The sequence below is a fragment of the Stutzerimonas stutzeri genome (assembly GCF_051028275.1).
In the GTDB taxonomy this organism is placed as follows: domain Bacteria; phylum Pseudomonadota; class Gammaproteobacteria; order Pseudomonadales; family Pseudomonadaceae; genus Stutzerimonas; species Stutzerimonas stutzeri_AS.
Genome location: NZ_CP069269.1, coordinates 2,314,308 through 2,371,350, shown reverse-complemented (window position 1 = coordinate 2,371,350; position 57,043 = coordinate 2,314,308). Strand labels below are relative to the sequence as shown.

At 57.8% G+C, this 57,043-nt stretch carries 51 protein-coding genes (2 of these 51 only partly in view); 23 read left to right on the top strand and 28 right to left on the bottom strand.

From position 1 onward, the window contains the following. Positions 1-712 carry the start of an extracellular solute-binding protein gene (locus JQR87_RS10840; protein ID WP_407297749.1) on the bottom strand. The gene continues 1,118 nt to the left of window position 1, outside the view, so only the first 712 of its 1,830 coding nucleotides appear in the window; its start codon is at positions 710-712; its stop codon lies beyond the left edge, outside the window. Between the two features lie 141 nt (positions 713-853). On the opposite strand from JQR87_RS10840, the gene JQR87_RS10835 reads away from it, so the two are divergent. Beyond that, positions 854-2,296, top strand: coding sequence for an HDOD domain-containing protein (locus tag JQR87_RS10835; RefSeq protein WP_407297293.1), 1,443 nt, complete (start codon positions 854-856; stop codon positions 2,294-2,296). Between the two features lie 14 nt (positions 2,297-2,310). On the opposite strand, the gene JQR87_RS10830 is transcribed toward JQR87_RS10835, so the two are convergent. Both JQR87_RS10830 and gloB read right to left on the bottom strand, forming a co-directional pair. Continuing rightward, positions 2,311-3,861, bottom strand: coding sequence for a LysM peptidoglycan-binding domain-containing protein (locus JQR87_RS10830; protein ID WP_407297295.1), 1,551 nt, complete (start codon positions 3,859-3,861; stop codon positions 2,311-2,313). A gap of 100 nt (positions 3,862-3,961) precedes the next feature. Next, positions 3,962-4,741, bottom strand: a complete 780-nt coding sequence (gloB, locus tag JQR87_RS10825; protein WP_407297297.1) for a hydroxyacylglutathione hydrolase — start codon at positions 4,739-4,741, stop codon at positions 3,962-3,964. Positions 4,742-4,853: 112 nt separating this feature from the next. Between gloB and JQR87_RS10820 the strand changes: the two genes are divergently transcribed. The 7 genes from JQR87_RS10820 (at position 4,854) to nudC (ending at position 12,778) form a co-directional block, all read left to right on the top strand. Then, entirely contained in the window at positions 4,854-5,609 is a 756-nt protein-coding gene (locus JQR87_RS10820; RefSeq protein WP_407297299.1) for a class I SAM-dependent methyltransferase, read from the top strand. A gap of 17 nt (positions 5,610-5,626) precedes the next feature. Then, on the top strand, positions 5,627-6,079 hold the full coding sequence (gene rnhA, locus JQR87_RS10815; RefSeq protein WP_407297301.1) for a ribonuclease HI: 453 nt from the start codon (positions 5,627-5,629) through the stop codon (positions 6,077-6,079). Between the two features lie 11 nt (positions 6,080-6,090). Beyond that, positions 6,091-6,852, top strand: coding sequence for a DNA polymerase III subunit epsilon (gene dnaQ, locus JQR87_RS10810; protein WP_407297751.1), 762 nt, complete (start codon positions 6,091-6,093; stop codon positions 6,850-6,852). A gap of 112 nt (positions 6,853-6,964) precedes the next feature. After that, on the top strand, positions 6,965-9,217 hold the full coding sequence (locus JQR87_RS10805; protein WP_407297303.1) for an Orn/Lys/Arg decarboxylase N-terminal domain-containing protein: 2,253 nt from the start codon (positions 6,965-6,967) through the stop codon (positions 9,215-9,217). Between the two features lie 195 nt (positions 9,218-9,412). Next, positions 9,413-10,225, top strand: a complete 813-nt coding sequence (locus tag JQR87_RS10800; RefSeq protein ID WP_407297304.1) for a crotonase/enoyl-CoA hydratase family protein — start codon at positions 9,413-9,415, stop codon at positions 10,223-10,225. Positions 10,226-10,262: 37 nt separating this feature from the next. Continuing rightward, positions 10,263-11,945 carry a ferrous iron transporter B gene (locus JQR87_RS10795; RefSeq protein WP_407297306.1) on the top strand — a complete coding sequence of 561 codons (1,683 nt, stop codon included), beginning with the start codon at positions 10,263-10,265 and terminating at the stop codon, positions 11,943-11,945. Continuing rightward, positions 11,945-12,778: an NAD(+) diphosphatase gene (gene nudC / locus JQR87_RS10790; protein WP_407297307.1), complete on the top strand. Its 834-nt coding sequence runs from the start codon at positions 11,945-11,947 to the stop codon at positions 12,776-12,778. The genes JQR87_RS10795 and nudC overlap by 1 nt, the downstream gene beginning before the upstream one ends. Here nudC and JQR87_RS10785 read toward each other — a convergent pair. Further along, entirely contained in the window at positions 12,746-13,528 is a 783-nt protein-coding gene (locus JQR87_RS10785; RefSeq protein WP_407297309.1) for a TSUP family transporter, read from the bottom strand. The genes nudC and JQR87_RS10785 overlap by 33 nt on opposite strands. A gap of 212 nt (positions 13,529-13,740) precedes the next feature. Between JQR87_RS10785 and JQR87_RS10780 the strand changes: the two genes are divergently transcribed. After that, on the top strand, positions 13,741-14,388 hold the full coding sequence (locus JQR87_RS10780) for a hypothetical protein (RefSeq protein ID WP_407297312.1): 648 nt from the start codon (positions 13,741-13,743) through the stop codon (positions 14,386-14,388). A gap of 61 nt (positions 14,389-14,449) precedes the next feature. Here the strand turns inward: JQR87_RS10780 and JQR87_RS10775 are convergent, their stop codons facing one another. From JQR87_RS10775 to JQR87_RS10760, 4 genes are all read right to left on the bottom strand, one after another. Beyond that, entirely contained in the window at positions 14,450-15,217 is a 768-nt protein-coding gene (locus JQR87_RS10775; protein ID WP_407297314.1) for an SDR family oxidoreductase, read from the bottom strand. Between the two features lie 27 nt (positions 15,218-15,244). Beyond that, entirely contained in the window at positions 15,245-16,312 is a 1,068-nt protein-coding gene (locus JQR87_RS10770; RefSeq protein WP_407297316.1) for a phosphotransferase family protein, read from the bottom strand. Positions 16,313-16,541: 229 nt separating this feature from the next. Continuing rightward, positions 16,542-16,856 (bottom strand): SCP2 sterol-binding domain-containing protein, encoded by a 315-nt coding sequence (locus JQR87_RS10765; RefSeq protein WP_407297317.1) that lies wholly within the window; start codon positions 16,854-16,856, stop codon positions 16,542-16,544. A gap of 63 nt (positions 16,857-16,919) precedes the next feature. Beyond that, positions 16,920-17,624, bottom strand: coding sequence for a histidine phosphatase family protein (locus tag JQR87_RS10760; RefSeq protein WP_407297753.1), 705 nt, complete (start codon positions 17,622-17,624; stop codon positions 16,920-16,922). 170 nt (positions 17,625-17,794) lie between these two features. Here JQR87_RS10760 and sohB point away from each other — a divergent pair, with 170 nt between their 5' ends. Together sohB and JQR87_RS10750 are read left to right on the top strand one after the other, a co-directional pair. Next, a complete protein-coding gene (sohB, locus tag JQR87_RS10755) occupies positions 17,795-18,820 on the top strand; it encodes a protease SohB (RefSeq protein ID WP_407297319.1) in 1,026 nt (341 codons plus the stop codon). A gap of 11 nt (positions 18,821-18,831) precedes the next feature. Further along, a complete protein-coding gene (locus JQR87_RS10750) occupies positions 18,832-19,827 on the top strand; it encodes a YhdH/YhfP family quinone oxidoreductase (RefSeq protein ID WP_407297321.1) in 996 nt (331 codons plus the stop codon). Between the two features lie 252 nt (positions 19,828-20,079). Here the strand turns inward: JQR87_RS10750 and JQR87_RS10745 are convergent, their stop codons facing one another. The 7 genes from JQR87_RS10745 to JQR87_RS10715 form a co-directional block, all read right to left on the bottom strand. Continuing rightward, positions 20,080-20,580: a DUF934 domain-containing protein gene (locus tag JQR87_RS10745; RefSeq protein ID WP_407297323.1), complete on the bottom strand. Its 501-nt coding sequence runs from the start codon at positions 20,578-20,580 to the stop codon at positions 20,080-20,082. Further along, on the bottom strand, positions 20,564-22,222 hold the full coding sequence (locus JQR87_RS10740; protein WP_407297325.1) for a nitrite/sulfite reductase: 1,659 nt from the start codon (positions 22,220-22,222) through the stop codon (positions 20,564-20,566). Before JQR87_RS10740 ends, JQR87_RS10745 begins: the two co-directional genes overlap by 17 nt. Positions 22,223-22,584: 362 nt before the next feature. Continuing rightward, the gene (locus JQR87_RS10735; RefSeq protein WP_407297327.1) at positions 22,585-22,803 is read right to left on the bottom strand and encodes a DUF2970 domain-containing protein; all 219 of its coding nucleotides are present in this window, start codon (positions 22,801-22,803) and stop codon (positions 22,585-22,587) included. 192 nt (positions 22,804-22,995) lie between these two features. After that, positions 22,996-23,439, bottom strand: a complete 444-nt coding sequence (locus JQR87_RS10730) for a 3-phosphoshikimate 1-carboxyvinyltransferase (RefSeq protein WP_407297329.1) — start codon at positions 23,437-23,439, stop codon at positions 22,996-22,998. Positions 23,440-23,509: 70 nt separating this feature from the next. After that, complete coding sequence (locus tag JQR87_RS10725) at positions 23,510-24,829, bottom strand: leucine-rich repeat-containing protein kinase family protein (RefSeq protein ID WP_407297331.1); 1,320 nt, start codon at positions 24,827-24,829, stop codon at positions 23,510-23,512. 96 nt (positions 24,830-24,925) lie between these two features. After that, entirely contained in the window at positions 24,926-25,972 is a 1,047-nt protein-coding gene (locus JQR87_RS10720) for an RNA methyltransferase (protein ID WP_407297332.1), read from the bottom strand. An 88-nt stretch (positions 25,973-26,060) separates the two neighbouring features. Next, positions 26,061-27,209 (bottom strand): MFS transporter, encoded by a 1,149-nt coding sequence (locus JQR87_RS10715; RefSeq protein ID WP_407297334.1) that lies wholly within the window; start codon positions 27,207-27,209, stop codon positions 26,061-26,063. A gap of 231 nt (positions 27,210-27,440) precedes the next feature. On the opposite strand from JQR87_RS10715, the gene JQR87_RS10710 reads away from it, so the two are divergent. The 3 genes from JQR87_RS10710 to JQR87_RS10700 all read left to right on the top strand — a co-directional run bounded on the left by JQR87_RS10710 (position 27,441) and on the right by JQR87_RS10700 (position 29,307). Beyond that, positions 27,441-27,743 (top strand): DUF1883 domain-containing protein, encoded by a 303-nt coding sequence (locus JQR87_RS10710; protein ID WP_407297336.1) that lies wholly within the window; start codon positions 27,441-27,443, stop codon positions 27,741-27,743. Between the two features lie 141 nt (positions 27,744-27,884). Next, the gene (locus tag JQR87_RS10705) at positions 27,885-28,400 is read left to right on the top strand and encodes a MarR family winged helix-turn-helix transcriptional regulator (RefSeq protein ID WP_407297338.1); all 516 of its coding nucleotides are present in this window, start codon (positions 27,885-27,887) and stop codon (positions 28,398-28,400) included. Then, positions 28,393-29,307 (top strand): DMT family transporter, encoded by a 915-nt coding sequence (locus JQR87_RS10700; RefSeq protein ID WP_407297340.1) that lies wholly within the window; start codon positions 28,393-28,395, stop codon positions 29,305-29,307. The genes JQR87_RS10705 and JQR87_RS10700 overlap by 8 nt, the downstream gene beginning before the upstream one ends. 75 nt (positions 29,308-29,382) lie before the next feature. Here JQR87_RS10700 and JQR87_RS10695 read toward each other — a convergent pair whose 3' ends face one another. Next, complete coding sequence (locus JQR87_RS10695) at positions 29,383-29,715, bottom strand: DUF5629 family protein (RefSeq protein ID WP_407297342.1); 333 nt, start codon at positions 29,713-29,715, stop codon at positions 29,383-29,385. 73 nt (positions 29,716-29,788) lie between these two features. Continuing rightward, positions 29,789-33,481: a methionine synthase gene (metH, locus tag JQR87_RS10690; protein WP_407297344.1), complete on the bottom strand. Its 3,693-nt coding sequence runs from the start codon at positions 33,479-33,481 to the stop codon at positions 29,789-29,791. Between the two features lie 291 nt (positions 33,482-33,772). Here metH and nfuA point away from each other — a divergent pair, with 291 nt between their 5' ends. From nfuA to JQR87_RS10675, 3 genes are all read left to right on the top strand, one after another. Further along, positions 33,773-34,357 carry a Fe-S biogenesis protein NfuA gene (gene nfuA / locus JQR87_RS10685; protein WP_407297346.1) on the top strand — a complete coding sequence of 195 codons (585 nt, stop codon included), beginning with the start codon at positions 33,773-33,775 and terminating at the stop codon, positions 34,355-34,357. A gap of 139 nt (positions 34,358-34,496) precedes the next feature. Further along, positions 34,497-35,480, top strand: a complete 984-nt coding sequence (locus tag JQR87_RS10680) for a response regulator (RefSeq protein WP_407297348.1) — start codon at positions 34,497-34,499, stop codon at positions 35,478-35,480. Positions 35,481-35,482: 2 nt separating this feature from the next. Further along, on the top strand, positions 35,483-36,436 hold the full coding sequence (locus JQR87_RS10675; RefSeq protein WP_407297350.1) for a sensor domain-containing diguanylate cyclase: 954 nt from the start codon (positions 35,483-35,485) through the stop codon (positions 36,434-36,436). Here JQR87_RS10675 and JQR87_RS10670 read toward each other — a convergent pair. From JQR87_RS10670 to JQR87_RS10650, 5 genes are all read right to left on the bottom strand, one after another. Further along, entirely contained in the window at positions 36,433-37,548 is a 1,116-nt protein-coding gene (locus JQR87_RS10670) for a DNA topoisomerase IB (protein WP_407297352.1), read from the bottom strand. The genes JQR87_RS10675 and JQR87_RS10670 overlap by 4 nt on opposite strands. Positions 37,549-37,663: 115 nt before the next feature. After that, positions 37,664-37,828 (bottom strand): hypothetical protein, encoded by a 165-nt coding sequence (locus JQR87_RS10665; protein WP_407297354.1) that lies wholly within the window; start codon positions 37,826-37,828, stop codon positions 37,664-37,666. 198 nt (positions 37,829-38,026) lie between these two features. Next, the gene (locus tag JQR87_RS10660) at positions 38,027-38,308 is read right to left on the bottom strand and encodes a hypothetical protein (RefSeq protein WP_407297356.1); all 282 of its coding nucleotides are present in this window, start codon (positions 38,306-38,308) and stop codon (positions 38,027-38,029) included. Between the two features lie 138 nt (positions 38,309-38,446). After that, a complete protein-coding gene (locus tag JQR87_RS10655; protein WP_407297358.1) occupies positions 38,447-38,716 on the bottom strand; it encodes a hypothetical protein in 270 nt (89 codons plus the stop codon). A gap of 370 nt (positions 38,717-39,086) precedes the next feature. Further along, the gene (locus tag JQR87_RS10650; RefSeq protein WP_407297360.1) at positions 39,087-40,721 is read right to left on the bottom strand and encodes a methyl-accepting chemotaxis protein; all 1,635 of its coding nucleotides are present in this window, start codon (positions 40,719-40,721) and stop codon (positions 39,087-39,089) included. 272 nt (positions 40,722-40,993) lie between these two features. On the opposite strand from JQR87_RS10650, the gene JQR87_RS10645 reads away from it, so the two are divergent. Further along, entirely contained in the window at positions 40,994-41,824 is an 831-nt protein-coding gene (locus JQR87_RS10645) for an undecaprenyl-diphosphate phosphatase (protein ID WP_407297362.1), read from the top strand. Between the two features lie 228 nt (positions 41,825-42,052). On the opposite strand, the gene JQR87_RS10640 is transcribed toward JQR87_RS10645, so the two are convergent. Both JQR87_RS10640 and acnB read right to left on the bottom strand, forming a co-directional pair. Then, entirely contained in the window at positions 42,053-43,639 is a 1,587-nt protein-coding gene (locus JQR87_RS10640) for an ABC-F family ATPase (RefSeq protein WP_407297364.1), read from the bottom strand. Between the two features lie 309 nt (positions 43,640-43,948). Next, entirely contained in the window at positions 43,949-46,558 is a 2,610-nt protein-coding gene (gene acnB, locus JQR87_RS10635) for a bifunctional aconitate hydratase 2/2-methylisocitrate dehydratase (RefSeq protein ID WP_407297366.1), read from the bottom strand. 401 nt (positions 46,559-46,959) lie between these two features. Here acnB and JQR87_RS10630 point away from each other — a divergent pair, with 401 nt between their 5' ends. Next, positions 46,960-47,427 carry a DUF1289 domain-containing protein gene (locus JQR87_RS10630; RefSeq protein WP_407297368.1) on the top strand — a complete coding sequence of 156 codons (468 nt, stop codon included), beginning with the start codon at positions 46,960-46,962 and terminating at the stop codon, positions 47,425-47,427. A gap of 49 nt (positions 47,428-47,476) precedes the next feature. Here the strand turns inward: JQR87_RS10630 and JQR87_RS10625 are convergent, their stop codons facing one another. Beyond that, positions 47,477-48,340, bottom strand: a complete 864-nt coding sequence (locus JQR87_RS10625) for a universal stress protein (protein ID WP_407297369.1) — start codon at positions 48,338-48,340, stop codon at positions 47,477-47,479. 174 nt (positions 48,341-48,514) lie between these two features. Between JQR87_RS10625 and JQR87_RS10620 the strand changes: the two genes are divergently transcribed. Then, positions 48,515-49,120, top strand: a complete 606-nt coding sequence (locus JQR87_RS10620; RefSeq protein WP_407297371.1) for a tRNA-(ms[2]io[6]A)-hydroxylase — start codon at positions 48,515-48,517, stop codon at positions 49,118-49,120. Between the two features lie 4 nt (positions 49,121-49,124). Here the strand turns inward: JQR87_RS10620 and lpxH are convergent, their stop codons facing one another. Further along, a complete protein-coding gene (lpxH, locus tag JQR87_RS10615) occupies positions 49,125-49,847 on the bottom strand; it encodes a UDP-2,3-diacylglucosamine diphosphatase (protein WP_407297373.1) in 723 nt (240 codons plus the stop codon). 5 nt (positions 49,848-49,852) lie between these two features. Then, positions 49,853-50,347 carry a peptidylprolyl isomerase gene (locus tag JQR87_RS10610; RefSeq protein ID WP_407297375.1) on the bottom strand — a complete coding sequence of 165 codons (495 nt, stop codon included), beginning with the start codon at positions 50,345-50,347 and terminating at the stop codon, positions 49,853-49,855. 328 nt (positions 50,348-50,675) lie between these two features. Between JQR87_RS10610 and JQR87_RS10605 the strand changes: the two genes are divergently transcribed. Both JQR87_RS10605 and cysS read left to right on the top strand, forming a co-directional pair. Then, a complete protein-coding gene (locus tag JQR87_RS10605) occupies positions 50,676-52,346 on the top strand; it encodes a glutamine--tRNA ligase/YqeY domain fusion protein (RefSeq protein WP_407297377.1) in 1,671 nt (556 codons plus the stop codon). Further along, positions 52,346-53,731, top strand: a complete 1,386-nt coding sequence (gene cysS, locus JQR87_RS10600; RefSeq protein ID WP_407297379.1) for a cysteine--tRNA ligase — start codon at positions 52,346-52,348, stop codon at positions 53,729-53,731. Before JQR87_RS10605 ends, cysS begins: the two co-directional genes overlap by 1 nt. A gap of 147 nt (positions 53,732-53,878) precedes the next feature. On the opposite strand, the gene JQR87_RS10595 is transcribed toward cysS, so the two are convergent. After that, positions 53,879-55,753 (bottom strand): sigma-54-dependent Fis family transcriptional regulator, encoded by a 1,875-nt coding sequence (locus tag JQR87_RS10595; RefSeq protein WP_407297381.1) that lies wholly within the window; start codon positions 55,751-55,753, stop codon positions 53,879-53,881. Between the two features lie 221 nt (positions 55,754-55,974). On the opposite strand from JQR87_RS10595, the gene JQR87_RS10590 reads away from it, so the two are divergent. After that, on the top strand, positions 55,975-57,043 hold the 5' portion of the coding sequence (locus JQR87_RS10590; RefSeq protein ID WP_407297383.1) for an ABC transporter ATP-binding protein. 14 nt of this gene lie beyond the right edge of the window; the window shows 1,069 of its 1,083 coding nt (coding positions 1-1,069); it begins with the start codon at positions 55,975-55,977; the stop codon falls past the right edge of the window.

Sequence of the window (57,043 nt, the reverse complement as noted above, 5' to 3'; positions counted from 1 at the left end):
GGCGCCCTGGCTGGACTTCGCTGATTCGGTACGGGCCACTGCCTAGTGGTGGCTCGAACGTGGTAGAGCGGAAATCCCGACCTTCCCAGTAATGTTGTGGCAATACCGGTAGCTCACCCAGGCGCAATATCAAAAGGTGTTGATCGGGTTTTTCGAATACGAAACGGATCCGACGCGGATTGAGTATGTCGACGCGCGCTACGCCCTGGAGATCGGTGCGATAACGTGGGTGACCGTCATTGACCAGCGTCCGGTAAGAGAACGCGACATCATCCGCTGTAATCGGATGGCCATCATGGAAACGTGCCGAGTCACGCAGATTGAAAACCACCCAGCTGTGGTTGTCGCTGTACTCGATGGTTTCGGCTATCAGGCCGTACGCTGAAGCAGGCTCATCGCCGGAGGGGTCGTAAACGCCGGTACCAACCATTAGCGGCTCGTTCAGTTCACTGATGCCATACTGAAAGAAACCAGGCGTTGCGGTTGGGCTGGTCCCCTTGAAGGTGTAGGGATTCAGCGTGTCGAAAGTGCCGGATGCCATCAACCGCACGGTGCCGCCTTTTGGCGCATCGGGGTTCACCCAGTCGAAATGAGTAAAATCTTCAGAATATTTAAGCGTACCGAACTGCGCGTAACCGTGGCTTTCGCTGATGGTGGCGAACGACGGAAAACTCAGGCCCAAGCAGCTCAGCAATAATAGGATGGGTCGCATCAAACGGTGAATTCGATCCATGGCGCTTTCGGTATATACGGCCGGGTACAGTAACAGCTTGTATCCTCTGGAAAAAGGTCAGGTATCTGGGCACACTGCCTTTCCCTTCTGCCGCCCCGATCATTGGATGAGGTCACAGATTTGAGTGAAGTCAGCTATGGTCTGCAGTCATGGGTAGATCGCTTGAACCAGTCCGAACTGCCCGCTTTGGCGGCAGTTGTACAGGACCTGCAACGACTTACTGACCATGAGCGCGCGTCAGTACAACAGCTTGCGGATGTTCTGCTGCGTGATGCCGCGCTGACTTCCAAAGTGCTTAGGGTTGGTAACAGCAGTTATTACAACCCGTCACAGGAAGCGATCAAGACCATTTCCAGAGCCATCGTCATGATCGGCTTCGATAACGTACGTTTGATCAGTCTGTCGGTCAGCCTGATTGACGGTTTGTTGAATCGTGCACCACGCCAGCAGGTGCAGGAACTGCTGGCGCGGTCATTTCATGCGGCTGTGCAGGCGAGAAATATTGCCGGTTACGTCCTGACGAAGCATGAGGAAGAGGTGTTTATCGCCGCGCTTCTTCATCAAGTTGGCGAGCTTGCCTTCTGGGGCTGCGGTGGGGCACAGGCCGATGAGTTAAGTGACGCCCTGGCAAGTGGTACAGATCGTGATAAGGCCGTTGAGCAAGTGCTTGGGACCAGCTTCCGGCAACTCAACCTGGGTCTGATCAAAAGCTGGAACATCGGTGAGCTTGCTAGCTTCGCGCACGGTTCGGCCAATCTGCGCGACCCCGCGGTGCGCTCGGTCAGCCTGGGCGTACGCATTGGCGCGGCGGCATTGGATGGATGGGGTTGTCCTGAAATGGGTGCGCTGGTCAAGGAGCTCGCTGCGTTTGGCGGCATCTCGGAAGCGGATGCCATGCAGCAAATTCTTGCGAGCGCGGATGAGGCGGTCAATGTAGCAGCGACGTTTGGGGCCAGTCGGCTGTGTAAGCTGATTCCGTCAACAGATCCTGAGCAAGTGCAGCTGCAGCAGGCGCAGCGGGCCGTAAGCGTTCTACAGCCTGATCTGTTGATGATGCAGCAGGCTATGCAGGACCTCGGAATGATGGCTTCCAGCCGCGGCGACGTCGGTATGATTCTCGATGCGTTGCTCAAGGGGCTCCATCAAGGAGCAGGGCTGGAGCGGGTAATGCTGACCGTTCTGGCCGACCAGCAGAGGTCGTTTCGCGCGAAACGTGTTGCGGGCGAGCAGACCCAATCCTGGCTTGAGCACTTCGTGTTGCCCGTTGATCCATCAGGTCAGTCGCATATCTTCAGTTATGTGATTCGTCAGCGTCAGCCGCTTTGGATGGGAGTCCCTGCAAGCTATAACCTTGAGGAACTGGTGACGTTGCCGCTGCGTCAGCAGCTGGGCAAAGGGATGTTTTTCATTGCGCCGTTAATGGCTGGTACTCGCGAAATCGGTGTGCTCTATGCCGATAGCCGAGTGTCTGGCCGAGCGTTGAAGCACGAACAGTTTGTCGCCTTCCAGCGGTTCACTCAGCTAGCCGGACGCTGCCTCGATTCGCTGGCCAAGCGCAACTGAAAACGTCACGCAACCTAGCGGGGGATGTAGAGGGTCAGGGTTTGCCCCGGCTTGAGCATCGTAGTGTCCCTGGGGTTCCAGGTTTTCAAATGGTTGATCTGGACATTGAATCGCTTAGCGATGACGTAAAGCGAGTCGCCCTTTTTGACTTTGTAGTAAGTGGGCGCGGGCTTGGTCTGCTCGTTGTTGGCAGCGGCCTGGAGAAAAAGCGCTTGCCCCACCTTCAGGTTGCTACCAGCCAGATTATTCCAGCGCTGAAGATCACCAACCGAAATCTTTTGCGCCTTGGCGATGCTCCAGAGATTGTCGCCTTGGCGAACCCGATAGGTGCGCGGAGCTGGCTGGCTTCTCGCAACGGCGTGCAAAAGTTCTTGTGACTGGGCGGGGGCGGCTGGGCGGGGAATGCTCAACACCTGTCCGATTTGTAGTCGGTCACTGCGAAGACGATTAATGTCTCGGATGACATTAACTGAAAGCCGATGCCTGTTAGCGATCATGCCAAGGGTGTCGCCTGGCCGCACCTTGTACTGCTGCCAGTCAACCAGATCTTGCGGTTTCATCAGTGCTAGGTTGGCCGCAAACATCTCGGCTTTGTCGCTCGGGACGAGCAGGTGTTGCGGGCCATCCAATGTAATGCGCCGGGTAAAGGCAGGGTTCAGCTGGTAAATCTGATCTTCGTCCACATCCACCATGTCGGCGACTCTGGCGAGGTCCATCCGTTGTTTCAGAGCGACTACTTCGAAGTAAGGCTCGTTGGCGATCGGACTTAGGTTCAACCCATATGCCTCAGGGCTTTGCACCATTTGCGAAAGGGCGAGCAGCTTGGGCACGTAATCGCGGGTTTCGCGAGGTAGGGGTAGATTCCAGTAGTCAGTCGGCAATCCAAGCTTCTGGTTACGTTCGATGGCTCGGCTGACGGTTCCTTCACCTGCGTTATAGGCTGCCAATGCAAGCAGCCAGTCGTCACCAAAGAGGCCGTGAAGGTAGCTCAAATAGCGCAGCGCGGCGGCAGTGGACGCCGTGATGTCGCGTCGGCCGTCGTACCAGCTCGTCTGTTGCAAGTTGAAATGTCGGCCAGTCGAAGGGATGAACTGCCACAGTCCAACTGCCTGAGCTGGAGAGTAGGCGAAGGGGTTGTATGCACTTTCAATAATCGGCAGTAGCGCTAACTCAAGAGGCATATCGCGCTCTTCGAGCTGCTCAACGATGTAATGAATGTAAGGGCTGCCTCGCTCACTCGCCATCTCAATGGATTGAGGTCGGCTGGAAAAGAGCAGGCGCTGCTGTTCGATTCGCGGGTTGCTGTCCAGATAATCCTGTAGCTCGAATCCCTGCCTTATTCGGTCCCAGATGTCAGCATGGCTTGGCGCCAACGGCGGTGTGTCTGTGAGCCACAGCGTCTCGTCTATCTCTGGCTCTGCGCGCGTTTGGGCGACGTCATCGATAGCGACACGGGATGCGTTGCTTTGGCAGCCGGTAATAGCGAGACAGATTGCCAGCGCGAGGGCCCGGCCGGAGGCTGCCAAGGCGTCCGGCTGTGGGCTGTTCGAAGTGTCAGACGGCATTGGCTAATGGGCTCCGGACGCGCAAATTCGGGCGAGTTTAGGAATGCGGTCCTGACCGGTCAACCCAACGGAGCGGTTTTTGGGCACTGGTCGAGCATCGTCAGAAGCTGTCTTTCCAGGCTCGGAGTGTTGCGAATACGGCTTCCGGGGTATCCAGTGAGCGTCCCGCATGGTGGCTTGCCGCAGCAGCAACCAGGGGCTCGGTACAGCGAAGAAAAGGATTGGTCGCCTGTTCGGTGCGCAAATCCGAAGGCAGCGTTATCTGTTTCGCCTCGCGTAAACGCGTGACCTTTTCGAGACGCTCACTGATGGATGCGTTGCCGGGTTCGACTGCTTGGGCGAACGTCAGGTTGGAGAGGGTGTATTCGTGGGTGCAATACACCTTGGTTAGCGCCGGCAGCGCCGCGAGCCGCTGCAAGGAGTCGAACATCTGGGCGGCAGTCCCTTCGAAAAGGCGACCGCAACCAGCAGCGAACAGGGTGTCTCCGCTCAACAGCCAGGGCTCTTGGGCATCACCGTAGAAATACGCAATATGGCCGCTGGTATGCCCGGGGACTTCGTAAACCTCCAGATCGTGGTCAAGAATGCTTATCCGTTGGCCATCGACCAAAGCGACATCCCTTGCAGGAATATTCTCAGTGGCGGGACCGTAGACGATCGGCCCGTACTGGGTCTTGAGCTGCTGAACACCTCCCACGTGGTCGTGGTGATGGTGGGTAACGAGAATGTCGGTCAGTTGCCAACCGGGGTGGGCCTCGAGCCAAGCCTGAACCGGGGCGGCATCGCCAGGGTCCACAGCTGCGCAGCGTTGTCGCTGAGTATCTTGAAGCATCCAGATGTAGTTGTCGGTAAAGGCGGGCAGGGCGTCTATCTTCAACATAAGCACGGGTCGCCAAGTCAGTGGTAAAAGCGCATCCTAACAGCCGAGCTAGCAAGGTGGGCTGATCTGGATTCTGGATCGGCTCTGCCGAATCGATGAACGGAGCCCAGCCATGAGCGAGTCTTGTATCAAGTCAGACGAACGTTGGTTGTCGCTCGTGGGTGAGGCCAGTGGCTGGTTCGATGGCCCATCGGGGCGGCAACTGTTGGAGCATGAGCAACGCGCGATCAGCCGAGAGTTGTCGCGGTGTTTCGGCAGTTATCTTGTGCATTATGGGCCTTTCGCCAATTCTCCAATCGAACCGCAGAAGATCAAGCGTAGCGTTCGTTTGGGGCCGCCGCTTCCTGGGGTCGAAATCGTTTGTGTAGAGCAATCCTGGCCGATTGGTGAACATGCCGCCGACGTCGTAGTCGTTCAGCATGGCCTGGATTTCAGCCTGTCGCCACATGCCCTACTGCGCGAAGCCGCCCGCAGCGTTCGCCCGGGTGGACATTTGTTGATCATAGGGGTGAATCCCTGGAGTGCCTGGGGTGCGTCGCGCTTGCTGTCGCGCAAAGCCTTTCGGCATGCACGCTGCATTCGTCCTACGCGAGTGGCTGATTGGCTGAACCTGCTTGGATTCTCGCTGGAGAAACGCCAGTTCGGGTGCTATTGTCCGCCGCTTTCGTCGAGCCAGTGGCGGGCGCGTTTATCCGGATTGGAAAGCGCGGGTCAAAGGTCGCAGGTGCCGGCCGGCGGTTTCTACCTGCTAGTGGCACGAAAGCTAATGGTGGGTCTGCGACCAGTCCGGCAGAGCCGGCGCGAGCGCATGGGGCAACTGCTGCCCTTGCCGGTGGCGAAGGTAAGCCGCCGCGACGCTGATCACTAATGAGTGAAGAACCCTTAATGAGCGAAGAAACGGTCGAGGTCTATACGGACGGCGCCTGCAAAGGCAACCCAGGGCCCGGCGGCTGGGGCGCGCTGCTGATTTACAAGGGCGTGGAGCGTGAACTCTGGGGCGGCGAAGCGGAAACCACCAATAACCGAATGGAATTAATGGCGGCGATCCGGGCGCTGGAAGAGCTGAAACGGCCGTGCCAGGTCAGGTTGGTGACCGACTCCCAGTACGTCATGCAAGGCATTAACGACTGGATGCCGAACTGGAAGAAGCGCGGCTGGAAGACGGCCGCCAAGCAACCGGTCAAGAATGCCGACCTGTGGCGCCTGCTAGACGAGCAGGTCAATCGTCACCAGGTGAGCTGGCAGTGGGTCCGAGGCCACACCGGGCACCCTGGAAACGAGCGTGCCGACATCCTGGCCAACCGTGGCGTAGTGCAGGCAAAACGACAAACCGTTTGAGTGAGTGAATGATGCGTAGCGTAGTACTCGATACCGAAACCACCGGTATGCCGGTCTCCGATGGTCATAGGATCATCGAGATCGGATGTGTCGAAGTTATCGGCCGACGCCTTACCGGCCGGCACTATCACGTTTACCTGCAGCCAGACCGTGAAGTGGACGAGGGTGCCATTGCGGTGCATGGCATTACCAACGAGTTCCTGACCGACAAGCCTCGGTTCAAGGACGTAGCCGATGAGTTCTTTGAATTCATCAAAGGTGCTCAGCTGATCATTCATAACGCGGCGTTCGACGTCGGGTTCATCAACAACGAGTTTGCGTTGCTCGGCCAGCAAGACCGCGCCGAAATCAGTGATCATTGCAGTATTCTCGACACCCTTTTGATGGCCCGTGAGCGTCATCCAGGCCAGCGCAACAGCCTCGATGCTCTGTGTAAGCGGTATGGCGTCGACAATTCCGGGCGAGATCTGCACGGCGCTTTGCTCGATGCCGAGATTCTCGCTGACGTCTATCTGACGATGACAGGTGGGCAAACCAACCTGTCCCTCGCGGGCGACGGTGCCGATGCCGAAAATGGCGGTCGCCAACAGGCGACGCCGATCCGTCGACTGCCAGCCGACCGCGCCAATACTTTGGTGATCCGCGCCACTTCGGAAGAGATCGCTGCGCATACGGCGCGCATGCAAGCCATCGAAAAGGCCGCCGGCGCCACGCCTTTGTGGGTTCAGTTGGATCAGCCCGTCACCAGCGAGGCTGAAGCGCTTCCAGTTTGAGACTGTGATTGTGGCGAGGCAAAAGGCGTGTCTGGCTGGTGCAAGTGAATTCTCGCTTGGTGCTTGGGTGCGAAGCTTCTACGCTGGAGAGGAACGTCTCTAGGAAGTGGCTATGTACAAAGACCTCAAATTCCCGGTCCTTATTGTTCATCGCGACATCAAAGCCGATACCGTCGCGGGTGAGCGGGTACGAGAAATAGCGGCTGAGCTCGAGCGGGATGGTTTCCACATCCTTCCAACTGGAAGCGCGGCAGAAGGCCGCATTGTTGCGTCTACCCATCACGGGTTGGCCTGCATTCTGGTTGCGGCTGAGGGCGCAGGCGAGAATCAGCGGTTATTACAGGATGTGGTGGGGCTGATCCGGGTGGCACGGCGGCGTGCACCTCAGCTGCCTATCTTTGCCCTTGGTGAACAGATCACGATTGAGAACGCACCCGCCGAGGCGATGGCGGATCTGAACGAGCTGCGCGGACTTCTCTATCTCTTCGAAGACACTGTCCCGTTTCTGGCCCGGCAGGTCGCTCGTGCTGCCCGAAGTTATCTCGATGGTCTGTTGCCGCCGTTTTTTCGCGCGCTCGTGCAGCATACAGGTGACTCTAACTACTCGTGGCACACGCCGGGGCATGGCGGGGGTGTCGCCTTTCGCAAGAGCCCGGTAGGGCAGGCATTCCATCAGTTCTTTGGCGAAAACACGCTGCGCTCCGACCTATCAGTATCAGTGCCTGAGTTAGGCTCGCTGCTTGACCATACCGGCCCGCTGGCAGCTGCCGAGGCCCGTGCGGCTCGCAACTTTGGTGCTGATCACACTTTTTTCGTGATAAATGGCACCTCGACTGCGAACAAGATTGTCTGGCACTCAATGGTGGCGCGAGATGACCTGGTGTTGGTGGATCGCAACTGCCACAAGTCGATTCTGCACTCGATAATCATGACGGGTGCGATTCCCCTGTATCTAACACCGTCACGCAACGAGCTGGGCATCATTGGCCCAATACCTCTCGAAGAATTCTCGCCGAAATCGATACAGGCCAAGATTGCGGCTAATCCGCTGACGCGGGGACGTTCGCTTAGAGTGAAACTGGCCGTGGTAACCAACTCGACGTATGACGGCCTTTGCTATAACGCGAACCTGATCAAGCGAACCCTCGGCAACAGCGTAGACGTCCTGCATTTCGACGAAGCCTGGTACGCCTACGCTGCCTTCCATGAGTTTTATGACGGCCGCTACGGGATGGATACGCGAGAGCAGGGGCCTCTGGTGTTTACCACGCATTCGACGCACAAGGTTCTGGCTGCATTCAGTCAGGCTTCGATGATTCATGTGCTCGACAGCGAGCAGCGCCAGCTGGATCGTGATCGCTTCAACGAAGCGTTCATGATGCACATATCCACATCCCCGCAATACGGCATCCTCGCTTCGCTCGATGTTGCCTCCGCAATGATGGAAGGTCCTGCGGGTCGCTCTCTGATCCAGGAAACGTTCGACGAGGCGCTGAGCTTTCGACGTGCACTGGCGAACCTCCGGCAGCATTTGGCTCCTGAGGATTGGTGGTTCAGTATCTGGCAACCATCCGCAGCAGATGGCGCTGACGAGCTGGTAACAGGCGACTGGCTGCTGGAGCCGGAAGCTGACTGGCATGGGTTCGGTGATGTGGCGAGTGATTATGTGCTGCTGGACCCGATCAAGGTCACCCTGGTGACGCCCGGGCTCACCGCTGGAGGCAAGCTCAACGACTGGGGGATACCCGCTGCAGTGGTCAGCAAATTTCTGTGGGAACGGGGTCTGGTCGTCGAAAAGACAGGTCTCTATTCGATATTGGTGCTCTTCTCCATGGGAATCACCAAAGGCAAGTGGAGTACTCTGCTGACAGAATTGCTCGAGTTCAAACGGCACTACGACAACAACGTGCCGCTATGTGATGCATTGCCATCAGTCATGCAGGCTGGCGGGAGCCAGTACACCGGAATGGGACTACGTGACCTATGTAATTCGCTCCATGATTGTTATCGGGACAATGCCACAGCCAGAGCGATGCGCAGGATGTATACAGCGTTGCCGGCCCTGGCCATGAAACCGGCCGACGCTTACGACAAGCTGGTCCGGGGCGAAGTCGAGGCCGTTCCCATCGAGGCGTTGGAAGGCCGTATCGCCGCGGTGATGCTTGTACCCTATCCGCCGGGCATACCCTTGATCATGCCAGGCGAGCGTTTCACCTCAGAAACGCGCTCCATACTCGACTACCTCTCTTTCGCACAGCGATTTGCGGCTCGCTTCCCCGGGTTCGATGCTGACGTGCACGGGTTGCAGCACGAGGAGCATCCTGATGGGGCGCGTTATACGGTCGATTGCATACTTGAAGCGTAATGCTTCGCGCGTCATTCAGCGGCAATCACTGAATGTCAAAGGTGTTGATGTGCCACCACGTGGGCTGCTTCACATCGTCCCGCATCGACTTTCACTCGGTGGTTGTTATAGTTGTTCGGCTGAGAACGGCTCTTTTGCTACAGGGCTGTCCAACCCGTCCAGGCCCTTAGTGCCTCGGCTGTCGAGGATGATAGCGTGACCGAGTACCAAGCCTTCCGTGTGGAACTGAAGGACAGGATCGCTAGAGTAGCGATCAACCGACCTGACAAGGTCAACGCCATGAATGCGGCCTTCTGGGCTGAGATCGTCGATATCTTCCAGTGGATCGACGATACCGACGACATCCGGGTTGTGGTGTTGTCGGGCGAAGGCAAGCACTTTTCAGCTGGCATCGATCTGCAGCTGCTGTCGCAGGCCGCGACGCAGCTGGGCAGTGATGTGGGGCGTAATGCGGAACGTCTACGTCGACAGATTCTGAAACTTCAGGCTTCGTTCAATGCGGTCGACAATTGTCGAAAGCCGGTCATTGCTGCCATTCAGGGCTATTGCATCGGCGGCGCGATCGATCTGATCGCCGCTTGCGATATGCGCTACAGCACGGTCGATGCTCAGTTTTCCATCAAGGAGATCGACATGGGCATGGCTGCGGATGTCGGCACGTTGCAACGCCTGCCCCGGATTATCGGCGACGGAATGATGCGCGAGCTCGCCTATACCGGACGTACCGTTGATGGTCTAGAGGCGAAGACCATCGGCTTGGTCAACCAGACCTATGCTGACCAGTCGACACTGATGACTGCCGTGCTGGCGTTGGCGGCCGAGATAGCTGAAAAATCGCCAGTGGCGATCCGAGGCACCAAGGAGATGATTCGCTACATGCGTGACCATCGTGTCGATGACGGGCTCGAATACATCGCAACCTGGAACGCGGCAATGCTTCAATCGGCTGACCTCAAGGTGGCGATGGCTGCCTACATGAACAAACAGAAACCGGATTTCGCTGACTGATGCATCATCTTAACGTTGCGCGGGAGGCGCGCTAGGCATGGTTACCGGAGCTACTTCACTCAGCCTGGTTCGTGATGAGCTATTCGCGACCATGGAGGAAGCCGAGCAGAGCCTCGAGCATTTCATCATCGACAGAAACAACAGCAGCCTACTGCAGCAAGCTGTCGAGAATCTAAAGCAGGTGCGTGGCACCTTGCGACTCATCGAACTGACCGGAGCCGAGCTGCTTGCGCAGGAGATACTGCAGCTTGCCACCGACATTCCTGTTGGCGCTGGCGAGGAGCGGGATAGTCAGCTGGCGGCGCTAAGCAATGCGTTGTACGTGCTGGGTCGCTATCTGGAAAGCGTTGATGCCAGCCGCCAGGAAATGCCGGAGCTGCTGTTGCCCCCAATTAACGCCTTACGGCTCGTTAGCGGACAGGCTCCGTTGCCCGAAAGCTTCTTTTTCAGCGTCCGGCTCGATCACGCGCGCCCGCCGATTGCGGGAGCGGTACGAGAGCCCGCTGAGCGAGCAATCGAAGCGCGGCGGTTGCGGCAAATGTATCAGGTCGGTTTGCTGGGCTTCATTCGTGAAGACAATGCTTCAGCGAGTCTCAAGCTCATGGGGCGAGCGCTGAGCCGGTTGGATCTGTTGTTCGCCAACACCCCAGGCGGCCGTCTGTGTTGGCTGGGTAGCGCCGCATTGGAGGCGCAGCTGGATGGGCAACTGCTACCGCGGCAATCGCGCAAACAGCTTTTTTCCAGGCTGGACCGTGAGCTTCGTCAGCTCATCGGCGTTACAGGCTATGAGCCGCCGCGGGTTCTGCTCAAAGAGCTGCTTTATCTCGTTGCCCTCGCTGAAAGTAGCGGCCCGTTGGCAAGCGAGGTCCGCGAGACTTTCACGCTCGGCTCGCTCCCCTTCACGGATCACCTTCTCGAAGATGAGTCCCAACGGCTGGCGGGTCCCGGCCAGGCCGTGATGCGCTCCCTGTCATCGGCGATCCGCGAAGAGCTGGCTAGTCTCAAGGACCTGCTGGATCTAATCGAACGGCAGACGGCTCCACCCGAGTCGTACGCCAATCTTCACAGCTTGCTCGGCAAGCTTGCGAAGACGTTGGGCATGGTTGGCCTGTCTTCGGCTTCAAGCACATTGCAGGCACAGCTTGCAATAGTCTCCAACTGGAGTGCTGCGCAACTACCCGATTCACAAGCGTTGCTGAAACTGGCCGATGCTGTGCTTTACGTCGAGAGTATGGTTGCTAGCCTGGAGCGCGGTGAGCGGTATGAAGCTCGCCCACAAATAGCGCAGCCCGGGCAAGAGGCCGAAGCATTCGCCAATCATCAGCTCACCGAGGCCTGCATCGTGGTCATTGGCGAGGCGACTGCCGGTCTTGCGTTGGCCAAACGAGCAATCACTGCCTATCTGGAGTCCAACGGAGAGAAGCTGCATTTGGCCAATGTCCCGTTCAGCTTGATGGCCGTTCGTGGTGGGCTGCGATTCCTCGAGCAGGATCGCGCTGCTGAACTGATTGGCGCATGCGCTGAGTTCATTCAGAAAGAGATGCTAGAGGGGATGCAAATGCCGCCAGAGCAGATGCTCGAAACGCTCGCCGATGCCTTGACCAGCCTTGAGTATTACCTGGACGGTGGAGCGATACTGCGACGCGACGATTCGCGGGTGAGTGTCCTCGACCTGGCGACCGAAAGCGTTCGAGCGCTGGGTCTGCCGGTGGCGGCCTGATGAGTGTGCGCTGGCAGCCTGCATTGCTTGATCCTGCCGGCGACGGTGGATGGGCCGTGGTGCACTGCCAGCAGGGGTTTCTGTTCGATTCCAACGGCGTCCTATTCCCAAGGGGCTGGCTGAAGCGCCTCGATCTGCCTTTGCTCAGCGAGCAGGGGCTGGGGCACTTCGACGGCGATCAGGTATTTCTTCTTGAGCTTGCGCATCCGGTGGCGGTGCCCGGTGCCGCCTGGCAGGGGCTGCGGCAGTTCATGCTCCAGGACGAGGACACTGAAAAGTTTCGGATGCTTGGTTTTGCCGCGCAGATCGGCACATGGGCCAGCCAGCACCGCTATTGCGGAAGTTGCGGCAACCCGATGCGTCAGCTGGCCCACGAGCGCGCAATGCGGTGCGAAAGCTGCGGTATTCATCACTATCCACGCATTTCACCCAGCATGATCGTTCTGGTCACCCGTGGCGATGAATTGCTGCTAGCACGGTCCCCGCGTTTTGCCCCAGGCGTCTACAGCACTCTGGCGGGGTTCGTTGAGCCTGGGGAGTCGGTCGAGCAGTGCGTCCGGCGAGAAGTGCATGAGGAAGTGGGTGTGTCGATAGGCGAACCTCGGTACATCTGCAGTCAGGGCTGGCCTTTTCCTCACTCTTTGATGCTTGGCTTCCATGCCGAGTATGCGTCCGGAGAAATCGTGATGCAGCCTGAGGAAATCGAAGACGCCGGCTGGTTTTCCATCCATGATCTGCCTGCGCTGCCGGCTCCCAAGTCCATCGCCCGCTATTTGATAGATTTGTATCTGGCTCAGCGTTTAGGCCGTCCCGTACCAGTGTTGCCAGGCTAACCGCACGCTTAGTATCAGGACCACCGAGATGAATATGGGTCGGATGAATTTCGATCCCCCTTGGATAGCGGTTCTTGCGCCAAGGTAAGCACCGATCATCAAGGCGACTCCCATACCGATGCCTAACACCCAGGCGACGTGTCCGCTAATGATGAACACGGCCAGTGCAACGCCATTACTAACGAAGTTCATGGTCCGCGCCACGCCGCTCGCCTTTAGCAGGTCGAGTGGATAGAGCAGCATCGTGCTGACGGTCCAGAACGCTCCGGTACCGGGCCCTGCTACGCCATCGTAGAATCCCAACGTTAGCCCTTGGGGCCATTGCCAGCGCTTGGCTATTGGCTCAACGTCTGCCCGCGGTACGGTTGGCATTCGCCCAAAAAGCAGATACACGCCGCAGGCGAAGACAACCAAGGGCAAAAGTTGATTGAGCCAGCGTGCGGGAATGAAATGGGCAAATCCCGCACCTAGCGCTGCCCCTAAGGCCGTAGCTGCCAGTGCGAGTCGCCATTGACTGGGGTGGAAGAGCTTTCTCCGATAGAACGTGTAGCTAGCCGTGGCCGACCCAAACGTCGCGCACAGTTTGTTAGTGCCGAGAACCAGATGCGGCGGCAAGCCAGCAGTGAGCAGCGCGGGCATCGTCAATAGGCCGCCTCCACCTGCAATCGCGTCGATAAAGCCGGCAAGAAACGCAACGGCGAGCAGGGCGGCCAGAACCAACGGGTCCATGGTTAATTCAAGCATCAGCATTCGAGACTACTCAAGGAATCGGCGAGGCGAACGGCGCATGATGCCTACTGCGACGAGGCAAGCCAATGGCAAACCTGCGAAAGGCTGTGCTTGCGCTCGTTCATAAGGCGAAACGGCAGAATGTCGACTCGTCTCCACTGTTCCGTTCTGATACTGGCTGCTCCAATAGGCGGTATCGATAATGCCCCGTCTGATTATGAGGGGCGTGGTCAATGCAATATCTTGGACTCGCAGTAGTCGTCGCGTTAGTTGCGCTGCTCAGTGCACTGATAGCGGTGCGCATCCTGGCAGGTGGCAGCTGGCTGTTAGGCTGGTTGCGCGGAACGGCTGGAATGCTGGTGCTTGCGCTTGCTGGATTGGTTGGTTTGGTCGCCTGGGATGTGAAGACCTATACGCCGCTCGACCCGATAAAGCCGGTGGCTTCGTTGAGCTTTGAGGCCGATGGTCAACAGCGCTACCAGGTGAGAATCGAGGAAGGACAGGACATACGCTATGTCACGCTGGAAGGCGATTTATGGCAGCTCGACATGCGCGCGTTTCACTGGAAAGGTCTTGCAGCGCTCATCGGGCTAGAGCCTGGCTACCGGCTGGAGCGGCTCTCAGGGCGCTACCTTGCCGTTGAGCAAAAGGATCAAGGCCCACGTCCGTATGTGAGGTTGGCGAGCAGCAAGGCGGGGGTAGATCCCTGGGAGTGGCTGCAGCGCTGTCGGTGCGCGTCTCTGCTGATTGAGCCCATACTGCGAAGAGTGAGCTTTTTACCGATAGCAGATGGTGCTGTATATACGGTGGAGATGGCCCCGACCGGCCTGCTAGCGAAACCGGCGAGTCCTGCAGCAGAGCAGGCGATGATGGAATGGTAATGCTGGGGTTGTGACCCTAAAAAGGGAACCTACGGGTTCCCTTTTCTGTTTCGGCTGGGTGTCAGGCGAGATAACCACCGTCTACGTTGAGCGAAAGGCCCGTGGTATAGCTCGATGCATCGCTTGCGAGATAGAGCACAGCGCCTGCCATTTCGCTTGGGTCAGCGACACGGTGCAGCGGTATGTGGCGTAGCGCCTCCTCACGGATCGAGTCGTTTTTGACCAGCGCCGAGGCGAACTTGGTGTCAGTGAGGCCCGGCAGCAGCGCGTTGCAGCGAATGCCTTGCGGGGCACACTCCTTAGCGAAGGCCTTGGTCATATTGATAACCGCAGCCTTGGTAACCGAATAGATGCCTTGGAAGTTGCCCGGCGTGACGCCATTGATGGAGGCCACATTGATGATGCTGCCGCCGCCATGCTCTCGCATCAGCTTGCCAGCCTCGACGGACATGAAGAAGTAGCCGCGTATATTCACGTCCACTGTCTTCTGAAAAGCTGAAACGTCGGTGTCGAGTATGTGGCAGAACTGAGGATTGGTAGCGGCGTTGTTGACCAGAATGTCGAGCCGGCCGAATTGCTCTCGAATCTGAGCGAAGACAGCTTGGATCTGTTCCAGCTCGCCGATATGGCAAGCGATCGCTGTAGCTTTGCCGCCGCTGGCATTGATCGAGTCCGCAACGGTCTGGCAGCCATCGATTTTACGGCTGGAAACAATCACGTGCGCCCCTTGCTGGGCCAGCAGTTTGGCGATTGCCTCACCGATACCTCGGCTGGCGCCGGAAACGAAGGCAATCTTGCCGTCCAGGTCGAACAGGGTGGTCTTGCTCATGGAAGGGTTTCCTCTTGGTGAGCTGTTTTACAGCTTCGAGTTGTTGATCACCTGCAGGCTCACTTGTTCAAGCAGGGCGTTCATCTGTACGAATCGGGCGAATCGCTTGTCCTTGGTCTGGCCATGGAAGTAGCGGTAATAGATCTGTTGGACGATAGCCGCCAGGCGGAACAGGCCGTAGGTGTAGTAATAGTCAAAATTGTCGATGCGAATGCCGGCCTGCTCGGCGTAGTAATTGACAAATTGCTGGCGAGTCAGCATGCCGGGCGCATTGCTGGGCTGCCTCCGTATCAGTTGCATAGGCTTGGGATCGGTCGCTTCGATCCAGTAGGCAAGCGTATTGCCGAGGTCCATAAGCGGGTCGCCGATCGTGGTCATCTCCCAATCTAAAACGCCGATGATCTGCATCGGATTTTCGGGGCTGAGGATGACGTTATCGAAGCGGTAGTCGTTATGCACGATGCCGGGCTTCGGGTGGTCCGCTGGCATGTTGTCGCGAAGCCAAGCCTTTACGGGCTCCCATTTCGGCGCGTCAGCCGTCATGGCGCGTTCGTAGCGGTCTATCCATCCGCCAATCTGGCGCTGTACGTAGCCTTCCGGCTTCCCAAGGTCTCCAAGCCCGCAAGCTTGGTAATCGACGTTGTGCAGATCAACCAGCTTATCAATGAAGCTTTTGCACAGCGTGGTGGTTTGCTCGGGCGTCAAACCCAGCTCTTGGGGCATGTCTTCACGCAGGATGATGCCTTTGACGCGCTCCATGACATAGAACTCGGCGCCAATCAACGTCTCGTCCGTGCAGTGGGTATAGGCCTTGGGGCAGTATGGGAAACCAGCGTTAAGCTGGTTGAGGATGCGATACTCGCGCCCCATGTCGTGAGCCGACTTTGCCTTTTGACCAAACGGTGGGCGGCGCAGGACAAGTTCATGATTTGGGTATTTCAGAAGATAGGTCAGGTTGGACGCGCCACCAGGAAACTGTGAGATGTCCGGTGTGCCTTCGAGCCCGGGAATGTTGGCCTTCAGGTACTGGTCGATGACCACATTGGGCAGTTCTTCACCCTCGCGGATGCGGCTGGTCTGATCTGTAAGCGCCATGCTTTTCCCTTCTACTTATAATCACTGCTCGACAATGGCGGTAGCTGCGCACAGCGCAGCAAACTCTGTCCCATGATCTACCGAGGTCTTCCGATTACCAAGCAAACCGCCTCGTTATTGGCTTGCGTGTTGGCTCGTAATCAAGGTGCCTGATGCGTGATCGTCTTGAAAACAGGGCATAAAAAAACCGAAGTCGGAGAACTTCGGTTTTTCTGTTTCGTTGCGTATATCAGGACGGGAACAATTCACTCAGCTTCAACGCGAGCATCATGTCGCCTTCGGCGCGTAACTTGCCTGCCATGAATGCCTGCATGCCATCAGTCTCGCCGCTCATAACGCCTTGCATGGTTTCGCTATCCATGATCAGCGTAACGTTGGCATCAGCAGACTCACCTTTATGAAAATCGCAGGTGCCGTCCTTGACCACGAGATAGTAGTTCTCAGCATCCGTGATGTTGAACTGGAACACGAGATCCAGGCCGGCAGCTGCGCTCGGGTTGAATTTAGCCTTCATGCCCTGAATGGTTTCGTCGACGTTGCTCATCAGATATTCCTTTTACCGTGGAAAGGAGCAGCCAAAGGCCGCGGTTGGGTTTGGAGTTGGAGCTTATCGATAGGTGACAAGCTCCGGACTTTTCAACAGCTCCAAATGTGAATGGCTGTTGAAGGATGCAAGAGCCAGGTCCCGATCACGAAACTTAACGTGGCTGAGCGAGGTATTGACGATCTGCCAGTTCAGCTCGAATGCTTTGATGGGGGCAACGCCGATAATGAGTTGGAGTAATGCCGTGATGGTCCCGCCGGAAGTGAATATTGCTATGCGGTCCTTCTTTTTTGCCTGATCAAGCAGCCGCGAAAGCCCCATCTGAACCCCGTCGACGAAGCTCTGCCAGCTGACGAGCCCGGCTTTTTCATGTTCGCCCGAGACCCAGCGCCCGATAACGAGGCTGAACAACCGCTGAAACTCGGCGCGGTGGTTCGCTGCATTGCGGAACACCTCCATCGCGTGGGGTTCGACGGCCAATAGATCCTGCATGTGGGCTCGGATCACTTCGTCGGCATGAAATTCATTGAATGCGCCGTCGACTTCCAATTCGAGTGACGGTCCACCATCCATTCTTTGCAGTGTGGTTCGGGCGGTATCTTGTTGCCGCTTCAACTCGCCGCTGACGCAGCGGTCAAAACGTACGTTCAGCCGGTTGAAATAGTCGCCAAGCGCAGCTGCCTGCTGGAAGCCAAGCGGCGACAGTACGTCGTAATTTTCTGCGCCGAATGACGCCTGACCATGTCTGATCAGGTAGATACTGCCCATGCCGTGCTCCGGAAGGCTGTTTTTCGCGAGGGTAGGGGGATCGATCATTGGTGTCAACGATAAATCATACGTTTGTTTGAATCGCGCGTGGCTGGCTCCGTCAGGTGTCCAGTCGGTATGCTTGAACGGTTTACGCCGTTGTCGGCGATTGAAAAATCCGAGGAGGATCTGTGGAATTTCTTGCTGACTATGCAAGCTTTCTGGCGAAGACCGTGACGCTGGTCGTCGCGATCATCGCAGTGCTTGTTGCGATCGCTTCGCTGCGCCGTGGGCGTAGCAAGCAAACGAGTGGTCATCTGGAGGTGACCAAGCTCAACGACTTCTATAAGTCCATGCGCGAAAGGCTTGAGCAGTCGTTGATCGAAAAAGACCAGCTCAAGTCGCAGCGTAAGCAGGAAGCAAAGGCTGCGAAACAAGCCAAGAAAGACCCTGAGAAGCGGCCCCGGGTGTTCGTGCTCGATTTCGACGGCGATATCAAGGCGTCTGCAGTCGACAACTTACGTCACGAAATCACTGCGTTGCTGACCCTGGCGACGCCACAGGACGAAGTTGTCCTGCGCCTCGAAAGCGGAGGTGGAATGGTTCACGGCTATGGCTTGGCAGCGTCGCAACTGGTGCGTGTTCGGGATGCTGGGGTTCCGCTGACCGTTTGCGTCGACAAGGTTGCGGCCAGTGGCGGGTATATGATGGCTTGTATCGGCCAGAAGATCCTGTGCGCACCCTTCGCCATACTCGGTTCGATCGGAGTCGTCGCGCAGCTTCCGAACGTTCATCGGCTGCTGAAAAAGCACGATGTCGATTTCGAAGTTCTGACCGCGGGTGAGTACAAGCGGACGCTTACGGTGTTTGGCGAGAACACCGAGAAAGGCCGCGAGAAATTTCAGGATGACCTCGAAACGACTCATGAGTTGTTCAAGAACTTCGTGGCGCGCTACCGCCAACAGCTATCAATCGACGACGTGGCGACCGGTGAGGTCTGGCTGGGTATCGCAGCGGTAAGCAAACAATTAGCGGACGAGCTGAAGACAAGCGACGAATACCTGGCTTCACGCGCGGAGAAAGCGGATCTATTTCAGCTGCACTATGCCCAAAGGAAAAGCCTTCCAGAGCGATTCGGTATGGCGGCAAGCGCCATGGTCGAACAGAGCCTGATGAAAGGCTGGTCGCGATTGAACGAACAACGATTCTGGCAATGAGGAGGACTCAGATGACGAGCTTCAAGGCACTGCAAACCAGTGAGAACAACGAAGGCCGTTTCCAGACGAGCATCGTCGAGCGCACTACAGACGAGCTGCCAGCGGGAGAAGTGCTGATTCGTGTCAGCTATTCCTCTCTCAACTATAAGGATGCGCTTTCAGCCAGCGGCAACCGGGGCGTGACCCGTAATTTCCCCCACACGCCGGGTATCGATGCGGCTGGAACCGTGGCGGAATCCAACGTTGCTGAATTTTCCAAGGGCGATGAAGTGATCGTCACCGGCTATGACCTGGGTATGAACACGGCGGGAGGGTTCGGCCAGTACATCCGGGTGCCGGCCAGCTGGGTGATCAAGCGGCCATCGGGACTTTCGCTGCGCGACGCGATGATTCTAGGCACAGCGGGCCTCACCGCGGCGCTTTGTGTCGACAAGCTAGAGCAGGCGGGCCTGGAAGTCGGCGGCGCCCCCGTGCTGGTAACAGGTGCAACGGGTGGGGTCGGTAGCATCGCTGTCGCGCTTCTTGCTCACATCGGCTACAGCGTTGCGGCAGTGACTGGAAAGGCGGACCAAGCCGAGTTTCTCAAGGCGCTTGGTGCGAGCCAGGTCGTTGAGCGGTCCTCGATCCAGGCGGGCGTCGAGAAGCCCATCCTCAAAGAGCAATGGGGTGGAGCCGTAGACACGGTGGGCGGCGATATTCTGTTCAATGTCGTCAAGTCCCTGCAGCGCGGCGCGAGCGTTGCGTGCTGTGGCCTCACAGCGGGTACCGGGTTCCAGGCCAATGTCCTTCCGTTCATTTTACGGGGCGTAAATTTGCTGGGCGTTGACTCGGTCGAGATCCCCCTTGTCGTCAAGGCGTCCATGTGGGACAAGCTGTCGGTGCAGTGGAAACTGCCGAACCTGGACGAACTGGCGCGTGAAATCTCTTTGCAAGAGCTTCCCGCAGAGATTGAGCGAATCCTCGCAGGGCAACAGGTCGGCCGTATGCTGGTGCGTCTGGGCGATTAAAGGCTGACCGCATCCTATGGGAATCATAGGCATATCTGATTTCGCCGTTTCGTTAGTTTGAGCGAATCTATCGCTACTTCCACCGAGATCGCAGGAACCGGATATGAAAGCATTGGCAAAGAAGCTGAAAGAAACGTTCGGCAAGAAAGGAGGCTCTGCAGAAGCTCCTCTTGATCACCCGAATTTCTGGATGTACCAATAATGAAAACCCGCCGATTGGCGGGTTTTCTTTTCGCTGGCTAGCACCGACGCTTAACCCTGGCGGCGCCGGAATAACGGAAGCGGCTCGTCAGCGGCGCACTGGTAGGTGACCGAAAAGTCCTTCAGGCTCTCCAGCGCATCGTAGGGGTCTCGGTCCGGGCGTATCGCGAAGGCGTCGAAGCCGCAACGGCGCATGTAGAACAACTGATCGCGCAGCACATCGCCAATGGCTCGAATTTCGCCCTTGAAACTGTATCGCTCGCGGAGCAATCGGGCGCTCGAATAGTGGCGACCGTCTGTAAAGGCGGGGAAGTTGAGCGCAACAACCTGAAAGTGCTCAAGGTCGTCAGCTATTTCTTCGACTGCTTCGTCGGCGTCTAGCCATATACCCAACCCACCATCGCGCACCTTCAGCGCGTGGGAATGGTCGAGCCAGAGCTGGAAGGGCACGATCAGGTCGTCGCAATTGGACAGGCCGTCGAGGGTCACATCCTTGGGCAGCAAGTGCCAGGTCTCGTCGACGACCTGGCCGTCCTTAATTATTCGCTGCATAGACGCGCTCCTTGAAGGGGTCGATGCCGATTCGGCGGAATGTGTCGAGAAACTGTTCATCTTCGGTACGTTGCTCCACATAGACGCCGATGACCTTTTCAATCACATCGGGCATGACGTCCTGAGCGAACGATGGACCCAATATCTGGCCTAGGCTCGCATTGCGTCCGGAGCTGCCGCCGAGCGAGACCTGATAGAACTCGGCGCCTTTCTTGTCCACCCCGAGGATGCCGATGTGACCCACATGGTGGTGGCCGCAGGCATTCATGCAACCTGAGATATTGAGGTCGATCTCCCCGATGTCGAACAGGTAGTCCAGATCATCGAAGCGACGCTGAATGGCTTCGGCGATCGGGATCGATTTCGCATTGGCCAGGGAGCAGAAGTCGCCACCCGGGCAGCAGATGATGTCGGTCAGCAGACCAATGTTCGGCGTTGCCACGCCCAGGTCACGCAGCTCGTGCCACAGTTCGAACAGACGAGACTGTTCAACATCCGCTAGGATCATGTTCTGTTCGTGAGAGTTACGCACTTCACCAAAGCTGTATCGGTCCGCCAGATCTGCAATGGTGTCGAGCTGCTTGTCAGTCACGTCGCCTGGGGCGACGCCAGTACTTTTCAGCGAAAGCGTGACCGCTGCGTAACCAGGCTTCTTGTGAGCGACGACATTGCGCTCGCGCCAGCGGGCAAAGCCCGGGTGTTCGGCATCAAGCTGGGCGAGGGCCGCATCCTGGTCTTCCAATTGCTTGTAAGCAGGGTCCACGAAGAACTTGCTGATTCGCTCCACCTCGGCTTCTGTCAGCGTGTTGAGGCCATCCTTGAGATAGGACCACTCGGCCTCGACACGCTCAGCAAAGACTTCTGGCGTGAGCGCCTTCACCAGAATCTTGATGCGCGCCTTGAACTTGTTGTCGCGGCGCCCGTAGCGGTTGTACACACGCAGGATTGCATCGAGATAGGTGAGCAGATGCTGCCAAGGTAGGAACTCGTTGATGAAGCTGCCTACGATTGGCGTACGACCCAAGCCTCCGCCGACCGATACACGGAAGCCCAGCTCACCGGCGTCGTTCTTGACGGCTTCGAGACCGATATCGTGCACCTCGATGGCGGCGCGGTCGCTTACGGCACCATTGACTGCAATCTTGAACTTGCGGGGAAGAAACGCGAATTCCGGATGGAATGTCGACCACTGGCGGATGATCTCACACCAGGGGCGCGGGTCGATGAGCTCATCCTTGGCGACGCCCGCGAATTGATCTGTAGTGGTATTGCGAATGCAGTTGCCGCTGGTCTGGATGGCATGCATCTGCACGGTAGCCAGCTCGGCGAGAATATCGGGTACGTCTTCCAGTTCGGGCCAGTTGAGCTGCACATTTGTGCGGGTACTGATATGAGCGTAGCCCTTGTCATACTTGCGAGTGATGTCGGCCAGCTTGCGGATCTGGGTAGACGACAGCAACCCGTAAGGCACAGCGATGCGCAGCATCGGTGCATAGCGCTGGATGTACAGACCGTTCTGTAGGCGAAGCGGCAACAGTTCTGCGTCAGTCAGTTCTCCGGCTAGATAGCGGCGAATCTGGTCACGGAACTGACGCACGCGATCCTCGATGATGTGTTGGTCATACTGGTCGTATACGTACATAAATGTCCTGTTGTTCAGGCTGTCTACAGCTTCTGCGCGCACGGCCGCGCACCCGTTGATGGGAGGCCGGCACGATACCAGTTAGCGGTTATGCGCAAAAGTGATGTTTGGGAATATGTTTAGAACGAAACGCCAGCGTTTGAGCATTTCAAGCAGTCACCTTGAGCGCTTCGAACACATGGTCTTAACTGCAAGCAACATCACTTTCAGTTGCTAGGGGCAATGCCATGTCAGAACATTCTAGCCGTCATGGTAGCGACAGTCGCGCGGACGCTGCGGCGATCTTCTGTCTCATTATGCTCGTAGTCGCGACGGCAGTGTTCTGGGTCAGCCACCAGTGACTCAGCCGCTCAACGCTCCGTTCATGTCCCCACAAGGTACAGCACGAGCTTGACCACCCCTAGAATGACCAGCACGAACGTAACGGTGAACCCAAGTCCGAGAAGAATGAAATGGCTGGGTTTTCCGTGGGTGAAGTCACGCTCTCGATTCTTTCCGCTTTGGACGCCCAACGCGCCGGCGAGCGTACTTTGTAGCATCTGCCGCAGCGTGAGCGATTTGGGTTTCCTTTGTTCGGTCATGGCTGTCTCCGCGGAGCCGACTGCGTGGAGTCTAGTCTGCAATCAACCGACTGGCGCGCTTCGACGACTGGCCGCCGCGAATACCGCTTACTTCAAGGGCGACCCTCGATATGCATAACCTTCACAGCCTGGCGCAAGCGCGGTGAAACACCGAGCTGCGTGACCTTGGTCCGGGTGAGCCCGCAATTCACGTCACCCCTTGAACCAGTCCCACAGACCGAGTGAGTAGTTAGGCAGCAGGTTGATGCCAAGCGCCGATTTGACGAGGTACAGCGCGACCAGTCCTACCAGGGCGGAGAAAAACAGGAACGCGGTGATCACCCCGGCCTTGGCGGCAAGCGAAAGGCTACGTTGGGCACGAGAAAGGTTTCGCTTGTTTCGCCCACCCACCAGTACGAAGTAGTACTGGTTGCTCCACAGGCTGAATGTGCCGCGCAGGTCCAGCTTGTGCTTGGCCCACGAGCGGGTCGCAAACGCGTTGCGCAGCGCGTCCAGCTGTTGCGGCGTAAAGCTTTCGCGCAGCTCTTCGGGCAGGCGCTGTTTGAGTCCTGCCACGAACGGATCGTAGCTGGCGCCAACGTTGCCCGCGTTGGGGTAGGGGACTTGGGCTTCGGTATCTGTTTCGGGGGCGTGCATAGCGTCAGGTTGCCGTCGGTAATAATGGGTACAGCAACACATGCAACTAACCAGCCGGATCGCGTCTGCGCTATCGAATGCTCGCCAGTTTTTCAGCTAGAAGGTCGAACATCGGCCGTTCGCCTGGATCTTCAACAAGGCAGTTCTGTTTCATGATGGCCAGCTGTCGGAGCCGCTCGTCCTGCTTGGCCAGGTCACAACGGGCGAGTAACTCGTCCAGCAAATAGCCGAACGCACGGCTTTCCAACCTTATCAGCGCCTGACCGCGCGGGGTTTCGGGGTCGAAGAACGATGCAGCGCCAAAGTCACTGAGCAGCGTCTGGCCATTCGGATCAACCAATAGGTTATGTGCATACAGATCGCCGTGCAGAATGCCGCGCTGGTGAAGATGGTTGATAGCTGACGCGGTAGCCTTCGCGATTCGAAGGACCTCCCCGGCAGAAAACCGGCGCTCGGGGGCATAGCAGTCTCGCGTGCAGCTGGCCAGAGAGGGTGGGCCGGCCAGCACGTCGTAGGACGGGTCGATGAGCTCCATCAGTAACCCAGGCAGCTCATCGACGCGATTGGCCAGTGGCCCTGCGACTCGGACCAGGTTGGGGTGCTCACCGGCCGCGATGCAGGCCGCCATCTCGCTATGGGGAAGTCCATCACTGGTCAGGTTACCCTTGAACAACTTGGCAGCCATGGCGCGCGGAGGCTGACCGGGTTCACGCCAGTCGGCGCGATGGATAACCCCCGAGGCTCCCTGGCCCAGCACCTCAAGCAGTGAAATGTGTTCGCGCTTGATCGGGGGCAGCGGATGCTGCGTCAGGGTCTGCGCTTCCATTTCATCGCTGAACGGATTGCCAGCGAACGCCAGCCAACTCAGGCGAGGCATCGAAAGCAGCCACTCAGGCAAAGCAGGCAAGCGATTGGCCGCGATGCGCAGCAGTTCGAGTGAGTGACAGTTGGCAAGCGTTTCGGGTAACGCCTGTAACTGATTGCCAGCAAGCATCAATTTCTGCAGGTGAGCGCAACGGCCAATCTGGTCCGGCACCGCCTCGAGCTGGTTATCGGTCAGGATCAGCCAGCGCAGCTTGAGCGGCAACGCTTCGGCGGGCAGGTGACGGATGCGGTTGGCCTTGAATCCAACCATCTCAAGGTTAGCGCACCGACCGATCGAGGCAGGTACTTCGGTAAATAGATTGTCCGAGCAAAACAGGATTCGCAGCTTGTGCAAGCGTGACAGATCGTCTGGCAAGCTGCTCAGGTGGTTCCCGGACAGGTTGAGCACTTCAAGGCTGTCAGCCAACTCGAAAATGGCGTTCGGAAAGGTTTCGAGTCCTGCGGACAAGTCCAGGCGAGTCGTGCCAGCAAGTTCGCCGCGTTCGAGTTGTGCCAGTGTATGCATGCTGATCTATCCGTGATGGGCCGAGCGGGCTGTATGTGGCGCTAGAAAAGACAATCCGGTCGGACAATCTCTGCATCGGTGTGTTCAGTCTGCCCGCTAGGGAACAGGCGTATCTGCAGCTTGGCCACGTGCGCGCACAACGCGTTCGGCACGGGCGCGTAGTTGTCCGCAGCCACCATCAATGTCCTGCCCAGCCGAATTGCGGACCTTGGTCAGTACGCCATTTTCGTGCAGATAGCGCATGATCTGGTGAATACGATGTGCCTCAGGTCGCTGAAACTCATCGTCGTCGAGGCTGTTGTACGGGATCACGTTCATGATTGCGAACTTGCCGCGAAGCAGCCGAATGATTCCGTCCATCTCCTCCTGGCTGTCGTTGATGCCCTTGAGCAAGGTCCATTGATACTGAATGGGATAGTCGATGAGCCGTGCGTAGGCCTCACCGAGCTCGACCAGCTCTGCGGGCTCGAAATAAGGCGCCCGGGGTAGCAACGCTCGCCGCAGCGTTGCGTCGGTACTGTGCAGCGACAAGGCCAGCGCTGGTTTCACCTGCTGTCGGGGCAAACGCTCGAACACCCGAGGATCGCCAACCGTAGAGAACACCAGGTTCTTGTGTCCGATACCGCCGTCGGTGCCTAAAAGATCAATGGCGTCGAGCACGTTGTCCAGATTGTGCGCAGGCTCGCCCATGCCCATGAAAACGACCTTCTTGACCGGCCGGAAGCGACGGGCGAGAGCCACCTGGGCGACAATTTCAGCGCTGCCCAACTGGCGGAGCAGGCCGCTTTTGCCGGTCATGCAGAAAACGCAGCCCACGGCGCAACCGACCTGGCTCGATACACACAGACCGTCGCGGGGCAGCAGCACGCTTTCGACCATCTGCCCGTCTGCCAGCGCCACCAGCAGCCGGGCAGAACCATCGGACCCTGGATGTTCGGAGCACAGGCGCACAAGCCCCTCGATCGTCTCGTTGATCGCATGCAGGCCGTTGCGCACGGACAGTGGAAGGAAGTCTTCCGTCCGTTGATGACGTGTGCCGGTATCCAGCGGTTTGCCGTTCAGCCAGGCACGGGTCACCCGGCCGATGTGGATGGGCTTGGCCCCGATTGAACTTAGCTGCTGATGGAGATCTTGAATGCGCATAGGGCGGGCATTCTAGCCAAACGTCATCGGCCGGTCTGTAGCCCGTTGCGCGAGACTTGGGGCTGGCCTCGGCCGTTCTGCCGGACGGCTAATCCTTGAACCGATGGCTGCCCAGCGCCAGCACGATCAAGAGCGCCGCGAGAAGGGCGAACGCCAGCGTCAGCGATGCATAGTGCGCAATCACCCCGATCAATGCGGGGCCTGCGAGTACACCTGCAAAGCCAATCGTGGTCGCGGCGGTAATGGCCTGGTGTACGGGCATGACCTCCTGTCGGCTCAGCGACGAAATCAATACCGGTGACACGTTGGCACAGCCAAGCCCGCATAGTCCGTAACCGAGCAGAGCCAACCCCCAGTGCTCGGTCAGAATGGTCAGGCCGATACCGAATGCGGCGAGCAGCCCGCCCAGGCCGATCACTCGTGCTGTACCCAAGCTGTTGACCACTGGCGCCCCGGCGAAACGTCCAACTGTCACCATCAAGGCGAAACTGGCATAGCCAAGGCCGCCTTTGGCGGTTTCAAGCGCCTTTTGCTCCGTCAGGTAAAGGGCGCTCCAGTCCAGCACTGCACCCTCGGCCAGATAGACGATGAACGTCATGGCGCCGACCAACAGCACCGCGCCTGTTGGACGGATGAACGCGACCCCGCCGGCTGGTGCTTTGTCCCGGAGATAGCCGGGCGCAACGGCGAAGTTGGCAAGCGCGATCACGGCGATCATGAGCAACGTGCCTGTACCCGGTGCCAGGCCCAGGGTCAGTGCTGCAGTGAGAGCCAGCGCGCCGCTGATCGAACCCAAGCTGAACATGCCGTGGAAGTTCGACATGTGACGCTTGCCAGTATCACGCTCGATTACCACACCCTGAATGTTGAGCACCACGTCAATCACACCCAGGCTGCCGCCGAAACAGAAAAGCGCGAGGGCCAGCACCGCAATTGATTGGGTGAAGGCTATGCCCAACAGGGCAAACAACAGCAGGACGACACTGCAGATCACAACGGGACGGATCCCGCGTCGTGTCACCAGCAGGCCGGAAAGTGGCATCCAGGTCAGCGAACCGATACCGATGCAGAGCAATAGCGTGCCGAACAGCGCGTCGCTCATCTCGATACGCTCACGTACATACGGCACCAGGGGAGCCCAGATCGACAGACCGAACCCGGCCATGAAAAAGCCGACACGTGTCGCCCGGCGCGCGACCGGGGAGGCGGCATCGAAGGGCTTGGTCGCCGCAGACATTGTCAGATTTCCTTGTTTCAAACTGGGGTGGCGCTTGGGACGGCTGCGGCGCGCATTGTGTCAAATAACCGCAGCGGGAGCCCGTTTTCGATGACGGTCGCCCGGTTCCCGTCAGATGTGACTGTCACAGGCGTCCAGCCATCTCGGCGCCTGTGACTGTCACAGGCGTCCAGCCATCTCGGCGCTCATGGTAATCTTTGTATTTGCCTACACCGGCCCTTGGAGCGGTACATGAAGTTCATCCACCAGCGCGAACACCTTAATGAAGATGATTTCGTGATCATCGAATGTTCGCAGCCATGCAACATCCGCCTGATGAACGATAAGAATTTCCGTAGTTTCAAGAATGGCGGCCGGCATACCTACCACGGCGGTGCGTTCGACAAATTTCCGGCTCGAATCAAAGTCCCCAATACAGGCTTCTGGAACATCACCATCGATACGGTGACACGCAGGGCCATCAGCGTCACGCGCAAACCGACGCTGACCCACTCGATCAAGATCGTTCGTAATTCGCCCTCTGAGCTCCGTTGATCCGCTTGTTTCAGGAACAAGCTCCGGATTCGTGCAATCGCGCCTTTCCCATCGGTCGGACACTCGTCAGCGCCTCTGAACCCTTCAATCTCAAATCGATCAAGATAACTTCATATAAAGATTCTTTTGTTGGAGTTATCGATGTCGCGGCCGCAGCCAAACGACCATGTGGATCACGTGCTTGCGCAGTGGCATGGCGTTCAGCCCGCAACCGACGTTTCGCCTATGGCGATCTTTACCCGTCTGTATCGGCTTTCCAAATACCTCAACCTCAACGTCGCCAGGGTGTTTCGTCGGCACGGGCTGCATGAAGGCGAATTCGATCTGCTCGCAACGCTGTACCGCAGCGGACAACCCCAGGGGCTTACGCCAAATGCGCTGCGCCACGCTGCCGTACTCAGCTCGGGTGCGATGACCAATCGGCTCGACCGGCTGGAAGCGGTCGGGTGGATACAGCGTGTGCCCAATCCCGACGACCGGCGCAGCCTGTTGATTCGTCTGAGCGATGAAGGGCAGAGAGTTCTGCTCGGCTGCCTTGATGAATATCTCGCCACTCTGCACAAGATGCAGGCACCGCTCGATGCACATCAGAAGCAGGCATTGGCCGGCGGGCTGCGCACACTGTTGTTGGCATTGGAGGAGAGTTCCGATGAATGACACAAGGCGGAGGGTGACGCTCGCGCATCTGGGGATGCTGCTCTGGGCGCTTTTCGTAGGTCTGTCCTTTCCAGCGGTGGGGCTGATGACCGAAGGCTTGCCGCCGCTGCTGCTGACGGCGATTCGCTTCATGATCGCCGCCTTGGCGCTTGTCCCGCTGTTATGGCGGCAGGCCCAGCGGTGGCCGAGTCTGCGAGGGCTGCTGCTCTACGCCCTAATGGGGCTGAGCTTGGCTGGGTTCTTCGGCACCATGTTCTGGGCGGCTCACCGAATCAGTGCGCTCTCGATGGCTACGTTATTTGTCAGCGTGCCTTTGCTTGCCTATTGCATCGGGCGCGGGCTCGGCGTTGAGCAACCAGCGGGGCGGCTGCTGGCTATCCTGGCGTTGGGCGCTTGCGGTGCATTGGGCCTGGCATGGGCAGAAAACGGCGGTGACTTTTCAGGCTTGCAGCTGGGGTTCGGCGAGCTGGCGTTTTTCTTCGGCTGCGTGGCGTCTGCCCTATACCCGGTATTAAGCAAATGGGGTTTGCACCGCGGCTGGCTTGCACCTCAGGCCGCGCTGCGGACCTTCTGGAGCTTATTGATAGGGGCGTTGTTGATCGGCGCCCTGGGTCTGATCTGGGAGCGGCCCGGCGCGCTTGCCTATATGACTACTGAAGACGTCGTGCTCGTGGCCTACCTTGGCGTCTTTTCCAGCGGCATGACGTTTTTTCTGCAGCAGCGCGCAACGGCGGCACTGACGCCAGGTGCCGTGACGGCGTACAGCTACCTGGTGCCCTTTGTATCGATGGTGTTGTTATTCATTGAGCAGCCGCAACGATTAGGCTGGCATTGGTTGCCGGGCTGTCTGTTGGTGATGCTCGCTATCGGGCTGCTGCTAAGGCGCGGTACGACTGTCTCCTGTTAGTGCAGTAACCGAGACCCAGTCTTTGAACAGAACGGCCAGCTACATGCTCACGCTCTGAGTGAGTTCGGACGCGCTTCACTGGTCGTCAGTGCTTGCGCTCACCGCACCGAGACAACGAAGGCGGGTTTGCGGTGGGCTGCCAAGGGTCCAGCACTGCTCCTGCTCGCAGTAAATCGCTTCCATCACGCTGTTGTAGCTGAACGACCAGTTACGACGCTCACGGCCGTCGATCGACTCGATGCGGACAACGATCTCGTCACTGGCAAAGGGCTCGTCTGCCGTTGCGGCTGCGTCAGCACGGTCGAGCAGCTCATCGTTAAGGGTGAATTGCCAGGCGTGCAGGCCGTCGACCTCGAGCATGTCGGCGGACTCAAGTTCATCGAGCAGATAGCGGGGTTCGGTAGACATTGCAGCCTTCGTATGTTGGTTGACTGAACTCAATTTCGAGGCCGCCCATGGAGATAAGGCGGCCATCGTTGCGTCAGCTGTCGTAACCCAGGTTCGGCATCAGCCAGCGCTCGGTGACGGCAATATCCTGACCTTTGCGAGCGCTATAGCGCTCGGCCTGGTCCTTGTCGATCTTGCCTACTGCGAAATATTGCGCCTGAGGGTGGGCGAAATACCATCCACTGACTGCCGCGGTCGGGAACATGGCGTAATGCTCGGTCAGCGTGACCTGGCTGACGCCGTCGGCATCGAGCAGTTGGAACAAGGTGGCTTTTTCTGTGTGGTCCGGGCAGGCCGGGTAGCCCGGAGCAGGGCGAATGCCTTTGTACTGCTCCTTGATCAGCTCTTCGTTGCTTAGCTGCTCTTCAGGGGCGTAGCCCCACCATTGCTTGCGGACCTGCTGGTGCAGCCACTCGGCACAGGCCTCGGCGAGGCGATCGGCGAGCGCTTTGACCATGATCGAGTTGTAGTCGTCGCCGGCATCCTGGTAGGCCTTGGCCACTTCCTCAGCGCCGATACCTGCAGTGGTAATGAAGCCGCCCACGTAGTCAGTTACACCGCTGTCCTTTGGGGCGACGAAATCGGCCAGAGAGAAGTTTGGCTTGCCGTCCGTCTTCACCGTTTGCTGACGCAAATGATGCAGCGTCGCCAAGGCTTGGCCATCCTCGCCGTAGACCTGAATGTCGTCGTCCTCGACCTGATTGGCTGGCCAGAAGCCGAAGACTGCGCGGGCCCTGATGAGTTTTTCATCGACCAGCTTGGTGAGCATCGCCTGAGCATCGTTAAACAGCGACGTAGCCGCTTCGCCAACGATTTCGTCTTCGAGGATGCGGGGATACTTGCCGGCCAGATCCCAGGAAATGAAGAAGGGCGTCCAGTCGATGTAGTCGACCAGCGTGCGCAGATCGATGTCTTCGAGCACCTTGCGGCCGGTAAAGCTTGGCTTGACCGGCGAGTAGTCCACCCAGTCGAACTTCGGTTTCACAGCCACTGCTTCGGGGTAGGTCAGGCGTTCGGTGCGCGCGCTGCGGTTGGCGGTGCGCTCGCGAATCATGGCGTACTCTTCGCGGGTTTTCTCGACGAAGAGCGGCTTTAGCTCTTTCGATAGCAAGGTTGTGGCCACGCCCACGGCGCGCGAGGCATCGGTGACATACACCACGGCATCGTTCGTGTAATGCGGGTCGATCTTCACCGCTGTATGCGCTTTGGACGTCGTAGCGCCGCCGATCATCAAGGGCAGATGGAAGTCCTGGCGCTGCATTTCGCGAGCGACATGAACCATCTCGTCGAGCGACGGCGTAATCAGGCCGGACAGGCCGATGATGTCGCATTTCTCGGCAATGGCGGTCTGCAGGATCTTCTCGGCTGGGACCATGACACCCATGTCCACCACGTCGTAACCGTTGCAGCCAAGCACCACGCCGACGATGTTCTTGCCGATGTCGTGGACGTCGCCTTTTACAGTGGCCATGAGAATCTTGCCCTTGGCTTCGGGCTTGTCGCCTTTCTCGGCTTCGATGAAGGGAATCAGGTGAGCAACCGCCTGCTTCATCACGCGGGCTGACTTGACCACCTGTGGGAGGAACATCTTGCCGGAGCCAAACAGGTCGCCGACGACGTTCATGCCGGCCATAAGCGGTCCTTCGATGACTTCGATAGGGCGCGCGCAGAGTTGGCGGAACTCCTCAGTGTCTTGAACGATATGAGTCGTGATGCCTTTGACTAGCGCGTGCTCAAGCCTCTTTTCGACGGTATAGCCGCGCCATTCTTCGGTTTCTGCTTCCTTGACGCTGCCGTCGCCCTTGAATTCGTCGGCAATCGCCAGCAGCGCTTCGGTGCCATTAGGTGTTCGGTTGAGCACCACATCCTCGACCGCGTCTCGCAGCTTCTTGGGGATCTCATCGTAGATCTCCAACTGGCCGGCGTTGACGATGCCCATTGTTAGGCCGTTCTGAATGGCGTAGTAGAGGAAGACTGAGTGGATCGCTTCGCGTACGGGGTTGTTGCCGCGGAAGGAGAACGACACGTTCGATACGCCGCCAGAGGTCAGCGCATAGGGAAGGTTGTCACGGATGTAGGCGCAGGCTTCGATAAAGTCCACGGCATAATTGTTGTGCTCTTCGATGCCGGTGGCGACGGCAAAGATGTTCGGATCGAAGATGATGTCTTCTGGTGGGAAGCCCACTTCGTCGACGAGGATGTCGTAAGAGCGTTGGCAAATTTCTCGCTTGCGGTCGGCGGTGTCGGCCTGACCGGCTTCGTCGAAAGCCATGACCACCACCGCAGCGCCGTAGCGTTTGCACAGCCTGGCGTGATGCTTAAAGGCGTCGACGCCTTCTTTCATGGAAATGGAGTTGACGATGCCCTTGCCCTGGATGCACTTGAGGCCCGCTTCGATCACTTCCCATTTAGAGGAGTCGATCATGATCGGGACACGGGAGATGTCCGGCTCACCCGCGATCAGATTGAGGAAGGTGACCATGGCCGCCTTCGAATCCAGCATGCCCTCGTCCATGTTGATGTCAATCACCTGCGCGCCGGCTTCCACCTGCTGCAGGGCGACTTCCAGCGCCTCGGTGTAATTCTCTTCGCGGATCAGGCGGGCAAATTTCGCCGAGCCGGTGATGTTGGTCCGCTCGCCCACGTTGACGAAGAGCGAGTTGCGGTCGATGGTGAAAGGTTCGAGGCCGGACAGGCGGCAGGCCTTTGGAATGTCAGGTATGACCCGAGGTGAGTATTTCGCAACGGCCTTTGCAATTGCCTCGATATGCGCAGGCGTCGTACCGCAGCAGCCGCCGACGATGTTGAGGAAGCCGCTGGCAGCGAACTCCTCGACCACTCGGGCCATCTCGGCCGGGCTTTCATCATATTCCCCGAACGCATTCGGTAGGCCGGCGTTGGGATGCGCCGAAACGTGGGTTTCCGCTTTGTTCGACAGCTCCTCCAGATAAGGGCGAAGCTCTTTGGCGCCCAGCGCACAGTTCAGGCCGACCGAGATGGGTTTGGCGTGACGAACCGAGTTCCAAAAGGCTTCAGTAGTCTGGCCCGACAGGGTGCGGCCGGAGGCGTCGGTAATGGTGCCGGATATCATGATCGGCAGCTCGAAGCCGATTTCCTCGAATACTTCCTGTACCGCGAAGATCGCGGCTTTGGCATTGAGCGTATCGAAGATGGTCTCGATCAGAATCAGGTCCGAGCCACCTTCGATCAGGCCGCGGGTGGCTTCGGTGTAGTTTTCCACCAGCTCGTCGAAGGTGACGTTGCGGTAGCCGGGATTGTTCACGTCCGGTGATAGCGAGCAAGTGCGGCTGGTCGGGCCGAGCACACCGGCGACGAAGCGCGGGCGGTCAGGTGTTTCGGCCGTTTTGGCGTCAGCCGCCAGGCGGGCGAGGCGGGCGCCTTCGACGTTCAGCTCGTAGACCAGCGCTTCCATGCCGTAATCGGCCTGGGACACGCGTGTGGCATTGAAGGTATTGGTCTCGACGATATCCGCACCGGCATCGAAGTAGGCTTTTTCGATGGCGCTGATGGCGTCCGGACGGGTCAGGATCAAGAGGTCGTTGTTGCCCTTGAGATCCTGCGGCCAGTCAGCGAAGCGCTCTCCGCGATAATCGGACTCTTCGAGCTTGTAGCTCTGGATCATGGTACCCATGCCACCGTCGAGTATCAGGATGCGCTCCTTGAGCGCCTGCTGGAGTGCCTGGAGACGGGCGTTGCGGTCGAGCATGGGGACTACCTGAAGCTAGAGGCGAGGACCGCGTATGATAACAAAGCTGCACGCTTTTTGATCATCGGACCTATTTGCATGAGCCAGATTCATGATGCAGGCGTAACCGATGGGTAGCGTAGGCGGGACGATTATTGGACCTTACTGCCCGAGCTGCTCGATACCACCTATAGGGGGCAAGGCACAGCGTTCATGGACGAACAAATCGGTTTCAATTCCTACTAAAATGCTAGGACTTTATCCGGCGCGGTGGTTGGCGTACACTGCCCACCATGTATGAGAGGAGTTCCCATGAGCGCCATAACCATTACCGAAGCTGCACACGACTATCTGGCCGATCTGCTTGAAAAGCAGAACACCACGGGGATTGGCATCCGGGTTTTCATTACTCAGCCCGGCACGCCCTACGCGGAAACCTGCATTGCCTACTGCAAGCCCGGCGAAGAAAAGCCGGACGACATCGCCATCGCTCTGAAAAACTTTACCGCCTGGATTGATGCCGTCAGCGAGCCCTTCCTCGAAGATGCGCTGGTCGACTATGCCACTGACCGTATGGGCGGGCAGCTAACGATCAAAGCACCCAATGCCAAGGTGCCGATGGTCAACGAAGACAGCCCGCTGAACGAACGTATCAACTATTACCTGCAGACGGAGATCAATCCGGGCCTTGCCAGCCATGGCGGGCAGGTGACGTTGATCGACGTGGTGGACGAAGGGGTGGCAGTCCTTCAGTTCGGCGGCGGTTGCCAAGGCTGCGGACAAGCTGACGTCACGCTCAAGGAAGGTATCGAGAAAACCTTATTGGAGCGAATTCCGGAACTCAAAGGCGTACGTGACGTGACCGATCACACCAATAGAGATAACGCCTACTATTGAGTTGTAACAGCCCAAACGGCGGTTGTTCCGGTCATGTTCTGGCAAAATGCCATTATTGTTTCGCATCGCTGCCACGGCGCTCGTTAGCTGATATAAGCTGTCCCGGTTCCTGAGGCCTGGCCAACTAAGCGAGCGCTGAATGTCTGCTGTTTCCGTATTGATTTGTGATGATTCCAGTCTGGCGCGCAAGCAATTGCTGCGTGCGCTTCCGGCTGCCTGGCCGTTGGATATCTCCCAGGCGGCGAGTGGGCGCGAGGCGCTGAACAAGATTCGTGATGGCGGCGTTGACGTATTGCTGCTTGACCTGACCATGCCTGACATGGATGGCTATCAGGTGTTGGCCACGCTTCGTAATGAGCACTTGGCATGCAGGGTCATCGTCATCTCAGCCGACGTTCAGGAAGAGGCAGTGCGCCGTGTGCTGGACCTGGGGGCGCTGGCGTTCATACGCAAGCCGGCGGACCCCGTGCATGTGCAGCAGACCTTGGCGAGTCTCGGCATGATCGGAGACGATGTTCCCGCGCTTGGTCGCAGAGAAGGCGGGCAGATCCCGTTCCGCGACGCCTTTCGAGAGGTGGTGAACGTCGCCATGGGGCGCGCCGCGGCATTGCTTGCACGTGTGCTTGGGGTATTCGTGCAGCTACCGATCCCTAACGTAAATATCCTGGAAGTCGGTGAACTCCATATGGCGCTTGCCGATGCAGCTCAGGGCGACAAATTGTCAGCGGTGTGCCAAGGCTACGTTGGCGGCGGCATTGCCGGGGAGGCGCTGCTGATCTTCCACGATTCGGAAATCGCCGACATGGCGCGGCTAATGCGCACCGACGATTACCTTGAATTGGAAATGCTGCTCGATCTCTCCAGTTTGCTGATCAGTGCGTGTCTAAGTGGCATCGCCGATCAGATAGATATCGTTTTCTCTCAGGGGCATCCGCAAGTACTTGGGCAGCATGCCTCCATCGACGAACTGATTCGAGTCAATCGCAAGCGCTGGAAAAACACCCTGGCCGTGGAAATAAGCTACAGCCTTGAAGGTCATGACATTCATTTCGACCTGCTTCTGTTGTTTACCGAAGATTCAATCGAATTGTTGTCCCGCAAACTCAACCTGCTGATGGATTGAACATGATCGACTCGAACGATCTACGTGAATACCACTGGTTGCTGGCCATCGTTCAGAGTATTGACGTCGGTGTCGTAGTACTTGATCGAGCGTACCGTATCGATGTCTGGAATACCTTCATGGAGAATCGCTCAGGGCTCCTCCCGGAAGAGGCGCGCAAGAAGACCTTCTTCGAGCTGTTTCCAGAAGTCGATGAGCAATGGTTTCGACGTAAGGTCGAGAGCGTGGCGACGCTGGGCACGCCTTCGTTCACGATCTGGGAACAGCGCCCATACCTGTTGCGTTTCAAGAACTACCAGCCAATCACCGGGCTGGAAGATTTCATGTACCAAAACACGACATTGATGCCGCTGAAGGCCCTCGACGGTAGCATCGGACAGATCTGTCTGATCATCTATGACGTGACGGACGTAGCGACCAACCGTCGTCAATTGCAGGCGGCCAATCAGGAGCTACAGCGACTCTCGAGCACCGACAGGCTTACCGGGTTGTTCAACCGCGGCCATTGGGAAGAAATGCTGCGTCAGGAGTACGCCCGACATCTTCGCTATGATCGCAACGCGGCGCTGGTCATGTTTGATATTGACCACTTCAAGAAGATCAACGATGGCTTTGGCCATCAGGCGGGGGATGCGGTGATCCAACAGACTGCCGAGTTGATTCGCCAATGCGCGCGCGACGCAGACATATCAGGGCGTTATGGCGGTGAGGAGTTTGTGGTGCTGTTGCCGGACACTGACAGCGAAGGGGCCGTGACTTTCGCGGAAAGGCTACGGCAGACCATAGAGGCAAGTGAAGTCGTCTATGAAGGGCGCAGCATTCGGTTTACCGTCAGCCTGGGTATCGCCGATCTCAGTCGGCCCACAAGCGGCTATGCGCAGCTGATAGAGCATGCGGATAACGCTCTGTATGCGTCGAAATCCGCTGGACGCAATCAAGTAACGCTGTACCGCTAGGGCATCTGGCTGGAAGCCGTCCGGGCGTTTAGGAAGTTCAGTAGAGTGACTTCCTCGCTGCTCATCCATTTACGTTTTCTGGCTCTGCCCAGCGTTGCGAGTTCACCTGATTCGAATGCATCCAGTACGTCGGGATGGATATAGCACTGGCGACATACTGCCGGTGTGTTGCCCAGCTGGCGAGACACATCCCTGACAACTTCGACGATGTTGCGACGCGCTACGGTGGCTGGTTGCCAGTCACGTTTGCGTAAGTATTCCAACGCCAAGGCACTGCCTGCCCAGGTGCGGTAATCCTTGGCGGTGAAGTCTCCACCGGCAATTTCATGGATGAATTGATTCACGTCGCTGGAACTCACCGGATGGCGGGCTCCATCCTCGTCGACGTATTGAAACAGATGTTGTCCTGGAAGCTCCATGCAACGGCGGACGATACGCGCCAGCCGTTGGTCCCGTAGCGTCACGCGATGTTCCACACCGCTTTTGCCACGAAAATGAAAGTTGATAGCGGTACCGCGTACGTCTACATGACGTGTTCGCAACGTGGTGAGCCCGTAGGACCGGTTTTCCTTGGCATAGCGGGGGTTGCCAACACGGATCAGTGTCGACTCAAGTAGCTGTACCACCAGCGCCATTACTTTCTCTCGGGGCATTCCGCGCATGGCCAAACGCTTCTCGAGGCGCTGGCGCATCTGTGGCAGAGCTGCACCGAACGACATGATGCGTTCGTATTTGTTGCTGTCACGGACCTCTCGCCAGCGGGCGTGGTATCGGTACTGTTTGCGACCGCGCGCGTCACGGCCTGTGGCCTGCAGATGGCCCTGCGGGTCAGGACAGATCCAGACATCGGTGTAGGCCGGAGGGATGGCCAGCTTGTTGATTCGCGAAATTTCTAGCGGATCACGAATGCGCTCACCGGTAGGCAGGAAATAAGCGAATTTCCCCCTGAGTTTTCGGCGGCTGATGCCGGGGCCCCGGTCGTCGACGTAGTGAAGATCGGTCGGTAGTGCTGGACAGATCGCCGTGCCGATGTCGGGACGCTCATCCTCCGGCACGGGGCGAGTCCCCTCGGCCAATTCCATTGGCGTTTCACCGCTCTGATCGATCAGCATGCGTGTTCCCGAATAGAGCGGCTCGATAGTGAACCGTCTGGGTTGAAAGAGGAGCGCGACGTTGAAGCTGCCGGCTCTCTTTCAAAGGCCCGGATGGCTTGTCGGCCGATGATGGTCAGTCTTCGCTCTCCTGGCTGTTGCGCATAAGCAGCCGTATGGCAGCTACCAGCTCATCAATCGCTTCTCGGTAGATAGCCGGGTCCGCCTTGGTTTCTGCACTGTCAGCCAGCTGACGAGCGCTTTCTAGATGATCATTGATCGCGGAATAGTCACCAATCATATTGAGCTCCTGATGAGGGTTGGGATACGGCTGGCGCTGCTAGGCAATTGCAGCTGGCCGTCTCATTAAGAGACCGGCGCCAAGGAAGGGGGTTCGCGCCGCAGATCAGCTCAGCAAGGCGTTTCGAGACGCGTTCAACGACCCAGCTCCATCGTCATTGGTAGGTCTGGTCATCATCTTGCGCCACGTCAACCGTTATCAGTCGCCGGGTGCGACATCAAAAGTCAGATTTATCCCGTCGCCGCTACCGTCACCGACGACCGAGCCCTGGACAGGTCGGTGTGTAACCTGACGACCTTTATAGAACTCGCTCAGTCGTTGCTGCGCCACGTCGCGGACATGACTGATCAGAGCGGTGGTTTGGGTGTCGCGGGGAATGATGAATTTCAAGGTCACGCTATGCTCACCACTGCCTTCGGGCAGGTCTGCCAACCCGCTACTTTGCCACTGGTCGTTGACGTAGGCTTCTGCACCTTTCATGGGTCGCTCCTTCTCTATTCGCTTATTGCTGGGACCGTCCAAGAGGCGAATGGGTTCGTCTGACAAGCCAGGCAGGAACACGCGTCCAACAAAAAAGGCCCGGCGCTCGCGCAGCCGGGCCTTTTTGCCAAACCTTCTTTACACGGGCATATGCCAAGGGGCGAGCTGCATACCCTGACGGCTCAGGTCCGCACGGGCCTGCTCCAGCGATTGGCCCAATTTGACTGGGTCGGAATACACGTTGCTGGACAGTTTGCAGTGGCCAACGGTGCGTGATTTGCTGCCGTCCAGAACGGTGATGCTGAGCTCGCCGTTGCCTTCGAGCAACGTCCAGGCGACGCACTGGAACGGCTTGAAAGCGCGGTCAGTGATTAGAAGGGCGTCGTTGAAACGGAGCGGGCTGTTCATCAGGCATGTCTCTCTGTGTGATAACCAAAATTCGGATTTGCGCCTGCCGCCAGGCTGTCGGCGTTGGCCTTTCATATCCATTGATGTACACAGAGGACTGATAAGTCACATGGTCGTTTCGTATTTTCAGGTTTTTTTTGCAATTAGCCAAAGGTCTAGCATTAATACGCAAGCTGTCTAGAGTTTTAGATACTGAAAAATACCTTCTAATTCAATCGTGTAGCGAGCCTCCCTTCGTGTCCTTGCTTGCTCGCCTCATCATTCGTTCCTTTCGCCTGTGGCGAAAAGCCGCGGCCCTTTAGAAAAAATGAAACGACCAGATTCGTCTCGGAATCTGGTCGTCTGTATACATTGACTAAAGGTTGAGTGGCTAGACTTTGAACTGCCTGAGCAGGCGGTTCAATTGTTCGGCAAGCTCGCCAAGCTTGTCACCCGCCGCGCTCGTATGTTCGGCAGCCTGAGTGCTCTGCTGCGCCAGGCCAGCTGCCTGTGTCACGTTCTGGTTGATGTCCTCAACAACATGGGTTTGCTGCAAAGTTGCGCTGGCAATCGATGCGTTCAACCCTGACAGGTTGCGTAGCGCCTGAGCAATTTGCTCAAGGCTCGCACCCGCCTGGCTCGCCTGTTCAACGGTGGCTTGAGATGCTCGGCTGCTTTCCATGATCACTGTGACCGCTGCCCCCGAATTTTTCTGGAGGCGTTCGATCATTGTGTGAATCTCGGCGGTCGAGCTCTGCGTGCGTTGCGCCAGCAGCCGAACCTCGTCCGCCACTACGGCGAAACCGCGGCCTTGTTCGCCGGCGCGGGCTGCCTCGATCGCTGCGTTCAGTGCCAGGAGGTTGGTTTGATCTGCGATCGAACCGATAACTTCAAGAACGGAACCAATCTTGGTTGTCTCGTCCGCGAGCGACTGAATGACACCCACTGCCTCACTAATGGTGCCCGACAATTGGTCGATCTGCTTCAAGCTGCTCTCGATGTTCCGCTGGCCCTGGCCAGCCTGTTTCTCTGCATCGCCCACTTCGCTTGATGCCTGTTCGGCGTTTTTCGCAACTTCCTGGACTGCATAAGTCACTTCATTTACGGCCGTCGCGACCAGCTCCATCTGCTGCGACTGTTGCTGACTTTGCACGTGCGCTTGGCTGGCCAAGCCTCCTAACGCCCCGGCTGATGTTTCCAGCGATGCGGAGGTCTCGAACAGTTGCGCGATCACAGTACGGAGCTTTTGTGTGAATGTATTAAAGTCGCGGCTAAGCGTGGTTAGCTCATCGTTACCCGAAACGTCGAGGTTACGGGTCAGGTCGGCTTCCCCGCTGGCGATGTTGGCCATGGCCTGCATGGAGCGACGTAGTGGCTGCGTAATGCTGCGAATAAGAACGGCGACCAGTATCGCCATCAGCGCTGCGATTGCCAGACCGATCAGCGAGAAGTGCACGAGATAGTCGTTGAATTCGGCCTCGACATCGTCGACATAGATGCCTGAACCGATGATCCAGCCCCAAGGTTTGAACAACTCCACATAAGAGACCTTGGGCACCGGTTCTTTTTCGCCAGGCTTTGACCACTCATAATCAACCAGGCCGGCGCCCTGGGCTTGTGCGACTTTGACCATCTCGTTGAATAGCGCTTTGCCGTTCGGATCCTTCACCTTAGACAAATCCTGACCTTCGAGCTCAGGCTTCATTGGGTGCATGACCATGACCGGCTTCATATCATTGATCCAGAAATAGTCATCCTGGCCGTAGCGGATCAGGCGAATCTGGTCCATGGCAGCTCTCTGTGCCTCGGCACTAGTCATGCTGCCGCTGGCTTCGCGCTGGTGGTAGTAGGTCAGCACACCTCGCGCCGTCTCGACGATGTTCTGTGTCATGACCTGTTTGCCCCTGTACAGGTCGGTACGAACCTGCTGGATCATCAGCAAGCCAAGCATAAAGAGCATCGCAACAGCCACAAGCGGAATCAGCCAGAGGCGTTTGCTGATTGGAAGGTTTCTTAGCAGATTCATAGACTTGTAAGCTCCAGTTGATGTTTTTGTCTTTATTATTTGAAAGGTGTGTAGCGCTGCGACACGCTCTGCCACGAAAGTAGGACTGGGCAGTGGTTGTCTCTGACGGCTCTTGAATAGCGTTTCGGCAGTTGCACAAAAAAGATGAGGCCCGGCTGTCTGTCCAGTGAATTTACTTGTCACAAACGGGTCAGAACAGCGCTCAGATGGCGATCTGACATATTCTTTTTGTTACATTTCATGCGGTGAGTTGCACCGCCATTGGGGAATGGATGGACCTTTGGATTGCCTTTCAGGCGTTGCTTCTCGGGGTGGTGGAAGGCGTTACGGAATTCCTGCCGATATCCAGCACGGGACACCAGATTATCGTCGCCGACCTGATCGGTTTCGGCGGCGAGCGAGCGCTGGCCTTCAACATCATTATTCAGCTAGGTGCCATCCTGGCGGTCGTATGGGAATACAGACGCAAAATATTCGACGTGGTGGTCGGTTTGCCGAAGGATAAACAGGCACAACAGTTCACGGGAAATCTGCTGGTCGCGTTCTTCCCTGCGGTAGTGCTCGGCGTCGCCTTCGCCGATCTCGTTCACGAGTATCTATTCAACCCGATCACGGTGGCAGCGGCGCTCGTAATCGGTGGCGTCGTGATGCTCTGGGCTGAAAAACGGCAGCATGAAGTGCAGGCCGAAACGGTCGACGATATGCACTGGACTCATGCTTTGAAGGTTGGGTTCGCCCAATGTCTGGCGCTGATTCCTGGCACTTCGCGTTCCGGCGCTACCATCATCGGTGGGCTATTGTTCGGGCTGTCCCGTAAGGCCGCTACCGAGTTTTCATTCTTTTTGGCCATGCCGACCATGGTCGGTGCAGCTGTGTACTCGGGTTACAAGTATCGAGATCTATTCCAGCCGACCGATTTGCCTGTGTTCGCAATTGGTTTCGTCACGTCGTTCATCTTTGCGATGCTGGCGGTTAGAGCCCTGTTGAAGTTCATAGGCAACCATAGCTATGCGGCATTTGCCTGGTACCGGATTATCTTCGGCATCATCATCCTTGCGACCTGGCAGTTCAGCCTGATCGACTGGAGTACTGCAGCAGGCTGAACGCACAAGGATTCTATCGGTGCGTAGGAGTGGATAGGCTGCGGAGGATGCCTGGCTGGGTTCCGGACCCGGCTTGGCCAACGGTCAAAAAGGGCAGGGACGAGTCTTCGCGCATATTGCGTCCATGCGCGGCCTTTTGAGTTCTATCTAAACGACTATCGCCGTGCACTTCCGTCGGCAGCTACAAAAACGCCCCGATTTAGCGGGGCGTTTTTGTGTCGACGAACGTTAAATCACGCCGAGGCTGCGCAGGTAGTCATCGTAGGTGCCGCTGAAGTCCGTAACGCCCGAGTCCGAGAGTTCAATGATGCGGGTCGCCAGCGAGCCGACGAATTCTCGGTCGTGGCTGACAAAGATCAGCGTGCCTGGATAGTTTTCCAGTGCCAGGTTCAGCGCCTCGATCGATTCCATGTCCAGGTGGTTAGTCGGCTCGTCCATCACCAGGACATTAGGCTTCTTCAGGATCAGCTTGCCGAACAGCATGCGGCCCTGTTCACCACCGGAAATGACGCGAACGGATTTCAGTATCTCGTCGTTGGAAAACAGCATGCGGCCAAGTGTGCCGCGCACAACCTGCTCGCCACTTTGAGTCCACTGGCCCATCCAGTCAAACAGCGTGACGTCGTCTTCGAAATCATCTGCATGATCCTGGGCGTAGTAACCGATTTCCGCACTTTCAGTCCACTTGACCGAGCCGGCGTCAGGCTGCATCTCACCCACCAGGGTACGCAGCAACGTTGTTTTACCGATGCCGTTTGGGCCGATAATGGCTACCCGTTCGCCGGCCTCGACGGTAAAGCTGAAATTCTTGAACAACGTTTTGCCATCGAAGCCCTTCGCGACGTTTTCTACCGTCACTGCCTGGCGGTGCAGCTTCTTGGTCTGTTCGAAGCGAATGAACGGGCTGACACGGCTGGAGGGCTTGACCTCAGCCAGTTGAATTTTGTCGATCTGCTTGGCACGAGACGTAGCCTGCTTAGCCTTCGAGGCGTTGGCGGAAAAGCGGCTAACGAAGGTCTGCAGTTCGGCGATCTGTGCTTTCTTCTTGGCGTTGTCGGCAAGCAGCTGCTCGCGGGACTGGGTCGCCGCGGTCATGTACTCGTCGTAGTTGCCTGGGAACAGGCGCAGCTCGCCGTAGTCCAGGTCCGCCATGTGCGTGCATACGCTGTTCAAGAAGTGGCGGTCGTGGGAAATAATGATCATGGTGCTGTTACGCGCCGTGAGTATGTTTTCCAGCCAGCGGATGGTGTGAATGTCCAGGTGGTTGGTCGGCTCGTCGAGCAGCAGCACTTCCGGATCGGAAAACAGGGCTTGAGCCAACAGTACGCGCAGCTTCCAGCCAGGCGCGACTTCACTCATCGGGCCGAAATGCTGCTCAAGCGGGATGCCCAGGCCTAATAGCAACTCACCGGCGCGAGACTCGGCGGTGTAGCCGTCCATCTCGGCGAAGTCGGTTTCGAGCTCCGCCACCGCCATGCCGTCTTCTTCGCTCATTTCCGGCAGCGAGTAGATACGCTCGCGCTCGGCTTTGACTTTCCACAGTTCCTCGTGGCCCATTATCACCGTGTCGATGACGTTGAAGTTTTCATAGGCAAACTGGTCCTGACGCAACTTGCCCAGGCGCACGTTCGGCTCGAGCATCACCTGACCAGCCGTTGGCTCCAGGTCGCCACCCAGGATTTTCATGAAGGTCGACTTGCCGCAGCCGTTGGCCCCGATCAGGCCGTAGCGATTGCCATTACCGAATTTGACGGAGACGTTTTCGAACAGCGGCTTGGCGCCGAACTGCATCGTGATGTTTGCAGTGGAGATCAAAGGACTTACCTATCAGTAACTTGTGCTTGCAGGGTGGTGCGGACAACGAGCGATAGCCGTCCGGCCATCGGCTCTGGCTGGAGTCGACTCGGCGGATTCGGTTGGCGGATGCACGAATTCACGAAGGGGAGCGGGCTGTAAAGCGGGGCCGCTGCCAGACTAAGCTGCGCATTGTCGCATAGCTGGGCTTGCAGTTGTATTGCAGCCTGAAAAAGCAAACGCCCCGAACCAGTCGGGGCGTTCACCTTGTCAGCCTGTACTTCGTCCAGCTGCATGGCAGCTGGAGAGGCGGGCTAGTTCATTGCTTCCTCAAACCGCAACCACATCGATCTTGGCCTTGGCCGCAGACTCGCGGAACTCGGCAATTTGATCGAAGCTCAGGTAACGGTATACGTCAGCTGCCATGGTGTCGATCTGAGCGGCATAAACCATGTATTCCTCTACGGTCGGCAGGCGACCCAGAATCGAGGCTACGGATGCCAGCTCAGCTGACGCCAGGTACACGTTCGTCGCGTCACCGAGGCGGTTCGGGAAGTTGCGGGTCGACGTAGAGACCACGGTCGAGCCTGTTTCTACGCGGGCCTGGTTGCCCATGCAGAGCGAGCAGCCCGGCATTTCCAGGCGGGCACCGGCGCGGCTGTAGATGCCGTAGTAGCCTTCCTCGGTCAGCTGATGCTGGTCCATCTTCGTTGGCGGCGACAGCCACAGGCGAGTGGGCAGAGAGCCTTCAACCTTGTCGAGCAGCTTGCCAGCAGCGCGGAAGTGACCGATGTTGGTCATGCACGAACCGATAAAGACTTCATCGATCTTCTCACCCTGAACGCTTGAGAGCAGGCGAGCATCGTCCGGATCGTTCGGTGCGCAGAGAACCGGCTCGGTGACTTCGGACAGGTCGATTTCGATGATTTCGGCGTACTCGGCATCCGCATCGGCAGCCAGCAGCTCCGGCTTGGCCAGCCAGGCTTCCATGGCCTGCGCGCGGCGCTCCAGTGTACGAGCATCGCCATAGCCTTCGCTGATCATCCAGCGCAGCAGGGTGATGTTCGACTGCAGGTACTCGGCGATTGCGGCTTCTGGCAGCTTGATGGTGCAGCCCGCTGCAGAGCGCTCTGCTGAGGCGTCGGACAGCTCGAAGGCTTGCTCAACGGTCAGGTCGTTCAGGCCTTCGATCTCGAGAATACGGCCAGAGAAGATGTTCTTCTTGCCCTTCTTCTCGACGGTCAGCAGACCCTTCTGGATGGCGTAGTAGGGGATCGCATGAACCAGGTCGCGCAGCGTGATACCAGGCTGCATCTTGCCCTTGAAGCGAACCAGTACCGATTCCGGCATATCCAGCGGCATGACACCAGTAGCAGCTGCGAACGCGACCAGACCGGAGCCGGCTGGGAAGGAGATGCCCATTGGGAAGCGGGTATGCGAGTCACCACCGGTACCGACGGTATCGGGCAGCAGCATACGGTTGAGCCAGCTATGGATGATGCCGTCACCCGGACGCAGAGAAACACCACCGCGGGTCATGATGAAATCTGGCAGGGTGTGGTGCGTAGTGACGTCGATCGGCTTCGGATAGGCTGCGGTGTGGCAGAAGGACTGCATCACTAGATCGGCGGAGAAGCCGAGGCAAGCCAGGTCTTTCAGCTCGTCGCGGGTCATCGGGCCAGTGGTGTCCTGGGAACCGACGGTGGTCATCTTCGGTTCGCAATAGGTGCCCGGGCGGACGCCTTTGCCTTCCGGCAGACCGCAGGCGCGACCGACCATCTTCTGCGCAAGGGTAAAGCCTTTGTTGCTCTCGGCAGGTGCTTCCGGCTTTTTGAACAGATCGGATGGGCCCATGCCTAGTTCGGCGCGCGCCTTCTCGGTCAGGCCACGACCAATGATCAGTGGGATACGGCCGCCGGCGCGGACTTCGTCGAGCAGAACGTCAGTCTTCAGCTGGAAGGTGGTAACCAGCTCATCGCTACCGTGACGGCGAACTTCGCCTTTGTACGGGTAGACGTCGATCACGTCGCCCATTGCCAGGTCCGAGCAATCGAACTCGATCGGCAATGCGCCGGCATCTTCCATGGTGTTGTAGAAGATTGGAGCGATCTTTGTACCGAAGCAGAAGCCACCAGCGCGCTTGTTGGGCACGTTCGGGATGTCATCGCCGAAGAACCAGAGTACCGAGTTGGTAGCCGATTTACGCGAAGAACCAGTACCCACTACGTCGCCCACATAGGCCACTGGGAAGCCCTTGGCCGCCAGCTCTTCCATCTGCTTGAGCGGGCCAACCGAGCCAGGAACGTCGGGGTTGATGCCGTCGCGAGCCATTTTCAGCATCGCCAGGGCGTGCAGGGGGATGTCCGGGCGCGACCAGGCGTCGGGTGCGGGTGACAGGTCGTCGGTGTTGGTTTCGCCAGGCACCTTGAACACGGTCAGGGTGACCTTTTCGGCAACCGGTGCGCGATTCTTGAACCATTCGCCTTCAGCCCAGGACTGGAGGACGGCTTTCGCGTTGGCATTGCCTGCCTTGGCTTTTTCTGCGACGTCATGGAATGCATCGAACATCAGCAGGGTGTGCTTCAGCTGCTTTGCAGTGGTGTCAGACAATTCCGGGTCATCGAGCAGTTCGACCAGCGTGACGATGTTGTAGCCGCCCTGCATGGTGCCTAGCAGTTCAACAGCGTGCTGCTTGCTGATCAGCGGGGAGGAGGCTTCGCCCTTGGCGACAGCTGCCAAGAAGCCAGCCTTGACGTAGGCTGCTTCGTCGACGCCCGCTGGAACGCGGTTGGTGATCAGGTCGAGGAGGAATTGCTCTTCGCCGGCCGGCGGGTTTTTCAGAAGCTCGACCAGGCCTGCGGTCTGCTCGGCGTTAAGCGGCTGGGGCACGACGCCCTGGGCGGCACGCTCTTCTACGTGTTTGCGATAGGCTTCAAGCACAGTTATATACCCTCATCATTGGTCCCCTGGATGTTTCGGGACGCGCATCCGGAAGCTGTTTTCAAAGTTTTACGCCGGTGGGATAGCGGATGCGCAGGAGAGAGGGATCTGCGCATCCGTTGAAGACCGGTTAACTGTGCTCGTGACGCTTTGAAAACAGCTTCTTACGGATTGTGTCGCCTAAAACGGCGGAGCGAGTCTACTGGAAAGGCCTTGGAAAGTTAAGCGAAAGCCCAGTCACAGCTGACCTAAGTCCTTTTGCCGGTAAGTCCCCGCCCGCAGCTGAGCCCCTTATGCTGCGGGCTTCGGCGCAGGTGTTTGGATGCTCACACGGATTGTTGAGTGACCCGGCTTGGACAAAAGTCTAAGATGAGCCGCTGTTCTTTGGCCCGTCGTCTGTCATGTCCAATCAGCGAATCAAAACACCTTGCGTAGGCCTTTGCTCGACCGTTTATGGCGATCTGGTATGCCGTGGTTGCAAGCGCTTTCATCACGAGGTCGTGAACTGGAACGGCTACAGCGAAGAGGGAAAGCGCTCGGTCTGGCACCGCCTGGAGGTGCTGCTCGCGCAGGTGATGGCGGCGAAGCTGGAGGTTTTCGACGCGCCATTACTACGGCATCAGCTGGAAAGTCGACAGATTCGTTTTGTGGCGGACCAGTCACCATACTGCTGGGCTTATCAGCTGATTGCTCGGGGCGCGCGGGTGATTCAGCAGCTCGAAGCATATGGGGTGGTCCTGCTGCCGGAATTTCGCGATTGGACCTTGCCTGAGCTGCGCGATGCGATCGATCGGGAATTCTTTCTCCTGTCCGAAGCTCACTATCAGCGTTATATCGCGCCTCGCTTTCTTGAAGATATGGAGCAGTAGTGTCCTGCCAACGCGGACCTCGGGGCCGAGTTCCCAGCGCTCGTTGACATCAGCGCCGAGCGACAAGCTCCTCCAGATGGTCAATGATGTCGTCTGGCTTGAGGACCAACACATCGCTTTCGAGCGTGTCGAGCACTACCTCGGCGGTGTTTCCCATCAAGGCGCCGGATAGCCCCGTCCGAGCGACGGTGCCGATAACTGTGACGACGGCTCGGAGCTGATGGCAAGCGCGAGGGATCAGCACGTCCGCTGGGCCTTCTTCGATGTGAAGTTGAGCATCAGGGATATCGAACTCGGCCTGGAACTGCCGGCAGGCGTTGCGGTATCGCGCCTCGATGGTTTCGTTCAACTGAAACGCTGGGTCAGCAGTGGATAGCATTGCCGACGGGTGGGCGCTGATGATGTGTAGTGTGCCGCTCGCAAGCGAAGCGATCTGGTAGCCGTGACTGACTATGCTGGCGTGCAGCGTGCGGTGCTCTATGTCTGCATTGCCTACGTCTACAGCGGCCAGGATATTGCCGCCGGTCCATGGTGCTTCGGTTTTGACCATAAGCACTGGGCAAGGGCAGTAACGAAGGAGTTTCCAATCTTCAGGCGTCAGCAGGGCGCGCTTCACCGGATTTTCAGCAATATGCTGCTTTATCACCAATCCACAGCCTTCCGACTGTTGAACCGTGACGATGGTTTGGTGCAGGTTTTCATGCCATGCCTGCTGAGTGCTCACGACATGGCCGTGATCCTCGAGGTCCGCACGCAGACGTTCAAGGTAGCTGCTGTGATCCTGTTTGGTATCGCATACCAGCACGTGCAACCGGGACTGGCTGACACTGGAAATCAATCGTGCTCTCTTCAGCGCAAGATTTTCTGAACGTTTCGGATCGACTACCACGAGGATGGTGCGAATGGCTTGCATGATCGGCTCCGTTTGCATGATTGGCTGCGTTCAATATAGGCACGGGCGTCTTGCCGGCCACTGATCCATAGCAAGCTGCACTGGCCCTCTGGTCGCGGGCTCGTATAATGCGCGGCGGCCGAATGCATTCGTGCTTGTCGTCGCTCTCTTTCCCTCATGAAATCTCAAGACCTCATGCTCCCCGAACTGAATGAATTTCTTGGCTGTGCGACACCTTCGGCATGGGTCGACGTTGCGCTGCTGAACCAGGATGTGATGCTGATCGATCACGGCAACTGTGAGAAGAAAGCCGCTGGCACCGCTTTCCAGCTGATGTTTCGCTACGTCGACTTGCCGGATCTGCAAAACAAGATGTCGCGTCTGGCCAGAGAGGAGCTACGTCACTTCGAGCAAGTGCTCTCGGTCATCCGCAAGCGTGAGATCAGTCTTCGCAACATCGGCTCATCCCGCTATGCCGCTGGGCTGCGTGAATTGGTACGCAACCGTGAGCCTTACCGACTCACCGATACCCTGGTGATCGGTGCGTTTATCGAGGCACGTTCGTGCGAACGTTTCGCCATGCTGGTACCGCATCTGGATGATGAGCTCGGACGCTTCTACCACGGGCTCTTGAAGTCAGAGGCACGTCACTTTCAGGACTATCTCAAGCTGGCGTTTCAATATGGGGAGGCAGCGGATATCGAGGCGACGATCATCCGGGTGCGTGAACGTGAGCGCGAGCTGATCGAAAGCCCGGACAGTGAATTTCGCTTTCACAGCGGCGTACCGAGCGCCTCCTGACGGATCAGTTCAGCTCGAACGGAGCCTGGTGGAAACCAGAGTCGTCGACCTGCAATGCCCAGCCCTGGCGATCCCAATCACCCAGCACGATGCGCGTGGCGGGTTGACCATCAATCTGCATTGAATGGGTTGCGGGCCGGTGGGTGTGGCCATGGACCAACAAGCGAACCTTATGGCGTTGCATGACCCTCAGGACTTCGTCTGGCGTTACGTCGACGATGTCGCTGGCTTTCATGCGTGTCTCTTCTTTGCTGCTTGACCGTAGTTTCTGTGCCAGCTTCTGACGCTTGGCGAGCGGGAGATTATGAAGAATGAACAGGCTTACCGGGTTACGCAGCCAGCGGCGTAACCGCATGTAGCCCTCGTCACGTGTGCACAGGCTATCACCATGCATAAGCAGCACACGTTCTTTACCGAACTGCGCCACATGCGGATCAGCGAGCAGCGTGCACCCAGCCTCGCGGCAGAACGCCTTGCCTATCATGAAGTCGCGGTTGCCATGCATCAGGAATACGCGTGTTCCATGCTCAGCCAGATTTCTCAATGCGTGCGCTATCTCGTGCTGGAAGGGGGTCATGCCATCATCGCCTACCCATACCTCGAAGAAATCGCCGAGGATGTAAAACGCTTCTGCGCGTGTCGCACGAGTCTCGAGAAAATGAAGAAACGCCCGGGTGATGTCCGGGCGTTTTTCTTCAAGGTGCAGGTCGGAGATCAGCAGGATCAATGCAGTTACTCGACGATTTCGGCTTTCTCGATCACCACATCTTCCACCGGAACGTCCTGGTGGCCCGACTTCATCGTGGTGGGCACGCCCTTGATCTTCTCGACCACGTCCATGCCTTCGACCACTTCACCGAACACTGCGTAACCCCAGCCTTGAACGGTTGGTGCTGTGTGGTCGAGGAAATCGTTGTCTTTGACGTTGATGAAAAACTGAGCGGACGCTGAATGCGGCTCCATGGTGCGTGCCATGGCCAGTGTTCCGGTCTTGTTGGAAAGCCCGTTGTTGGCCTCATTCTTGATCTGGCCGCGCGTGGCTTTCTGCTTCATGCCTGGCTCGAAGCCACCACCCTGGATCATGAAGTTGCTGATGACCCGGTGAAAGACAGTGCCGTCATAGTGACCGCTTTTCACGTATTCCTTGAAGTTTGCGACGGTTTCCGGCGCTTTGTCTTCAAATAGATTGACTGTGATTACGCCGTGGTTGGTGTGCAATTTGATCATTGAAAGCCTTCCTGTGATGGCGGGGAACCGCATCGGCATCGCTGACGGCGCGGTAATTGAATTTTGACCGCTGCAGAGCGATACGGCAGGCGCATTACTCTGTCAGGGGGTTGACGGGTCCGCTATGATAGGCGCTTTGATTTGGCCGGCCTACCCTGCGAGAGGTTTACAAGTTACTGCGCTCGGCTATGCCGCGTTGAAACCAGTCTCAAAATGCTCATGTATTAACTGTACATTCCGTTTTTCGACTGGTTTCGCCTCGCCTGGCCATCGCTCACTATTTTGTAAGCCTCTCTGAGCCGCACACTCGCAGATCGTTAAGGACACCATGAGCAAGCCTGAGACTACCGCAGCCACCAATTTTCTCCGCCCGATCGTCCAGGCCGACCTGGAATCAGGTAAGCATGCCAGGATCGTCACGCGCTTTCCGCCTGAGCCCAACGGTTATCTGCACATCGGCCACGCCAAATCGATCTGCCTGAACTTCGGCCTGGCCAAGGAGTTTGGCGGTGAGTGCAATCTTCGCTTCGATGACACCAACCCGGCGAAAGAAGACCAGGAATACATCGATGCGATCAAAAGCGATGTTCAGTGGCTTGGCTTTGAGTGGGCAGGGGAGGAGCGGTATGCCTCCAACTATTTTCCGCAGCTGCATGACTGGGCCATCGAGCTGATCAAGGCTGGGAAGGCTTACGTCTGCGACCTGACCCCCGAGCAGGCCCGAGAGTACCGCGGCAGCCTGACCGAACCAGGCAAGAACAGTCCGTTCCGCGATCGTTCGGTCGACGAAAACCTGGATCTGTTCGCGAGGATGAAAGCTGGTGAGTTTCCCGATGGCGCAAAGGCACTCCGCGCCAAGATCGACATGGCCTCGCCGAACATGAACCTGCGCGATCCGATTCTCTATCGGATTCGCCATGCGCATCACCACCAGACTGGCAACGAGTGGTGCATCTACCCGAGCTACGACTTCACGCACGGCCAGTCGGATGCCATCGAAGGCGTTACTCACTCGATCTGTACCCTTGAATTCGAAGACCACCGCCCGCTCTACGAGTGGTTCCTGGAGCACCTTCCGGTTCCGGCACGTCCGCGCCAGTACGAATTCGCGCGTCTCAACCTGAATTACACCATCACCAGCAAGCGCAAGCTCAAGCAGCTGGTGGATGAAAAGCACGTTATTGGCTGGGATGACCCGCGCATGTCGACGCTCAGCGGATATCGCCGTCGCGGCTACACGCCGGCTTCTATCCGCACGTTCTGCGACATGATCGGCGTCAATCGTGCCGGCGGTGTGGTGGACGTGGGAATGCTGGAGTTCGCCATTCGCGAGGATCTGGATGCCAACGCGCCGCGCGCCATGTGCGTTCTCAAGCCTCTGAAAGTGGTCATCACCAATTATCCCGCGGAGCAGACGGAGATGCTCGAACTGCCTCGTCATCCGAAGCAGGACATGGGCGTACGTCAGCTGCCGTTCTCACGTGAAATCTACATCGACGCTACCGATTTTGAAGAGGTTCCGCCGGCCGGGTTCAAGCGCCTGATACCCGGCGGCGAAGTGCGTCTGCGTGGCAGCTATGTGGTCCGTGCCGATGAAGCGGTCAAGGACGAGCACGGCAACATTGTCGAGCTGCGCTGTTCCTACGACGAAAATACGCTGGGCAAGAACCCGGAGGGTCGCAAGGTCAAAGGCGTCATTCACTGGGTTCCGGCTGCCGAAAGCGTCGAATGCGAGGTGCGTTTGTACGACCGGCTGTTCCGCTCGGCCAACCCCGAAAAGGACGAAGATGGTGGCAGCTTCCTGGACAACATCAATCCAGAGTCACTGGTAGTGCTAAAGGGCTGCCGCGCCGAGCCATCGTTGGCCTCTGCTGAAGCAGAGGATCGCTTCCAGTTCGAGCGCGAAGGCTATTTCTGCGTCGACCGCAAAGACAGCCAGCCGGATGCGCTGGTGTTCAACCGTACCGTGACGCTGCGTGATTCCTGGGGAGGCCAGTAATGGCGCTGGAGATCTACAACACGCTGAGTAAAACCAAGGAGCCGCTCAAGCCTCTGATCGGTAATCAGGTGCGCATGTACGTTTGCGGCATGACGGTCTATGACTTCTGCCATATCGGTCACGCACGGGTCATGGTGGCGTTCGACGTCGTATCGCGCTGGTTGCGCCAACGGGGCTACGAGCTCACCTACGTGCGTAACATTACCGACATCGATGACAAGATCATCCGCCGCGCCCAGGAGAACGGTGAGACGTTCGAGGCCTTGACCGGGCGCATGATTGCTGCGATGCATGAGGACGAGGCACGGCTCAACGTGCTGCGGCCGGACATCGAGCCGCGCGCCACGGATCACATCGCCGGTATGCACCAAATGATCCAGACGCTGATCGACAAGGGTTTTGCCTACGCGCCGGGCAACGGCGACGTGTACTACCGAGTCGGAAGGTTCGCCGGCTACGGCAAGCTTTCGCGTCGCAAGATCGAAGACCTCAAAATCGGCGCTCGCATCGAGGTTGACGAGGCTAAAGAGGACCCGCTGGATTTCGTGCTCTGGAAGGCTGCCAAGCCGGGCGAGCCGAGCTGGGAATCGCCGTGGGGAGCGGGGCGTCCGGGTTGGCATATCGAATGCTCGGTCATGTCCACCTGCTGCCTGGGTGAGACATTCGATATCCATGGCGGTGGTCCTGACTTGGTATTCCCGCATCACGAGAACGAGATCGCCCAGAGTGAAGCGGCAACCGGCAAGCAGTACGCGAATGCGTGGATGCATGCGGGTGCCGTTCGGGTCGACGGTGAGAAGATGTCCAAGTCGCTGGGCAACTTCTTCACGATTCGCGAGGTGCTGGAGAAATACCCGCCGGAAGTGGTGCGCTACCTGCTCGTATCGAGCCACTACCGCAGCCCGATTAATTATTCCGAAGACAGTCTGAAAGAAGCCAAGGGCGCCCTTGAGCGCTTCTATACCGCGCTCAGGGGCCTGCCGGAAGTGACTGCCCAGGGTGGCGATACATTCGTGGCCCGCTTCGGCGAGGCAATGGATGATGACTTCAATTCGCCCGAAGCCTGTGCGGTCCTGTTTGAAATGGTTCGCGAGATCAACCGCCTACGTGATACGGATTTGCCGCAAGCCGCTTGCCTGGCTGCACGGCTCAAAGAGCTGAGCAGCGCGCTCGGCATATTGCAGATGGACCCGGACGCCTTCTTGCAAGCCGGGGCCGAAGGCAAAGTTGATGCCGCCGAAGTGGAAGCGCTGATTGCTGCGCGCCTTCAGGCTCGCGCCGATAAGAATTGGGCGGAATCCGACCGGATTCGTGACCAGCTGACCGCCATGGGTGTTGTGCTTGAAGATGGAAAGGGCGGCACGACCTGGCGGCTTAGCGAATAGCGAGCACTGTCTGTCAAAGGCCACGCTTCAGGTCTTTCCAGCCTGAAGCGTGGCCTTTTTATTGGAGCCGGTATAATCCGCGATTGCTATGCCCCCCTGGCTAGACTGCTGGTACATCTTTGCGAAAGCCGGCTCGTTCCAGCGAGCTCAAGCCGGATAAAGCCCTTCGGCACGCAAGCGTTTATACAGGGTGTTTCGGCTTACACCGAGATGCCGGGCCAAGTGCGATACGTTACCGTGACAGGCCTCGAATTGGGCCTTGAGCGGCCCATCTCCAGGCGAAGGGAATGGCAACGTCTTACCTGCCGCTACTTCATATGCCTCGATGTCGTCGTGGGGTGCCAGCCCACCGCTTGCATCCGCGATGAAATCTCCTGGCAGATGCTCCAGTCGGATTGGGTGGTCCTGTGCCAGGGCCAATGCGACCTGCATGACGCTGCTCAATTGGCGGACGTTACCTGGCCAAGGGTGAGCCTCAAACAGTCGCAGCACTTCCGAACTTAGTCCGGCCCACTGCTGAGGTTCTCGGTGCTGCTCCCAGACCTGCTGGAAAAGGGCATGCTTGTCGGAACGGGCTCTAAGCGGCGGCAACTCGATGTTAAGGCCACTGACCCGGTAGAACAGGTCCTGACGGAAACGACCACGCTCTACTTCCTGCCGTAGCGAACGGTTGGTCGCGCAAATCAATCGAAAGTCGACTCGATAGGGCTCACCACCCCCCAGCGGCTGTACGCTGCGCTCCTGCAAGACGCGCAACAGACGGGCCTGCAAGCCCAGCGGCATTTCCCCGATTTCGTCGAGAAACAGCACCCCACCGTCCGCTTTGCGAATGAGGCCAAGGCTGCCTTTGTGGTGTGCGCCGGTGAAGGCGCCTTTCTCGTAGCCGAAGAGTTCGGATTCGATCAACTCGCTGGGAATCGCTGCACAATTCACAGCGATCAACGGGGCGTTCGATCGGGAGCTTGCGGCGTGCAACGCCTTGACCAGCACCTCTTTGCCAACCCCTGTTTCGCCGCTCACTAGAACCGGAATGTCCTTCTCCAGCATGAGTTGAGCCTGGCGAATAACTTTGCGGACCTGCGGGTCGCCTCGATCGATGCGTGTTAAGTCAATGGCGAGTTTCGGCTTGGTCGCTGCCGTCCGACAGTCACGGGGCTGGATACGTGGCTTCTGCGGGCGTCGAACCAGTCCATGAAAGCGGTGATTTCCGGTGGTCCGCAGGAGCAAGGGCTGATCTTCCGGATGACTGAGCAGCTGCTGCAGCGGGACGTCAAACAATCCCTCAATGCTGCTCTGGGTAAATGCCACACCAAGCAGATTGTCTGCGCGCCGATTGGCTGAAACGATCAGCCCGGACTCGTCAAAAACCAACAAACCGGCCCACTGGCTATCGAGATTGTCCTGGCCTGTATTGAACGTGAGTTGGAAATAGTCGTCGCGTAGGAGGTTGAGGATCAGCCTGTTTTCTACCGATTGGCTCATCATCTTGACCATGCCCAGCGTATGAGAGGGTGGCAGGTAGCTGTCGCTGGAGACGTCGAGCACAGCGATCAGCTGGCGTTGCGCGTCGTAAATGGGCGAGGCTGCGCCGGACAGATAGCGGTTGGCCTTGAGGTAATGCTCGTCGCGTTGGATATGCACGGCCTGCCCGCTGGCCAGTGCAGTGCCAATCGCGTTGGTTCCGGTGTCTCGTTCCATCCAGCTGGCGCCCGGCTTGAATCCGCGCAGCTGCGCGGGCTCGACGAATCGTCGGTCACCCCAGGATTCGAGCAACTGACCGGCACTGTCCGCCAGCAGGATCAGGCAGCTCGAATTCGAAAGGATGTTTTCGTAGTAAGGAAGTACTTCGCGCTGCGTTGTCTGGACCAGGTTGCGTTGGCGTTCCAGCAATTCCTTCACGACCTTCTCCGGTGGGTCGCCGAAGCTGGGGATGCTGAGCGGGTTCAGTCCGTAACGTTCGCAACGGCTCCAGGAGCCTTCTACCAAGGCCTGATGCGAGATGAGCGGGGCTGGGCTTGGCATGTAGCCTCTCTATCGCTGCACATTATTGTAGTTCTGGTGCTTTTCGTGGTCGGTGCCATGAACAGTCTTGTTCATTTTTGTTCACTGTCAATGTTCAGTACTGTTCATTTTGAACACTTAACAACAGCGGCCTGTTGCTGCGGCCCACGTGCTAGAGCGATCTAGCGAAGCTGGCACGGTTATCGCTCAGCATCCTTCCATAACAACTAGAAGGATGCGGCATGTCCCTCACCCTGGAACACGTCACCAAGACCGTCGATGGCCAGCTGCATATCGACGACGCCAGCCTCAGTTTCGAACCCGGCTCGTTCAATGTACTGATCGGTCGGACCCTGTCAGGCAAGACCTCGCTGATGCGGCTCATGGCGGGTCTCGACAAGCCGACTCGGGGCCGCGTTTTGATGAACGGCACCGATGTAACCGGGGTGCCAGTGCGCAAGCGCAACGTGTCAATGGTGTACCAGCAGTTCATCAACTACCCGACGCTGACCGTTTACGAGAACGTCGCCTCACCGTTGCGACAGGCCGGTGTCGGTAACGCGGAGATAGAGCGCAAGGTGCGTGAAACCGCCGAGATGTTGCACATTGAAGCCCTGCTGCAAAAACATCCGCTGGAACTCTCTGGGGGACAGCAGCAACGTACTGCAATGGCTCGGGCTTTGGTCAAGGACGCAGATCTGGTCCTGTTCGACGAGCCGCTGGTCAACCTCGATTACAAATTGCGCGAAGAGCTCCGCCAGGAAATGCGTGAGCTGTTCAAAACTCGCCGCAGCATCGCTGTATACGCGACCACCGAGCCGAACGAAGCGTTGGCGCTAGGCGGAACAGTAACCGTCCTGCATGAGGGCCGGGTGATACAGAGCGGGCCGACGCCCGAGGTCTATCACCGCCCCAGCCAAGTGCTCAGTGCCGAGTTGTTCTCGGAGCCGCCCATCAATCTGTTGCACGGGCGAATCGCCGCGAATGAAGTCAGTTTCCGCGACTGCATGCATTTCCCGCTCAACACCGATCTGAGTGGATTGGACAAAGGCGAGTATCGATTCGGGATTCGGCCTAGTCATATCGGTCTGGTGCCGTCCAACGACGATGACCTGGAAGTCTCGGGCCTTGTCGAGCTGGCAGAAATCAGCGGCTCGGAAACCTTTCTACACGTGCGCAATGAACACCTCAGCCTGGTTCTGCACCTGCAGGGCGTTCACGAGTATCACGTCGATTCGGCAATCCGCGTCTACATTCCGACCCACAAATTATTCGTTTTCGATGCCTCTGGCCGGCTGGCCCAGGCGCCGG

Bases quoted from the DNA above. Each gene is read 5' to 3' on its own strand.
- JQR87_RS10830 (WP_407297295.1), bottom strand. From the start codon at position 3,861: ATGCCGTCTGACACTTCGAACAGCCCACAGCCGGACGCCTTGGCAGCC.
- gloB (WP_407297297.1), bottom strand. From the start codon at position 4,741: ATGTTGAAGATAGACGCCCTGCCCGCCTTTACCGACAACTACATCTGG.
- JQR87_RS10820 (WP_407297299.1), top strand. From the start codon at position 4,854: ATGAGCGAGTCTTGTATCAAGTCAGACGAACGTTGGTTGTCGCTCGTG.
- rnhA (WP_407297301.1), top strand. From the start codon at position 5,627: ATGAGCGAAGAAACGGTCGAGGTCTATACGGACGGCGCCTGCAAAGGC.
- dnaQ (WP_407297751.1), top strand. From the start codon at position 6,091: ATGCGTAGCGTAGTACTCGATACCGAAACCACCGGTATGCCGGTCTCC.
- JQR87_RS10805 (WP_407297303.1), top strand. From the start codon at position 6,965: ATGTACAAAGACCTCAAATTCCCGGTCCTTATTGTTCATCGCGACATC.
- JQR87_RS10795 (WP_407297306.1), top strand. From the start codon at position 10,263: ATGGTTACCGGAGCTACTTCACTCAGCCTGGTTCGTGATGAGCTATTC.
- nudC (WP_407297307.1), top strand. From the start codon at position 11,945: ATGAGTGTGCGCTGGCAGCCTGCATTGCTTGATCCTGCCGGCGACGGT.
- JQR87_RS10785 (WP_407297309.1), bottom strand. From the start codon at position 13,528: ATGCTGATGCTTGAATTAACCATGGACCCGTTGGTTCTGGCCGCCCTG.
- JQR87_RS10780 (WP_407297312.1), top strand. From the start codon at position 13,741: ATGCAATATCTTGGACTCGCAGTAGTCGTCGCGTTAGTTGCGCTGCTC.
- JQR87_RS10775 (WP_407297314.1), bottom strand. From the start codon at position 15,217: ATGAGCAAGACCACCCTGTTCGACCTGGACGGCAAGATTGCCTTCGTT.
- JQR87_RS10770 (WP_407297316.1), bottom strand. From the start codon at position 16,312: ATGGCGCTTACAGATCAGACCAGCCGCATCCGCGAGGGTGAAGAACTG.
- JQR87_RS10765 (WP_407297317.1), bottom strand. From the start codon at position 16,856: ATGAGCAACGTCGACGAAACCATTCAGGGCATGAAGGCTAAATTCAAC.
- JQR87_RS10760 (WP_407297753.1), bottom strand. From the start codon at position 17,624: ATGGGCAGTATCTACCTGATCAGACATGGTCAGGCGTCATTCGGCGCA.
- JQR87_RS10750 (WP_407297321.1), top strand. From the start codon at position 18,832: ATGACGAGCTTCAAGGCACTGCAAACCAGTGAGAACAACGAAGGCCGT.
- JQR87_RS10745 (WP_407297323.1), bottom strand. From the start codon at position 20,580: ATGCAGCGAATAATTAAGGACGGCCAGGTCGTCGACGAGACCTGGCAC.
- JQR87_RS10740 (WP_407297325.1), bottom strand. From the start codon at position 22,222: ATGTACGTATACGACCAGTATGACCAACACATCATCGAGGATCGCGTG.
- JQR87_RS10735 (WP_407297327.1), bottom strand. From the start codon at position 22,803: ATGACCGAACAAAGGAAACCCAAATCGCTCACGCTGCGGCAGATGCTA.
- JQR87_RS10730 (WP_407297329.1), bottom strand. From the start codon at position 23,439: ATGCACGCCCCCGAAACAGATACCGAAGCCCAAGTCCCCTACCCCAAC.
- JQR87_RS10725 (WP_407297331.1), bottom strand. From the start codon at position 24,829: ATGCATACACTGGCACAACTCGAACGCGGCGAACTTGCTGGCACGACT.
- JQR87_RS10720 (WP_407297332.1), bottom strand. From the start codon at position 25,972: ATGCGCATTCAAGATCTCCATCAGCAGCTAAGTTCAATCGGGGCCAAG.
- JQR87_RS10715 (WP_407297334.1), bottom strand. From the start codon at position 27,209: ATGTCTGCGGCGACCAAGCCCTTCGATGCCGCCTCCCCGGTCGCGCGC.
- JQR87_RS10710 (WP_407297336.1), top strand. From the start codon at position 27,441: ATGAAGTTCATCCACCAGCGCGAACACCTTAATGAAGATGATTTCGTG.
- JQR87_RS10705 (WP_407297338.1), top strand. From the start codon at position 27,885: ATGTCGCGGCCGCAGCCAAACGACCATGTGGATCACGTGCTTGCGCAG.
- JQR87_RS10700 (WP_407297340.1), top strand. From the start codon at position 28,393: ATGAATGACACAAGGCGGAGGGTGACGCTCGCGCATCTGGGGATGCTG.
- JQR87_RS10695 (WP_407297342.1), bottom strand. From the start codon at position 29,715: ATGTCTACCGAACCCCGCTATCTGCTCGATGAACTTGAGTCCGCCGAC.
- metH (WP_407297344.1), bottom strand. From the start codon at position 33,481: ATGCTCGACCGCAACGCCCGTCTCCAGGCACTCCAGCAGGCGCTCAAG.
- nfuA (WP_407297346.1), top strand. From the start codon at position 33,773: ATGAGCGCCATAACCATTACCGAAGCTGCACACGACTATCTGGCCGAT.
- JQR87_RS10680 (WP_407297348.1), top strand. From the start codon at position 34,497: ATGTCTGCTGTTTCCGTATTGATTTGTGATGATTCCAGTCTGGCGCGC.
- JQR87_RS10675 (WP_407297350.1), top strand. From the start codon at position 35,483: ATGATCGACTCGAACGATCTACGTGAATACCACTGGTTGCTGGCCATC.
- JQR87_RS10670 (WP_407297352.1), bottom strand. From the start codon at position 37,548: ATGCTGATCGATCAGAGCGGTGAAACGCCAATGGAATTGGCCGAGGGG.
- JQR87_RS10665 (WP_407297354.1), bottom strand. From the start codon at position 37,828: ATGATTGGTGACTATTCCGCGATCAATGATCATCTAGAAAGCGCTCGT.
- JQR87_RS10660 (WP_407297356.1), bottom strand. From the start codon at position 38,308: ATGAAAGGTGCAGAAGCCTACGTCAACGACCAGTGGCAAAGTAGCGGG.
- JQR87_RS10655 (WP_407297358.1), bottom strand. From the start codon at position 38,716: ATGAACAGCCCGCTCCGTTTCAACGACGCCCTTCTAATCACTGACCGC.
- JQR87_RS10650 (WP_407297360.1), bottom strand. From the start codon at position 40,721: ATGAATCTGCTAAGAAACCTTCCAATCAGCAAACGCCTCTGGCTGATT.
- JQR87_RS10645 (WP_407297362.1), top strand. From the start codon at position 40,994: ATGGACCTTTGGATTGCCTTTCAGGCGTTGCTTCTCGGGGTGGTGGAA.
- JQR87_RS10630 (WP_407297368.1), top strand. From the start codon at position 46,960: ATGTCCAATCAGCGAATCAAAACACCTTGCGTAGGCCTTTGCTCGACC.
- JQR87_RS10625 (WP_407297369.1), bottom strand. From the start codon at position 48,340: ATGCAAGCCATTCGCACCATCCTCGTGGTAGTCGATCCGAAACGTTCA.
- JQR87_RS10620 (WP_407297371.1), top strand. From the start codon at position 48,515: ATGCTCCCCGAACTGAATGAATTTCTTGGCTGTGCGACACCTTCGGCA.
- JQR87_RS10610 (WP_407297375.1), bottom strand. From the start codon at position 50,347: ATGATCAAATTGCACACCAACCACGGCGTAATCACAGTCAATCTATTT.
- JQR87_RS10605 (WP_407297377.1), top strand. From the start codon at position 50,676: ATGAGCAAGCCTGAGACTACCGCAGCCACCAATTTTCTCCGCCCGATC.
- cysS (WP_407297379.1), top strand. From the start codon at position 52,346: ATGGCGCTGGAGATCTACAACACGCTGAGTAAAACCAAGGAGCCGCTC.
- JQR87_RS10595 (WP_407297381.1), bottom strand. From the start codon at position 55,753: ATGCCAAGCCCAGCCCCGCTCATCTCGCATCAGGCCTTGGTAGAAGGC.